This is a genomic window from Ensifer sp. 22460, from assembly GCF_052044935.1.
Lineage (GTDB): Bacteria > Pseudomonadota > Alphaproteobacteria > Rhizobiales > Rhizobiaceae > Ensifer.
On sequence record NZ_JBQENZ010000035.1, the window covers coordinates 1 to 57,671 of the forward strand.

The 57,671-nt window shown below is 63.5% G+C and carries 42 protein-coding genes (1 of these 42 running past the window's edge); 26 read left to right on the plus strand and 16 right to left on the minus strand.

From position 1 onward, the window contains the following. On the minus strand, positions 1 to 998 hold a 998-nt coding region (gene leuB / locus ACTJKM_RS31180), incomplete at its 3' end, for a 3-isopropylmalate dehydrogenase (RefSeq protein ID WP_440661588.1). A gap of 37 nt (positions 999 to 1,035) precedes the next feature. After that, positions 1,036 to 1,212, minus strand: a complete 177-nt coding sequence (locus ACTJKM_RS31185) for a hypothetical protein (RefSeq protein WP_156436901.1) — start codon at positions 1,210 to 1,212, stop codon at positions 1,036 to 1,038. Positions 1,213 to 1,361: 149 nt separating this feature from the next. On the opposite strand from ACTJKM_RS31185, the gene ACTJKM_RS31190 reads away from it, so the two are divergent. Both ACTJKM_RS31190 and ACTJKM_RS31195 read left to right on the plus strand, forming a co-directional pair. Then, positions 1,362 to 2,003, plus strand: a complete 642-nt coding sequence (locus ACTJKM_RS31190) for a LysE family translocator (RefSeq protein WP_058321641.1) — start codon at positions 1,362 to 1,364, stop codon at positions 2,001 to 2,003. Positions 2,004 to 2,108: 105 nt separating this feature from the next. Beyond that, positions 2,109 to 4,172, plus strand: a complete 2,064-nt coding sequence (locus ACTJKM_RS31195; protein ID WP_058328039.1) for a M3 family metallopeptidase — start codon at positions 2,109 to 2,111, stop codon at positions 4,170 to 4,172. Positions 4,173 to 4,242: 70 nt separating this feature from the next. Here the strand turns inward: ACTJKM_RS31195 and ACTJKM_RS31200 are convergent, their stop codons facing one another. Continuing rightward, a complete protein-coding gene (locus ACTJKM_RS31200) occupies positions 4,243 to 5,415 on the minus strand; it encodes a dihydrodipicolinate synthase family protein (RefSeq protein ID WP_057254844.1) in 1,173 nt (390 codons plus the stop codon). 299 nt (positions 5,416 to 5,714) lie between these two features. On the opposite strand from ACTJKM_RS31200, the gene ACTJKM_RS31205 reads away from it, so the two are divergent. The 5 genes from ACTJKM_RS31205 to ACTJKM_RS31225 are packed head-to-tail and all read left to right on the plus strand — an operon-like array spanning position 5,715 to position 11,657. Continuing rightward, positions 5,715 to 6,755, plus strand: coding sequence for a LacI family DNA-binding transcriptional regulator (locus ACTJKM_RS31205; RefSeq protein ID WP_058328038.1), 1,041 nt, complete (start codon positions 5,715 to 5,717; stop codon positions 6,753 to 6,755). After that, positions 6,752 to 7,753, plus strand: a complete 1,002-nt coding sequence (locus ACTJKM_RS31210; RefSeq protein WP_058321644.1) for a Gfo/Idh/MocA family protein — start codon at positions 6,752 to 6,754, stop codon at positions 7,751 to 7,753. The genes ACTJKM_RS31205 and ACTJKM_RS31210 overlap by 4 nt, the downstream gene beginning before the upstream one ends. Positions 7,754 to 7,757: 4 nt before the next feature. Next, positions 7,758 to 9,377 carry an acyl CoA:acetate/3-ketoacid CoA transferase gene (locus tag ACTJKM_RS31215; protein WP_082663591.1) on the plus strand — a complete coding sequence of 540 codons (1,620 nt, stop codon included), beginning with the start codon at positions 7,758 to 7,760 and terminating at the stop codon, positions 9,375 to 9,377. Next, positions 9,370 to 10,149: an enoyl-CoA hydratase/isomerase family protein gene (locus tag ACTJKM_RS31220; protein ID WP_057254847.1), complete on the plus strand. Its 780-nt coding sequence runs from the start codon at positions 9,370 to 9,372 to the stop codon at positions 10,147 to 10,149. Before ACTJKM_RS31215 ends, ACTJKM_RS31220 begins: the two co-directional genes overlap by 8 nt. Continuing rightward, a complete protein-coding gene (locus ACTJKM_RS31225) occupies positions 10,149 to 11,657 on the plus strand; it encodes an aldehyde dehydrogenase family protein (protein ID WP_058328037.1) in 1,509 nt (502 codons plus the stop codon). The genes ACTJKM_RS31220 and ACTJKM_RS31225 overlap by 1 nt, the downstream gene beginning before the upstream one ends. Before the next feature lie 102 nt (positions 11,658 to 11,759). Here the strand turns inward: ACTJKM_RS31225 and ACTJKM_RS31230 are convergent, their stop codons facing one another. Next, the gene (locus tag ACTJKM_RS31230) at positions 11,760 to 12,824 is read right to left on the minus strand and encodes a LacI family transcriptional regulator (RefSeq protein ID WP_058328036.1); all 1,065 of its coding nucleotides are present in this window, start codon (positions 12,822 to 12,824) and stop codon (positions 11,760 to 11,762) included. A 315-nt stretch (positions 12,825 to 13,139) separates the two neighbouring features. On the opposite strand from ACTJKM_RS31230, the gene ACTJKM_RS31235 reads away from it, so the two are divergent. The 9 genes from ACTJKM_RS31235 to ACTJKM_RS31275 all read left to right on the plus strand — a co-directional run bounded on the left by ACTJKM_RS31235 (position 13,140) and on the right by ACTJKM_RS31275 (position 23,063). Then, the gene (locus tag ACTJKM_RS31235) at positions 13,140 to 14,372 is read left to right on the plus strand and encodes an ABC transporter substrate-binding protein (RefSeq protein ID WP_373419844.1); all 1,233 of its coding nucleotides are present in this window, start codon (positions 13,140 to 13,142) and stop codon (positions 14,370 to 14,372) included. A gap of 172 nt (positions 14,373 to 14,544) precedes the next feature. Next, positions 14,545 to 15,423 carry a carbohydrate ABC transporter permease gene (locus ACTJKM_RS31240; RefSeq protein WP_057254851.1) on the plus strand — a complete coding sequence of 293 codons (879 nt, stop codon included), beginning with the start codon at positions 14,545 to 14,547 and terminating at the stop codon, positions 15,421 to 15,423. Beyond that, a complete protein-coding gene (locus tag ACTJKM_RS31245) occupies positions 15,423 to 16,304 on the plus strand; it encodes a carbohydrate ABC transporter permease (protein ID WP_058321647.1) in 882 nt (293 codons plus the stop codon). The genes ACTJKM_RS31240 and ACTJKM_RS31245 overlap by 1 nt, the downstream gene beginning before the upstream one ends. A gap of 4 nt (positions 16,305 to 16,308) precedes the next feature. Then, positions 16,309 to 17,421, plus strand: coding sequence for an ABC transporter ATP-binding protein (locus ACTJKM_RS31250; protein ID WP_058328035.1), 1,113 nt, complete (start codon positions 16,309 to 16,311; stop codon positions 17,419 to 17,421). A gap of 6 nt (positions 17,422 to 17,427) precedes the next feature. Continuing rightward, positions 17,428 to 18,927, plus strand: a complete 1,500-nt coding sequence (locus tag ACTJKM_RS31255) for an FAD-dependent oxidoreductase (protein ID WP_058328034.1) — start codon at positions 17,428 to 17,430, stop codon at positions 18,925 to 18,927. Beyond that, a complete protein-coding gene (locus tag ACTJKM_RS31260; protein ID WP_058328033.1) occupies positions 18,924 to 19,703 on the plus strand; it encodes a 3-ketoacyl-ACP reductase in 780 nt (259 codons plus the stop codon). The genes ACTJKM_RS31255 and ACTJKM_RS31260 overlap by 4 nt, the downstream gene beginning before the upstream one ends. A gap of 104 nt (positions 19,704 to 19,807) precedes the next feature. Next, complete coding sequence (locus ACTJKM_RS31265) at positions 19,808 to 21,463, plus strand: GMC family oxidoreductase (protein ID WP_058328032.1); 1,656 nt, start codon at positions 19,808 to 19,810, stop codon at positions 21,461 to 21,463. 7 nt (positions 21,464 to 21,470) lie between these two features. Beyond that, positions 21,471 to 21,788: a Dabb family protein gene (locus tag ACTJKM_RS31270; protein WP_057254857.1), complete on the plus strand. Its 318-nt coding sequence runs from the start codon at positions 21,471 to 21,473 to the stop codon at positions 21,786 to 21,788. Between the two features lie 9 nt (positions 21,789 to 21,797). After that, the gene (locus tag ACTJKM_RS31275) at positions 21,798 to 23,063 is read left to right on the plus strand and encodes a glycerate kinase type-2 family protein (RefSeq protein WP_057255082.1); all 1,266 of its coding nucleotides are present in this window, start codon (positions 21,798 to 21,800) and stop codon (positions 23,061 to 23,063) included. A 111-nt stretch (positions 23,064 to 23,174) separates the two neighbouring features. Here the strand turns inward: ACTJKM_RS31275 and ACTJKM_RS31280 are convergent, their stop codons facing one another. Continuing rightward, entirely contained in the window at positions 23,175 to 24,512 is a 1,338-nt protein-coding gene (locus ACTJKM_RS31280) for an aspartate aminotransferase family protein (RefSeq protein WP_058328031.1), read from the minus strand. Positions 24,513 to 24,660: 148 nt separating this feature from the next. Between ACTJKM_RS31280 and ACTJKM_RS31285 the strand changes: the two genes are divergently transcribed. Further along, positions 24,661 to 25,209 (plus strand): cupin domain-containing protein, encoded by a 549-nt coding sequence (locus ACTJKM_RS31285; RefSeq protein WP_057255083.1) that lies wholly within the window; start codon positions 24,661 to 24,663, stop codon positions 25,207 to 25,209. Between the two features lie 34 nt (positions 25,210 to 25,243). Here the strand turns inward: ACTJKM_RS31285 and ACTJKM_RS31290 are convergent, their stop codons facing one another. Genes ACTJKM_RS31290 through hglS form a run of 4 tightly spaced genes read right to left on the minus strand, consistent with a single transcriptional unit; the run spans position 25,244 to position 30,896 of the window. Continuing rightward, a complete protein-coding gene (locus tag ACTJKM_RS31290; RefSeq protein WP_058328030.1) occupies positions 25,244 to 26,476 on the minus strand; it encodes a pyridoxal phosphate-dependent aminotransferase in 1,233 nt (410 codons plus the stop codon). Positions 26,477 to 26,502: 26 nt separating this feature from the next. Continuing rightward, the gene (gene amaB / locus ACTJKM_RS31295) at positions 26,503 to 28,035 is read right to left on the minus strand and encodes an L-piperidine-6-carboxylate dehydrogenase (protein ID WP_058328029.1); all 1,533 of its coding nucleotides are present in this window, start codon (positions 28,033 to 28,035) and stop codon (positions 26,503 to 26,505) included. A gap of 28 nt (positions 28,036 to 28,063) precedes the next feature. Next, complete coding sequence (locus tag ACTJKM_RS31300; RefSeq protein ID WP_058328028.1) at positions 28,064 to 29,485, minus strand: FAD-binding oxidoreductase; 1,422 nt, start codon at positions 29,483 to 29,485, stop codon at positions 28,064 to 28,066. A gap of 10 nt (positions 29,486 to 29,495) precedes the next feature. After that, complete coding sequence (gene hglS / locus ACTJKM_RS31305) at positions 29,496 to 30,896, minus strand: 2-oxoadipate dioxygenase/decarboxylase HglS (RefSeq protein WP_057254862.1); 1,401 nt, start codon at positions 30,894 to 30,896, stop codon at positions 29,496 to 29,498. 113 nt (positions 30,897 to 31,009) lie between these two features. Between hglS and ACTJKM_RS31310 the strand changes: the two genes are divergently transcribed. From ACTJKM_RS31310 to ACTJKM_RS31320, 3 genes are all read left to right on the plus strand, one after another. After that, entirely contained in the window at positions 31,010 to 31,903 is an 894-nt protein-coding gene (locus ACTJKM_RS31310; protein WP_057254863.1) for a LysR family transcriptional regulator, read from the plus strand. A 361-nt stretch (positions 31,904 to 32,264) separates the two neighbouring features. Next, entirely contained in the window at positions 32,265 to 40,892 is an 8,628-nt protein-coding gene (gene ndvB, locus ACTJKM_RS31315; RefSeq protein ID WP_440661590.1) for a cyclic beta-(1,2)-glucan synthase, read from the plus strand. Positions 40,893 to 41,266: 374 nt separating this feature from the next. Continuing rightward, positions 41,267 to 42,421, plus strand: coding sequence for an OpgC family protein (locus tag ACTJKM_RS31320; protein ID WP_057254865.1), 1,155 nt, complete (start codon positions 41,267 to 41,269; stop codon positions 42,419 to 42,421). Positions 42,422 to 42,445: 24 nt separating this feature from the next. Here the strand turns inward: ACTJKM_RS31320 and ACTJKM_RS31325 are convergent, their stop codons facing one another. Next, positions 42,446 to 43,078, minus strand: coding sequence for a LysE family translocator (locus ACTJKM_RS31325; RefSeq protein ID WP_058321656.1), 633 nt, complete (start codon positions 43,076 to 43,078; stop codon positions 42,446 to 42,448). Positions 43,079 to 43,238: 160 nt separating this feature from the next. Beyond that, positions 43,239 to 44,996 (minus strand): glucan ABC transporter ATP-binding protein/ permease, encoded by a 1,758-nt coding sequence (locus tag ACTJKM_RS31330; RefSeq protein WP_057254867.1) that lies wholly within the window; start codon positions 44,994 to 44,996, stop codon positions 43,239 to 43,241. Between the two features lie 383 nt (positions 44,997 to 45,379). On the opposite strand from ACTJKM_RS31330, the gene ACTJKM_RS31335 reads away from it, so the two are divergent. Both ACTJKM_RS31335 and pyc read left to right on the plus strand, forming a co-directional pair. Beyond that, positions 45,380 to 46,120 (plus strand): helix-turn-helix transcriptional regulator, encoded by a 741-nt coding sequence (locus ACTJKM_RS31335; protein ID WP_057254868.1) that lies wholly within the window; start codon positions 45,380 to 45,382, stop codon positions 46,118 to 46,120. A gap of 118 nt (positions 46,121 to 46,238) precedes the next feature. Then, a complete protein-coding gene (gene pyc / locus ACTJKM_RS31340) occupies positions 46,239 to 49,697 on the plus strand; it encodes a pyruvate carboxylase (RefSeq protein WP_058328027.1) in 3,459 nt (1,152 codons plus the stop codon). Positions 49,698 to 49,909: 212 nt separating this feature from the next. On the opposite strand, the gene ACTJKM_RS31345 is transcribed toward pyc, so the two are convergent. From ACTJKM_RS31345 to ACTJKM_RS31355, 3 genes are all read right to left on the minus strand, one after another. After that, positions 49,910 to 50,671, minus strand: coding sequence for an amino acid ABC transporter ATP-binding protein (locus ACTJKM_RS31345; protein WP_058328026.1), 762 nt, complete (start codon positions 50,669 to 50,671; stop codon positions 49,910 to 49,912). Further along, the gene (locus ACTJKM_RS31350; protein WP_082616163.1) at positions 50,668 to 51,348 is read right to left on the minus strand and encodes an amino acid ABC transporter permease; all 681 of its coding nucleotides are present in this window, start codon (positions 51,346 to 51,348) and stop codon (positions 50,668 to 50,670) included. The genes ACTJKM_RS31345 and ACTJKM_RS31350 overlap by 4 nt, the downstream gene beginning before the upstream one ends. Positions 51,349 to 51,455: 107 nt before the next feature. Then, positions 51,456 to 52,229, minus strand: coding sequence for an amino acid ABC transporter substrate-binding protein (locus tag ACTJKM_RS31355; RefSeq protein ID WP_057254872.1), 774 nt, complete (start codon positions 52,227 to 52,229; stop codon positions 51,456 to 51,458). Positions 52,230 to 52,502: 273 nt separating this feature from the next. Here ACTJKM_RS31355 and ACTJKM_RS31360 point away from each other — a divergent pair, with 273 nt between their 5' ends. The 4 genes from ACTJKM_RS31360 to ispG all read left to right on the plus strand — a co-directional run bounded on the left by ACTJKM_RS31360 (position 52,503) and on the right by ispG (position 56,329). After that, positions 52,503 to 53,288, plus strand: coding sequence for a DeoR/GlpR family DNA-binding transcription regulator (locus ACTJKM_RS31360; protein ID WP_082663590.1), 786 nt, complete (start codon positions 52,503 to 52,505; stop codon positions 53,286 to 53,288). Beyond that, positions 53,285 to 53,671, plus strand: a complete 387-nt coding sequence (locus ACTJKM_RS31365; protein WP_058328024.1) for a glyoxalase/bleomycin resistance/extradiol dioxygenase family protein — start codon at positions 53,285 to 53,287, stop codon at positions 53,669 to 53,671. The genes ACTJKM_RS31360 and ACTJKM_RS31365 overlap by 4 nt, the downstream gene beginning before the upstream one ends. 30 nt (positions 53,672 to 53,701) lie before the next feature. Continuing rightward, positions 53,702 to 54,886, plus strand: coding sequence for an MFS transporter (locus ACTJKM_RS31370; RefSeq protein WP_058328023.1), 1,185 nt, complete (start codon positions 53,702 to 53,704; stop codon positions 54,884 to 54,886). Positions 54,887 to 55,075: 189 nt separating this feature from the next. Then, positions 55,076 to 56,329 (plus strand): flavodoxin-dependent (E)-4-hydroxy-3-methylbut-2-enyl-diphosphate synthase, encoded by a 1,254-nt coding sequence (gene ispG, locus ACTJKM_RS31375; protein WP_058321661.1) that lies wholly within the window; start codon positions 55,076 to 55,078, stop codon positions 56,327 to 56,329. Between the two features lie 126 nt (positions 56,330 to 56,455). Here ispG and hisC read toward each other — a convergent pair whose 3' ends face one another. Together hisC and ACTJKM_RS31385 are read right to left on the minus strand one after the other, a co-directional pair. Further along, positions 56,456 to 57,511, minus strand: coding sequence for a histidinol-phosphate transaminase (gene hisC, locus ACTJKM_RS31380; RefSeq protein WP_057254877.1), 1,056 nt, complete (start codon positions 57,509 to 57,511; stop codon positions 56,456 to 56,458). Positions 57,512 to 57,515: 4 nt separating this feature from the next. After that, positions 57,516 to 57,671, minus strand: partial view of a polyprenyl synthetase family protein gene (locus ACTJKM_RS31385; protein ID WP_057254878.1) — the 3' end only. 759 nt of this gene lie beyond the right edge of the window; only the last 156 of its 915 coding nucleotides appear in the window; its start codon lies beyond the right edge, outside the window; the stop codon is at positions 57,516 to 57,518.

Sequence of the window (57,671 nt, forward strand, 5' to 3'; positions counted from 1 at the left end):
GCGGCGATCGCCTTTTCCAGATTGTCGGCTTCCGTCACCAGGTTGAAGGAATAACGCAGGCACATGGCAAAGGAGGCGATCATCGCGATCGGGTTGGCAATGCCCTTGCCGGCAATGTCGGGGGCCGAGCCATGCACCGGCTCGTAGAGCGCCTTGCGCTTGCCGGTCACCGCATCCGGGGCACCGAGCGAGGCCGACGGCAGCATGCCGAGCGAGCCGGTCAGCATGGCGGCGACGTCCGACAGCATGTCGCCGAACAGGTTGTCGGTGACGATGACGTCGAACTGCTTGGGCTGGCGCACCAGCTGCATGCCGCCGGCATCGGCCAGCATGTGCTCGAGCTGCACGTCAGAATATTTCGCCTTGTGGGTCTCGGTCACCACCTGGTTCCACAAGACGCCCGACTTCATGACGTTGCGCTTTTCCATCGAGCAGACGCGGTTCTGCCGCGTGCGCGCCAGTTCGAAGGCGACGCCGGCGATGCGTTCGATCTCGTAGGTGTCGTAGACCTGGGTGTCGATGCCACGCTTCTGGCCGTTGCCGAGATCGATGATTTCCTTCGGTTCACCGAAATAGACGCCACCGGTCAGTTCGCGCACGATCAGGATGTCGAGGCCTTCGACGAGTTCCGGTTTCAGCGACGAGGCGGCAGCCAGCGCCGGGTAGCAGATCGCCGGGCGCAGGTTGGCGAACAGTTCGAGATCCTTGCGCAGGCGCAGCAGGCCGGCTTCCGGACGCACCTCGTAGGGCACCGCATCCCACTTCGGGCCACCGACGGCGCCAAACAGCACCGCATCGGCGGCCAGCGCCTTCTTCATGTCCGCTTCCGAGATCGCCTGGCCATGGGCGTCATAGGCCGAACCGCCGACCAGGCCCTCGTCGGTCACGAAGCCGGCTGAAAGCTCGGCATTCATGTAGGCGATGATTTTGCGGACTTCCGCCATGGCTTCCGGGCCGATGCCGTCGCCGGGCAGAAGGAAGAGGTTGCGCACAGTCATGGATAGTCCTTCTCGCGGGGGAAAACTCGGCCGCGTTCTAGCGCAACTTCGTGTCGAGGGAAATCGCCGCGACGAAAGATTTGTGCGCGGCTGCGAGCGGCACGTTCCCGGCGGACAGCTGCTCTACCGAGGAAGTGGGATGCTCTTTTCGAGGCCGCGCATCTTGCCCGGCCATCGATTCTCCGAGGAGAAAAACATGCGCAAGTTCGTCCATGCAGTCGCCACACATATCCGCGCCACGGCCAAGAATTTAACCTTTGCTGGCAAGCGGTCACCTGCGTCGTCATATAGCTGGCTTAGCTTTCCTCTTGACTGAATCGGTGCCTCCGGATCGAATGCGGGCAACACAACCGGGAACCCGCCATGTCCGAGACGCTGCTGATCGGAGCCTTTCTCGCCGCCCTTTCCTATGTCCTCATTCCCGGACCGGCGTTTCTGGCGTTGCTCGGCATCGGCGCCGGCCAGGGGCGCAAGGCAGGCGCCTTGTTCATGGGCGGGCACCTGGCGGGTGACGTTCTCTGGTCGACCCTGGCGCTGGTTGCCATCGTTGGCGCGCGCTCGGTCGGCACCACGATCTTCGATATTCTCGGGCTGTTCTGCGGTGCCTATCTCGGCTGGATCGGCTGGACGGCACTTCGTGCGAGGCCGGCGGGCGAGAACCGGGCACTTCTGACCGTCGAGCGTCCGCTGCGGCGCGGCCTGATCTTTGGGCTCACCAATCCCAAGGGATATCCGGTGGCGCTTGCAACCTTCACGGCGCTGCTTGCCAGCTCGGCGAACGCGCTTGAGTTCAACGCGCTTCCGGCGCTGCTTGGCGTCTCGCTCATCGGCTTTCTCGTTGCCGACCTGATCCTGATCGTCATCATCGGCACCTCTGTGGTGCGGCGTTTCTACCGACACCACGAATTGGCAATCGTCAGGCTCTCCGGTCTCCTGTTCATGGGCTTCGCCGCTCAAGCCGTCTGGCACGCCGCGCCGGGACTTCTCGGGCTGCGCAAACCTTGACGGTATCCCTGCCGGCAACCACCTTCATGTTCGCCGCTTCCTCATGTCGGAGGTAGCCGGCCCCCTCCCCGGACCTAAGCCGGACCGCATGCGAAAGGATTTCTGATGACCACCAGCACCCCGCTCAATCCCGCGCTCACGTCATGGACAGGCCACGAGGGCCTGCCGCGTTTCGATCTGGTAAAGGACGAGGATTTCGCGCCGGCGTTCGAAGCGGCCTTCCGGGAGCACGAAGCGGAGATTGACGCGATTGCCGATAATTCCGCCGCTCCGACCTTCGGAAATACTATCGTTGCTCTCGAAATCGCCGGCGATGCACTTTCGCGCGTGTCCTCCATCTTCTGGAATAAGGCCGGGGCCGACACGAACGAAACGGTTCAGGCGCTGGAGCGCGATATCGCCCCGAAGATGTCGCGGCACTATTCCAAGATCGGCATGAATGCCGCGCTGTTCAAGCGCATCGACACGCTGTGGGAAGGCCGCCAGTCCCTGGGACTCGATCTTGAAGCGACCCGTGTGCTCGAGCGGCACTGGAAGGGTTTCGTCAAATCCGGCGCCAAGCTCGCTAAGCCCGAGCAGGAGCGGCTGGCCGCGATCAACGAAAAGCTCGCCGGCATCGGCGCGAAGTTCGGGCAGAACGTGCTTGCCGACGAGAAGAACTGGGTTCTGTTCCTCGAAAGCGAGGAACAGCTCGCCGGTGTGCCGGACTTCCTTCGCGACGCCATGGCGGCAGTGGTCGAGGACCGTGGCCAGAAGGGAAAATACGCGGTTACCCTGTCGCGCTCGATCATCGAACCGTTCCTGACCTTCTCGGAAAATCGCGAGCTCCGTGAACAGGCCTTCCGCGCCTGGGTCGCGCGAGGCGAAAACGGCGGCGACACCGACAATCGCGGGCTGATCGCCGAGATGCTGGCGCTGCGCGCGGAAAAGGCGAAGCTGCTCGGCTATGAAAACTTCGCGTCGCTGAAGCTCGACGACACCATGGCGAAGACGCCGGCCGCAGTGAACGGTCTCCTGATGCAGGTCTGGGAAAAGGCCGTTGCCCGCGCCCACGAGGAAGAGGCGGAGCTTGCCCGGCTCGTTGCCGGCGAGGGTCGCAATCACGACGTCATGCCTTGGGACTGGCGCCATTATGCCGAAAAGCTCCGGGCCGAGAAGTTCAATTTCTCCGAAGGCGAACTCAAGCCTTACCTGCAGCTCGAAAAGATCATCGAAGCTTGCTTCGACGTTGCCAAGCGCCTGTTCGGCATCACCGCGACGGAGAAGAAAGGCATCGCCGCCTATCATCCTGACGTGCGGGTCTTCGAGATCAAGGACGCGTCCGGCAAGCTGGTGGCCCTCTTCCTCGGCGATTATTTCGCCCGGTCGTCGAAGCGTTCCGGCGCCTGGATGAGCTCGTTCCAGTCGCAGCACAAGCTGAAACTGAAGAACGGCGCCGAAGGCGAACTGCCGATCATTTATAACGTCTGCAATTTTGCCAAACCCGCCGAGGGCAAGCCGGCACTGCTGTCGCTCGACGATGCCCGCACGCTCTTCCACGAGTTTGGCCATGCCTTGCATGGCATGCTATCCAACGTCACCTATCCGTCCGTTTCGGGTACCGGTGTGTCGCGCGATTTCGTCGAGCTGCCGTCGCAGCTCTACGAACATTGGCTGACGGTGCCGGAGATCCTCAAGCGCTACGCAGTGCATTACCAGACCGGCGAGCCGATGCCGCAGGCGCTGCTTGACAAGGTGCTCGCCGCCCGGACGTTTAACTCCGGCTTCGCCACCGTCGAGTTCACTTCTTCTGCTCTGGTCGACATGGCCTACCACACGGCCGAGGAGACGGCGGAGCCGATGGCGCTCGAAGCAAAGAAGCTCGATGAGATCGGCATGCCGAAATCCATCGTCATGCGCCACCGCAGCCCACATTTCCTGCACGTCTTCTCGGGCGACGGCTATTCGGCAGGCTACTATTCCTACATGTGGTCGGAAGTGCTCGACGCCGACGCCTTCGCGGCCTTCGAGGAAACCGGCAATGCCTTCGATCCGGCGATGGCCGCCCGCCTCAAGGACAATATCTATTCGGTCGGCGGCTCGATCGATCCGGAGGATGCTTACAAGGCGTTCCGCGGCAAGCTGCCGAGCCCGGATGCGATGCTGGCAAAGAAGGGCCTGGCGGCCTGAGGTGTCCTGAAACCTGCCCGGTTGGCTGGATATTGGAACGGCGCCCTCGGGCGCCGTTTTAGCATTCTGCTCAAGCGCTCTGCTCGACGCCAAATGTCGATAGCAGGCTTTGCATCCGTTGCGCCGCCAGTTCCGGCCGGTCGAGCACATTGGCGCGGTCGGCGAGACGGAAGATGTCGGCATAGTGCAGCGCCCCGCGGGCGGACTGCATGCCGGCGGGCATGGTGAAGTGGCGCTGGTGCCCGTTCAGCCAGGCAAGGAAAACGACCCCGGCCTTGTAGTATTGCGTAGGCGCCTCGAAGATCTTGCGTGACAACGGCACGGTCGGCTCGATCACGCCGCGGAAGGTGGCGAGGTCACTCTTGGCGAGTGCTGCGAGCGCCTTGGAGGCGGAGGGTGCCACCGCATCGAAAATGCCGAGCAGGGCGTGGCTAAACTTCGTGCCGTCGCCTTCGATCAGTTCCGCATAGTTGAAATCGTCGCCGGTAAAGCAGAGCACGCCGTCCGGCAGGCGGTTGCGTAGCGCCACTTCCCTGGCGTTGTCGAGCAGCGAGATCTTGATGCCTTCGACCTTGTCGCGGTTGGCTTCGATGATCGAGAGCACGGTATCGAGCGCCTGGTCGAAGTCCTCAGAGCCCCAGTAACCCCGAAGTTGCGGGTCGAACATGTCGCCGAGCCAGTGCAGCACGACCTTGTGTCGGGTCTGGCCGAGGATGCGCCCATAGACATGGCGATAGTCGTCGGCGGAGCGGGCAACGCGGGCGAGTGCGCGGCTTGCCATCATGATCGCCCTGCCCCCCTCGCCTTCGACGAAGCCGACCTGCTCTTCGTAGGCGGCAATCACGTCGTCCAGCGATCGCGCATCGGTCGGCGCCAGGTGGTCGGTGCCGGCACCGCAGGCAAGATCGGCGCCCGGAACCTGCCGCGCGTCCGCAAGCGAGCGGCGGATCAGTTCCTGCGCGCCCGGCCAGGCAAGGCCCATACCGCGTTGGGCGGTGTCCATCGCCTCGGCGATCTTGAAGCCAAGGCTCCAGAGATGGTGGCGAAACGCCATCGTCGCCCCCCAGTCGATCGCCGGATTGCCCCAGGGATCGAGATCCCGGAGAGGATCCGAGACCACATGGGCGGCCGCATAGGCGATGCGGTTGAAGGTCGGCGGCGTCTGCGGCCGTTCGATCGGGGTTCCCGTCAGGCGGTAGTGTTCGAGCGAGCCGTCTTGGTGCGGCAGCGTCAGGCTTGTCATCGGGGTAGGTCTCCTCCGCGGAAGTTTGTGTTGAAATACTTTGGATCGTTCCAAATGGCAAGTGGCATTGTTTTTGGGAATTCGCCAACAGTGTTATCGGTAGCGGCTCACGTGTGATTACATCGTTGTTTTGTATGGATTTATGTCATCAGGAAGGCGCCAGTATCACTGGCATTTAATGCCGATTGATCGCTAGAAGAGTCGTTGGTCCAGAAAAAAGTGATCAATCATCTCTTGACGAAATTGGAACGTTCCAATTATGAAAGAGAAAAGCAGGTACGAGAATTCGGGAGGATGCTGTGGTCAAGGAAAGGGTGACGGTCATCGATATTGCGCACGCCGCCGGCGTGTCCAAGTCGACCGTGTCGCTCGTTCTGCAGGGCAGCTCGCTCGTCAACGAGGCGACGCGCGCCAAGGTGAATGCCGCGATCCGCGATCTCGGCTACGTCTACAACCGTGGAGCTGCCAATCTTCGCCAGGCGAAGTCCAAGATCATCGGCATCGTCGTCAACGATCTCACCAACAGCTTCTTTGCGGAGCTGGCCGTCGGTGTCGATGCCGTCGTGCAGTCGGCTGGCTTCGTGCAGTTCCTTGCCAACACCGGTGAAAAGATCGAGCGTCAGCGCGAAGTGGTGGCGTCGATGCGTGAGCACGGCGTCTCCGGCCTGATCGTCTCTCCGGCGCGCGGCACGGAAGTTGCCGATCTCGCGCCTCTGGTCGATAGCGGCATTCCCGTCGTGCTTGTCGTGCGCGACATTGCCGGCGCCGACGTTTCTTCATTGATATCCGACAATCACGCCGGTGCCATGGCGGCCGTGCGTCACCTGATCGAGCGTGGCCACCAGCGCATCGCCTTTCTCGGCGGCTTTCCCGATACTGCCGTCTTCGAGGCGCGCATGCGCGGCTACCGCGATGCTCTCATCGAGGCCGGTATTGCAGGCTCCGATGCGTTGATCATCGGTTCGGCGCCATCGCGCGCCGGCGGGGTAACGGCGGTGGAACAGGCAATGATGCTCGCCGACCGCCCGACGGCGGCGCTCTGCTTCAACGATGCGGTCGCCTTCGGCGTCTGCGACGGCCTTCGGGCGCGGCGGCTGGAGCCGGGCGCCGATTTCGCCGTCATCGGCTTCGACGACGTGATCGAGGCAAAGACCGCCGTGCCGGCACTGACGACGGTTTCCGTCGATCCGCAGGGCATGGGTCAGCGGGCCGCCGAACTGCTGCTGAAGCAGATCAAGGCCGGCAAGGCGGAACCCGAAGCGATCGTCAGTTCGGTGCGCCTCGTCGTTCGCCAGAGCTGCGGCGCTGCGGTGGAGAGAAAAAGGGAGGTTTTGGCATGACGCGGTGGGGTCTGATCGGCGCAAGCACGATTGCGCGCGAATGGGTGATTGGCGCGATCCGCGCCGCCGGTGGCGAGGTCGTCTCGGTCATGAGCACCAATGCCGAGCGCGGCGCTGCCTATGCCGAGGAAAACGGCATTCCGAAGTCGGTGACGTCAGTTGCTGAACTGGTCGGTGATCCCGACGTCGATGCGGTCTATGTCTCGACCACCAACGAATTGCATCGCGAACAGACGCTGGCGGCGATCGCTGCCGGCAAACACGTGCTTTGCGAAAAGCCGCTGGCGATGAATCTCAATGATGGCTGCGAGATGGTGCTGAAGGCGTGTGAGGCGGGCGTCGTGCTCGCCACCAACCACCATCTGCGCAATGCCGCCCCCCATCGCGCCATGCGTGAAGCGATCGCCGCGGGCCGAATCGGCAGGCCGATTGCGGCACGCGTCTTCCATGCCGTCTATCTGCCACCGCACCTCCAGGGCTGGCGGCTCGACAGGCCGGAAGCCGGCGGCGGCGTCATTCTCGACATCACCGTGCATGATGTCGATACGCTGCGCTACGTGCTCGACGACGACCCGATCGAAGCGGTCGCCATCAGCCACAGCGCCGGCATGGGCAAGGAAGGCCTGGAAGACGGCGTCATGGGCGTGCTGCACTTCCGCTCCGGCGTCATCGCCCAGTTCCATGACGCCTTTACCACCAGGTTCGCCGATACCGGCCTCGAGGTGCATGGAACCGAGGGCTCGCTGATCGGCCGCAAGGTCATGACCCAGCGACCGGTCGGAACCGTGACGCTGCGCAATGCCGATGGTGAGACCGAGCTGTCGCTCGACCATCGCAACCTCTACGAAACCGCACTTTCCGCCTTCCACGCCGCAGTCAAGGGCGAAGGCCGTCCTTCGGCCACGGGTGAAGACGGCGTGTGGTCGCTGGCGACGGGTCTTGCCGTGGTCAAGGCGGCTGCGACCGGCCAGGCGGTGGCGATCGAAACGGGACTTTGAACTCATGTCGATGAACAAGCATATCTCGCCGGCCGAAGCGGCCGCCCTGATCCCGGATGGCGCGGTGGTTTCCGTCTCGTCGTCCAGTGGACTCGGCTGCCCCGACCTGATGCTGAAGGCGATCGGTGAGCGCTTCGAGGCGACCGGTCATCCGCGCGATCTCACGACACTGCACCCGATCGCCGCCGGCGACATGAGCGGCATCAAAGGTGTCGACTACATCGCGAAGAAGGGCCTGCTGAAGAAGATCATCGGCGGCTCCTATCCCTCCGGTCCGTCCAGCGCCGAGCCGCCGCTGATCTGGCAGATGATCGGCGCCAACGAAGTGGCCGCCTACAACGTCCCGTCCGGCATCCTGTTCGACATGCATCGCGAAGCTGCGGCCAAGCGGCCGGGCGTGATGACCAAAGTCGGCCTCGACACGTTTGTCGACCCATCGCGCGAGGGCTGCGCGATGAACGCTTCGGCGGCGGCCGAACCGGTGGTCAAGAAGGTCTCGTTCGAGGGCGAGGACTGGCTCTATTTCAAGGCGATCGCGCCTGAGGTGGCCATTATCCGCGCCACGACCGCGGACGAGCGCGGCAACCTCACCTATGAACACGAGGGCGCCTATCTCGGCGGCCTCGACCAGGCGCTCGCCGCCCGCAACAACGGCGGCATCGTCATTGCCCAGGTCAAGCGCATCACCAAGGAAGGCTCGTTGAAGCCGCACGACGTGCGCGTGCCGGGCGTCCTCGTGGATTATGTCGTCGTCGATCCCGACCAGAAGCAGACGACCCAGACGCTCTACGATCCGGCGATCTCAGGCGAAATCTTCCGACCGCTCGAGAGCTTCCGCGTGCCGGAATTCAACATCCAGAAGGTCATTGCCCGCCGTGTGGCGCAGGAACTGGAAGCCGGCAGCGCCGTCAATCTCGGCTTCGGCATCTCGGCCAACGTGCCGCGCATCCTGCTCGAAGAAGGCCTGCATGGCGCGGTCACCTGGGTGATCGAGCAGGGCGCCGTCGGCGGCGTGCCGCTTCTCGATTTCGCTTTCGGCTGCGCCTCGAACGCTGATGCCTTCATGCCTTCGCCCTACCAGTTCACCTATTTCCAGGGTGCCGGCTTCGACGCGTCGCTGCTTTCGTTCCTCGAGATCGACCGTCACGGCTCGGTCAATGTCTCAAAGCTCTCGTTCCGTCCGCATGTGACGGCCGGCGCCGGCGGCTTCGTCGACATCACGGCGCGGGCGAAGAAGATCGTCTTTTCCGGCATGTTCAATGCCGGCGCCAAGCTTTCGATCGGCGATGGCAAGCTGGTGATCGAGAAGGAAGGCAAGCTGAAGAAGCTGGTCAACGAGGTCGAACACGTCACCTTCTCCGGCCGTCGCGGCATCGAGCAAGGCCAGGACATCACCTATGTGACCGAGCGCTGCGTGATGAAGCTGACGCCTGAGGGCGTCATGCTGACGGAGATCGCGCCGGGCGTCGATCTGCAGATCCATATTCTTGATCAGTCGGAGTTTCCGCTGATCGTGTCCAATCAGCTGAAAACGATGGATGCTGCCCTCTTCCAGGACGCACTGATCGGGCTTGAGCTGCCGAAAAAGGCGCAGCGTCGGCTCGACGGAGGCCACCATGGCTGAGGGGCGCATCCGAATTGAGATAGAAGGCGCGATCGCGACCATGACGGTCGCCCGCCCGGAAAAGCTCAACGCCTTCGACATCGACATGCTGAAGGCCCTGGCCGCCGCCTGCGATACGGTAGAGGCCGACCGCAACATCCGCGTTGTCATCCTCACCGGTGAGGGCAAGGCGTTTTCCGCCGGCGGCGACATCAAGGCCTGGGGCGGCATGGATGCGCCCGCATTCGGTCATGACTGGGTGCGCTTCGGCCATCGTGTGTTCGAGCGGCTGGCGACGTTGCGCATGCCTGTGATCGCCGCGCTCAACGGCCACGCGCTCGGAGGCGGGCTGGAGCTTGCGGCCGCGGCCGACATCCGCCTGGCCGAGGCGCAGATCAAGATCGGTCTGCCGGAAACGAGCCTCGGCATGGTTCCCGGTTGGTCGGGCACGCAGCGCCTGGTCTCGCGCTTCGGTGCCCAGATCGTGCGGCGCATGGTGCTGGGTGGCGAGATGTTCACTGCCGAGACTGCGCTCAAGGAAGGTTTGGTCGATGCCGTCGTCGAGACCGGCACGGTCCTTGCTGCCGCCCGCGACTACGCGGCGCGTGTTGCGAAGCGCGGCCCGGCGGCACTCGAAATCTCGAAACTGATGATCGCTTCGGCGAATGGCGAAGACAATGGCTCGGCGGTCGAGGCTCTCGGTTCGATCCTCGTCGCCAAGACCGGTGACCTCAAGGAAGGCGTTGCCGCCTTTTCCGAAAAGCGTGAAGCCCAATTCAAGGGAGAATGGTAATGACCGTGCTCGTGAAACCCAAGGCGCTTGGCGACCACAAGGTCCGCGCCTTCCAGATGCTGATCGACGGCAAATGGGTGGACAGCGCCGAGGGGCGCATCATCGAGCGCGTGTCGCCGGGCCATGGCGTCGTCGTCAGCCGCTACCAGGCGGGCACGAAGGCAGACGCCGAAAAGGCGATCGCCGCCGCACGTCGCGCCTTCGACGAGGGCAGCTGGCCGCGCATGACCGCGTCGCAGCGTTCGCTTGTGCTGCTTCGTGCCGCCGACATCATCGCGGAACGGGCCGATGAGTTGGCCTATCTCGACGCGATCGAATCCGGCAAGCCGATCAGCCAGGCTAAGGGCGAACTTGGCGGTGCCGCCGATATCTGGCGCTATGCCGCGGCCCTTGCCCGCGATCTGCATGGCGAGAGCTACAACACGCTCGGGGATGGCACACTCGGTGTCGTGCTGCGCGAGGCGATCGGCGTCGTGTCGATCATCACCCCCTGGAACTTCCCCTTCCTGATCGTCAGCCAGAAGCTGCCGTTTGCCTTGGCTGCGGGCTGCACCACGGTCGTCAAACCGTCGGAACTGACCTCGGCCTCGACCCTGCTGCTCGGCGAAATCCTCGAAGCGGCCGGCGTTCCCGCTGGAGTCGTCAACATCATCACCGGCACGGGGCCGGAGGTCGGTGCGCCGATGACGACGCATCCGGATGTCGACATGGTCTCTTTCACCGGTTCGACCGGTGTTGGTCGCCTGACCATGGCCAATGCCGCACAGACGCTGAAGAAGGTGTCGTTGGAACTCGGCGGCAAGAACCCGCAGATCGTGTTCCCGGACGCCAATCTCGACGAATTCATCGATGCCGCCGTCTTCGGCGCCTATTTCAACGCCGGTGAATGCTGCAATGCCGGTTCGCGCCTGATCCTGCATCGCGATATCGCCGACGAGGTGACGCGGCGGATCGCTGAGCTTTCGGCCAAGGTCAAGGTCGGCGATCCGCTCGATCCGGAAACCCAGGTCGGCGCGATCATCACGCCGCAGCATCTGGAAAAAATTGCCGGCTATGTTTCTGCTGCGTCGAAGGAGGGGGCGGCGGTCGCGCATGGCGGCACGGCGCTCGATCTCGGCATGGGCCAGTTCATGGCGCCGACGATCCTCTCGGCCGTGCGCCCCGACATGGCGGTGGCGCGCGAAGAGGTGTTCGGCCCGGTTCTCTCGGTATTGACCTTCGAGTCGACCGAGGAAGCGATCAGCATAGCCAATGCGATCGACTACGGTCTTTCGGCCGGCGTCTGGAGCCGCGACTTCGACACCTGCCTGACGATCGGCCGCCGCGTGCGCGCCGGCACCATCTGGATGAACACCTTCATGGATGGTGCGTCGGAGCTGCCCTTCGGCGGCTACCGCCAGTCCGGCCTCGGCCGCGAGCTCGGCCGACATTCGGTCGAGGATTACACTGAGACCAAGACGCTCAACATGCATATGGGGCCGCGCACCGGCTGGTGGATGCCGCGTTAAGGCTAGGGCGAGGGAGGAGAAGACATGCGGATCGAGGGCGGAGATCAGAGGCGGCAGGAGGCAGCGTCACGCGACGCGGCCTTGCGCATCTTTTCCGCCCGCTCAGCCCGCCGTGCTGAAACTCGCGGGGATCTGCGGACAGAGCAACAGTTGCAGCTTGCTGACGTCGCTTTCGCCGCCGATCTTCTGCAGGAGCACCCGGCCCATATCCTCGCCGGTTGCCGTCAGGTCTTCGTAGATCGTCTCGACCTGCGGCTGGATGGCGCTCAGCAGATGCGAGGTCTGCTTGGCCACGATGTCGTATTCGCGGCCAAGCGTCAGCCCGCAATCGCTCATGCCGGTGATGGTTGCGAGCGCGCAGACCTCCCCGCCGCACATGAAACTGTCCGGCGGACCGGGCTCGGCGTAGCGCTGCCGGATACGGTCGCGGATCGCGCCGGCGGGGCTATCAAGGTCGATGCCGGTGAGGATCTCATAGGCGCAGCCGGCCTCGCGCACGGCGGTCATGAAGCCATGCTGCAGATGACCGGCGAAGGTGAAACCGGCGGGACCGCTGATGAGAGCCGGCTTGCGCCTGCCCTTGGCGATCAGGCGTTTCGTCGCCTGGTAGGAAAAGGTGAAGTTGTCGTAGTCGACATAGGGATGCGGGGTGGAAAGCTCAGTGCGCCCATGGGTGACGAAGGGAAAGCCGAGATCCGACAGCAGCCGGACGCGGGGATCGAGCGGTTCCGTGCGCGAGAAGATCAGGCCGTCGGCCATGCCGTTGCGGGTGATGTAGTTGACCGCCTCGACATTGGTCGAATTCAGGAAGTTCGGCATGACGATCAGGTGAAACGCCGTGCCCTGCAGCGCCTTGGCGATGCCGCTCATGATCGACGTGCCGTAGCCCAGGATTTCCTCATGCGGGTCGAGCAGCACGCCGATGACATTGGTGCGGCCGGTCTTCAGGCGCTGGGCGGCGCGGTCGGGCGAGTAGCCGATCTCATCGGCGACCTCGCGCACCCGCTTGCGGGTATCGAGCGAAATCTGCGGCGCATCGGAAAGCGCGCGGGATACGGTGGTGACCGCAAGGCCGGTGATTTCCGCGATCGTGCGAAGGGTCGGCTTGCCGCGCTTGGCGGTGGAGCCACCGTCTTCGCGATGGGCGGGCTTGGAGGGATCGGCCAATGCAAGTCATCCTGAGAGCGGGCGAGAGCGGGTTTTGTAACGTGGTGCGAACGCTTAGGCAATCGAATCATGAAAACGTTTTAAATCTCGCATCGCGGCATGGTTTGCTGCACTGCAAAAGCCAATGTGTGCTATATAATTCAGCAAATTCAATCGGTTCTGAAGGTGCTAAAATACAAAATGGTGCAATGCTTGACTTGCTGAATTTATAACGTTTTAAATGGCCAGCCGCTGGCTAGAGCGGCGCGAATTCCGGGGTGGAAGGAGGTTCCACTTCGAAAACTTGCAAACGGGAGGATAACGATGCGCAAGTTGATGACGACGACGGCCGTTGTGGCGCTGATGATGGCGGCCACCGCCGCGCGCGCAGCCGAGAATGTGGAAGTTCTGCACTGGTGGACATCCGGTGGCGAAGCTGCCGCGCTCGACGTTCTGAAGAAGGATCTGGAAAGCAAGGGCATCACTTGGACCGACATGCCGGTTGCCGGCGGTGGCGGTACGGAAGCCATGACCGTTCTGCGCGCTCGCGTCACCGCGGGCAACGCTCCGACCGCCGTGCAGATGCTCGGCTTCGACATTCTCGACTGGGCCAAGGAAGGCGCACTCGGCAACCTCGATGAAACCGCTGCCAAGGAAGGTTGGGACAAGGTTGTGCCGACCGCCCTGCAGCAGTTCTCGAAGTATGACGGCCACTGGATCGCAGCTCCGGTCAACGTGCATTCGACCAACTGGGTCTGGATCAACAAGGCCGCACTGGACAAGGCTGGCGGCAAGGAACCGGCCAATTGGGACGAACTGATCGCGCTGCTCGACAACTTCAAGGCTCAAGGCATCACCCCGATCGCCCATGGCGGCCAGCCCTGGCAGGATGCGACGATCTTCGACGCCGTCGTGCTTTCGCTCGGCACCGACTTCTACAAGCAGGCCTTCATCGATCTCGACCCGGCAGCGCTCGGCGGCGACAAGATGAAGGAAGCCTTCGATCGCATGACGAAGCTGCGCTCCTATGTCGACGACAACTTCTCCGGTCGCGACTGGAACCTCGCTTCCGCCATGGTCATCGAGAACAAGGCCGGCCTGCAGTTCATGGGCGACTGGGCGAAGGGCGAGTTCCTGAAGGCCAAGAAGGTGCCTGGCACCGATTTCGTCTGCATGCGCTTCCCGGGCACGCAAGGCTCGGTCACCTTCAACTCCGACCAGTTCGCGATGTTCAAGGTTGCTGACGACAAGGTTCCGGCGCAGCTCGCCATGGCTTCGGCCATCGAAAGCCCGACCTTCCAGTCGGCCTTCAACGTGGTCAAGGGTTCGGTCCCGGCCCGCACCGACGTTCCGGACACGGACTTCGACGCTTGCGGCAAGAAGGGCATCAAGGACCTCGCCGAAGCCAACAGCAACGGCAAGCTTTTCGGTTCCATGGCGCATGGCCATGCCAACCCGGCTGCCGTCAAGAACGCGATCTACGACGTCGTGACGCGTGAGTTCAACGGCGAACTGACGTCCGAAGAGGCCGTCAAGGAACTGGTCACAGCGGTCGAGGCCGCGAAGTAACGGGCTCGTTCCGGGGCGCTCAAAGCGCCCCGGACACCCATTCCGACATGCAAGCGTCGTCGTACCGCCGTGGCCAATAGGACGCGGGGAAGGGCGCTTCGATACCCAGAACCTCGCGCGGATGCCGATATCAGGGATTTCCCGACGGCCGCGCCAGAAGTGGTGAACGTTCATGGATAGCCGCAGCCGCCTGCAGGACCTGATACCGAAGCTGGTCCTTGCCCCGAGCTTCCTTATCGTCCTGATCTTTGTCTATGGCTTCATTGCCTATACCGGCTTCCTGTCGATGACGGACAGCAAGATGCTGCCGTCCTACAATTTCGTCGGGTTCAGCAATTACGCGAAGCTGTGGGCACTGCCGCACTGGTGGCGGGCGGTGAGCAACCTGGCGATCTTCGCCGCGCTCTATATCGCCATCTGCTCCGTGCTCGGCCTTGGGTTGGCGATCCTGCTCGACCAGAAGATCCGGGCCGAAGGTTTCCTGCGGCCGATCTACCTCTATCCGATGGCGCTCTCGTTCATCGTGACGGGAACGGCTTGGAAGTGGTTCCTCGATCCTGGCATCGGTCTTGAAAACACCATGCATCTCTGGGGCTGGGAGAGCTTCTCCTTCAACTGGATCAAGGACCGCAACTACGCGATCTACTGCGTCGTGATTGCCGCTGTCTGGCAGTCGACCGGCTTCATCATGGCGATGTTCCTGGCCGGCCTTCGCGGCGTCGACAACGAGATTATCAAGGCAGCACAGATCGACGGCGCCAAGACCTCGACGATCTATCGCCGGATCATCATTCCCTTGATGCGGCCGGTGTTCCTGTCGGCCTTCGTGGTGCTCGCGCACCTGGCGATCAAGGCCTACGACCTGATCATCGCCTTGACCGGCGGCGGCCCGGGGCAGGCGACCGAACTGCCGGCGACCTTCATGTATTCCTACACCTTCACCCGCAACCAGATGGGCATCGGCGCGTCCTCGGCGATCATCATGCTGGTGATGATCTTCTCGATCATCGTTCCCTATCTCTATTCCGAAATCCGGGGAGCAAAACGCTGATGAGCGCTCCGAGCCCAGACAACATCATCTCGCACAACCGCCTCACCCGCGCGCTGATCTACACCGCGCTGATCCTCTTCGCGCTCTATTCGCTGCTGCCGCTCTACGTGATGCTGGTGAACTCGGTGAAGCCGCTCGATGAGATCCGCCAAGGCGGCATGCTCAACCTGCCGCAAACCTGGACGATCGAGCCCTGGCTTCAGGCCTGGTCGACGGCGCAGATCGGCGTTCAGCCGACTGGCCTCAAGCCATTCTTCATCAACTCGATCCTGATGGTGGTGCCGGCCGTGGCGATCTCGACGATCATCGGCGCGCTCAATGGCTACGTCCTGACGAAGTGGCGCTTTCCTGGTGCCAACATCTTCTTCGGCATGCTGCTCTTGTCCTGCTTCATCCCGTTCCAGATCGTGCTGATCCCGATGGCGCGCATCCTTGGCATCCTCGGGCTCGCCGGTTCGATCTGGGGCCTGATCTTCGTCCATGTGATCTACGGCCTCGGCTTCACGACGCTTTACTTCCGCAACTACTACGAGGCGTTTCCGACGGAACTGGTGCGCGCGGCGCAGATCGATGGCGCCAGCTTCTTCCAGATCTTCTGGCGCATCCTCCTGCCGTCGTCCGGCCCAATCATCGTCGTTTCGGTCATCTGGCAGTTCACCAACATCTGGAACGACTTCCTGTTCGGTGCGTCTTTCTCCGGCCCCTATTCGACGCCGATGACGGTTGCGCTCAACAACCTCGTTTCGTCCTCGACAGGCGTCAAGGAATACAACGTTCACTTCGCGGGCGCGATCCTTGCCGCCCTGCCAACGCTCATCGTCTACATCGTGTCCGGCCGCTACTTCGTTCGCGGGCTGATGTCGGGCGCCGTGAAAGGATAAGCTCATGTCTTTCTTGAAAATCAGCAACCTGCGCAAATCCTATGGCTCGCTCGAGATCCTGAAGGACATCAACCTGGAGATCGAAGAGGGCGGGTTCCTCGTGCTTGTCGGCCCCTCCGGCTGCGGCAAGTCGACCCTGCTCAACACCATCGCCGGCCTGGAGCCGATCACGTCAGGCGAGATCGCCATCAACGGCCGGTCGGTCGCCGATCTGCATCCGTCGAAGCGTGATATCGCCATGGTGTTCCAGTCCTACGCGCTCTATCCGAACATGACTGTCGCCGGAAACATCGCCTTCGGCATGGAAATCCGCGGCGTGCCGAAGGACGAGCGCGAAAAGGCGATCAAGCAGGTCGCCGACATGCTGCAGATCGGCCATCTGCTCGACCGCAAGCCGAGCCAGCTTTCCGGCGGTCAGCGCCAGCGCGTCGCCATGGGCCGTGCGCTGGTGCGCAACCCGCAGGTCTTCCTGTTCGACGAGCCGCTGTCCAACCTCGACGCCAAGCTGCGCGTCGACATGCGCACGGAGATCAAGCGCCTGCACCATCGCATGAAGACGACGATCGTCTACGTCACGCACGACCAGATCGAGGCAATGACGCTGGCGACCAAGATCGCGGTCTTGAAGGACGGCGTGCTGCAGCAGTTCGGAACGCCGGCGGAGATCTACAACAATCCGGCCAACATGTTCGTCGCCGACTTCATGGGCTCGCCGGCCATGAACCTGTTGACGGCGCGCATCGAAAAGAGCGGTTCCGACGTTGCCGTCACGCTCGCGCGCCCGAACGCCGAGCCGATGAAGCTGGCGGTGCCGCATAACGGCGCACTCGCCGCCTATGCCGGCAAGGACGTCGTCTTCGGCATCCGTCCGGAAGCGCTGACCGATCCTGACGGGGCCGACCGCAATGCCAAGGCGATCGTCGAAGGTGAATGCCTGATCGAGGTGGTTGAGCCCGCGGGTTCGGACACTTTCGCGGTGACCCGTCTCGGCGGCAAGGAGGTCGTTGCTCGCCTGCGCGCCGATGCGCGCATCGCCCCCGGCCAGACCTCGCGCCTTGCCTTCAACCTCGACAAGGCGGTGTTCTTCGACCCGCAGAGCCAGCAGCGGATCGTGTAACGAACGATGCAGGAGCAGCCGGACATCGTCATCATCGGGTCGGGTATCGGCGGCTCCACCCTTGCGGCGGGGCTTGCCGGCTCCGGTGCCCGCATCGCCATCCTCGAGCGCGGCGAGCGCCTGCCCGATACGCCGGAGGCGCGCAGCTACAGCTCGATCTTCGTCAAGGGCCATTTCCGGCCAAAGGAGATGTGGCGCGAGCCCGATGGTGCCGAGTTCAATCCGGGAAATTTCTACTTCGTCGGCGGCAATTCCAAGCTCTTCGGCGCGGTGCTCCTGCGCTACCGTGCCGAGGATTTCACCGAGATGCAGCACCTTGGCGGCGTCTCGCCGGCCTGGCCCTTTGCCTATGAAGAGCTGGAGCCGTGGTACGGCAAGGCCGAGCAATTGTTCGAGGTGCGCGGCGAGCTGGGCCAGGACCCGACGGAGCCGTTCCACGCTTCGCCCTATCCTCACGGCCCGGTACCGGACGAGCCGGCGATTGCCCGCGCGCGCGCCGAGTTGAAGGCGCAGGGACTGCACCCGGCGACGCTGCCGCTCGGTGTCGATATCGAGACGTGGCTCGCCGGCGGGCGCACGCCATGGGACGGATTTCCCAACACCGGCAAGGGCAAGAAGGATGCCGAGACCGCATCGCTTGCGGCCGCCCTGAAGGACCCCAATATCGAGCTGATCACCTCGGCCCATGTCGACACGTTGGAGGCGGGGCCGGGCGGCCGGATCGAGGCGATCCACTATACCCACAGGGGCGAGAAGAAGAAGCTGTCGCCGAAGCTGGTGATCCTGGCGGCGGGCGCGATCAATTCGGCGGCCATCCTGCTGCGCTCCGGCGACGGCAAGGGGCTGGCAAACGCTTCCGACCAGGTCGGCCGCAACTTCATGAACCACAATTGCAGCGCCATGCTGGCGATCAATCCGTTCCGGCGCAATGACAGCATCTACCAGAAGACGCTGATGCTGAACGATTATTACCTGACCGGCGGCCGGGACGGTTTGCCGCTCGGCAATGTCCAGCTGCTCGGCAAGATCAACGCCGACATCCTCAAGGCCAATGCGCCGGTCTGGGCACCGCGCTTCGCCTTCGACTTCATGGCCGGTCATGCGGTCGACTGGTACATGATGACCGAGGACCTGCCGAACCCGGAAAGTCGTATCATGGTCGACGGCAAGGGCATCATCATGCAGTGGCGGCGCTCGAACATGGAGGCACTTTCCGGGCTCGAAGCGAAGATGCGCGCGCACTTCAAGGCCGCCGGCTATCCGATCGTGCTATCCCAGGCCTTCGACAAGCGCACGCCGTCGCACCAGTGCGGCACGGTGCGCATGGGCAAGGACCCGAAGGATGCGCCGCTCGACGTTTATTGCCGTGCTTTCGACCACCCGAACCTTTTTGTCGTCGACGCGAGCTTCCTGCCCACGTCTGCTGCCGTCAATCCGGCGCTGACGGTTGCCGCCCAGGCGCTGCGCGTCGCCGACCATATCGTTGCGAAGGAGTTCCGATCATGACGTCATCGACGCGTCCCGTCGCCATCGTCACCGGCGGCCGCCGCGGCATCGGGCTCGGCGTTGCCCGCGCGCTTGCGCGCGAGGGTTTCGACATCGCGATCACCGGTCTCGGCGCTCCAGACACTGCCACGGACCAGACGCTTGCCGAACTTGCGGGCGATCGCGGCCGGGCCATCTACATCGAGGCCAATCTTGCCGATGTCGGCGGGCATGGCGCCACCGTCGAGCGCATCCGTAACGAACTCGGTCCGATCCGCTGCCTCGTCAACAATGCCGGCATCGCCTCGGTCGTCAGGGGCGATTTCCTCGACCTGCTGCCGGAGAATTTCGACACGATCGTCGCCACCAACCTGCGCGGCACGGTGTTCTTCACCCAAGCGGTTCTGGTGTCGATGCTGACCGATCCGGCCGATGTGACGCCACGGTCGATTATCAACATCACCTCGGTTTCGGCGACGATGAGTTCGCCGGAGCGGCTCGACTATTGCATGACCAAGGCCGGGCTTGCCGCCTTCAGCCAGGGGCTGGCGCTCCGGCTCGCCAATACCGGAATCTCGGTCTTCGAGATCCGGCCGGGTATCATCCGCTCCGACATGACCGCGGGCGTCTCGGCGAAATACGACACCCTGATCGATGGCGGGCTGGTGCCGATGCGCCGTTGGGGCGAGCCGGAGGATATCGGCAACATGGTGGCCGGTCTCGCCGGCGGCACTTTCGGCTTTGCCACGGGTTCCGTCATCCAGGCGGATGGCGGCCTTTCGATCGGCCGACTCTAGGAAACAGGCAGGATTTTACGGACGCTCGCAAGCGGGCAGGGTTTGGAGTTATCACGTCGAAAATTTGGAACGTTCCAAATGGCGGCGGCGGAGGAAAACAGGGAATGAGCTACGACTACATCATCACCGGTGCCGGCCCGGCCGGCTGCGTTCTTGCCAACCGGCTCTCCGAGGATCCGTCGGTTCGCGTGCTGCTGCTGGAAGCCGGTGGCGGCGACTGGAATCCGCTGTTCCACATGCCGGCCGGCTTTGCCAAGATGACCAAGGGTGTTGCCAGCTGGGGCTGGGAGACCGTCCCGCAGAAGCACATGAAGGGCAGGGTGCTGCGCTATACCCAGGCCAAGGTCATTGGCGGCGGCTCCTCGATCAACGCCCAGCTCTACACCCGCGGCAACGCCGCCGACTACGATCTCTGGGCTTCCGAGGACGGCTGCGCCGGCTGGGACTATCGCAGCGTGCTTCCCTATTTCAAACGCTGCGAAGACAACCAGCGCTTTGCCGACGACTATCACGCCTATGGCGGCCCGCTCGGCGTCTCAATGCCGGTCTCGGCGCTGCCGATCTGTGACGCCTATATCCGCGCCGGCCAGGAACTCGGCATTCCCTATAACCACGATTTCAACGGCCGCCAGCAGGCGGGCGTCGGCTTCTACCAGCTCACCCAGCGCAACCGTCGCCGCTCGAGCGCATCGCTTGCCTATCTTTCGCCGATCAAGGACCGCCGCAACCTCACGGTCCGGACCGGCGCGCGCGTCGCGCGGATCGTGCTTGAGGGCACCCGCGCCGTCGGCGTCGAAGTCGTCACTGGCAAGGGTAGCGAGATCATCCGGGCGGAGCGTGAAGTGCTTGTCTCCTCCGGCGCCATCGGTTCGCCAAAGCTCTTGCTACAGTCCGGCATCGGCCCGGCCGATCACCTGAAGTCGGTCGGCGTCGCGGTGAAGCACGACCTGCCCGGGGTCGGCGGCAACCTGCAGGACCACCTCGATCTCTTCGTCATTTCTGAATGCACCGGCGACCACACCTATGACGGTGTGGCGAAACTTCATCGTACGCTATGGGCCGGGCTGCAATATGTGCTGTTCCGTTCCGGTCCGGTCGCGTCCTCGCTCTTTGAAACCGGGGGCTTCTGGTATGCCGATCCCAATGCGCGCTCGCCGGATATCCAGTTCCATCTGGGGCTTGGCTCCGGCATCGAGGCCGGCGTCGAAAAGCTGAAGAACGCCGGCGTGACGCTCAATTCCGCCTATCTGCATCCGCGCTCACGCGGCACGGTCCGGCTTTCGTCCTCGGATCCGGCGGCAGCGCCGCTCATCGACCCCAACTATTGGGAGGATCCGCACGATCGCAAGATGTCGATCGAGGGGCTAAAGATCGCCCGCGAGATCATGCAGCAGGCGGCGCTGAAGCCTTTCGTGATGGCGGAACGTCTTCCCGGCAATTCGGTCATCAGCGATGAACAGTTCTTCGACTACGGCTGCGCCAATGCCAAGACGGATCACCACCCCGTCGGAACCTGCAAGATGGGGACGGACGCCATGGCGGTGGTCGACCTCGATCTCAAGGTGCGGGGGCTGGAGGGACTGCGCGTCTGCGACAGCTCGGTGATGCCGCGCGTTCCCTCTTGCAACACCAACGGGCCGACGATCATGATGGGGGAGAAGGGCGCCGACATCATTCGCGAGCGCCAGCCCCTGCCGCCTGCCATCTTTGCCCACGAACGTAACGACAGCCGCCCGCGCGCCCGCGCCGATATCCGTTGAGGTCCCCATGATCCGCCATTGCGTCTTCATCCGCTTCCGCCCCGAAATCTCCGAGGAGGAGAAAGCAACGATCTTCGACGAGATCGTCGCGCTGAAATCACGGTTGCCGGGTTTCATGGCAGCCCATATCGGTGGCAATGTCAGCCCGGAAGTGGGCATGGACAAGGGCCATGGCCTAGGTTTCATCGTCGACTTCACCGATGCGGCGGCCCGCGACGCCTACCTGGAAGACGAGGCGCACCGCAAGACCGGCGCCAAGATCGTCGCTGCGGCCGAAGGCGGCGTTGCCGGTATCTTCGTCTACGACCTCGAAATTGCCGATTGAGTGACGATCATGCTCGAAGCGCGCCCGTTCCTGACCCGGCTATTCGAGGAAGCCGTAAGAGCCGCCGACCCCTATGAGGCAATCAAGGCGCATCTGCCCGATCCGCCAAAGGGGCGGACCGTGGTCGTCGGCGCCGGCAAGGCGGCGAGCCAGATGGCGGCCGCCTTTGAGCGGCTCTGGAAGCATCCGTTGAGCGGGACGGTGGTGGCACGACACGGCCCGATCGAACATTGCGAGCGGATCACGGTGCTGCAATCGGCCCACCCTGTGCCGGACGAAGCCGGCCTCGCGGCCTCGAGCGTGCTGCTTTACGCCGTCTCCAACCTGACAGCCGACGATCTCGTGGTTGCGCTGGTTTCCGGCGGCGGCTCGGCCCTGCTGCCGGCGCCGCCTGAAGGCTTGACGCTTGCCGACGAGATTGCGGTCAACAAAGCGCTCCTTGCTTCCGGTGCACCGATCTCAGCGATGAATGTGGTCCGCAAGCACGTGTCGCGCATCAAGGGCGGTCGGCTCGCTGCGGCGGCTTTCCCGGCGCGTGTCGTCAGCCTGGTGGTCTCCGACGTGCCCGGCGACAATCCGGCGTTCGTCGCCTCCGGCCCGACCGTTCCGGATCGCACTACGGCGGCGGAGGCACTTGATATCGTTGCCCGTTACCGCATGGCGCTGCCCGATGGGGTGATGGCGCATCTGCGCTCGGAAGCGGCAAGAGCGCCCGATCCGGACGATCTGCGTTTTGCCGGACATGAATGCCACGTGATCGCTTCGGCGAGCGTGTCTCTCGAAGCGGCCGCGGCCAAGGCGCGCGAACTCGGCATCGAGGCGCGCATTCTATCCGATGCGATCGAGGGAGAGGCGCGTGATATCGGCCGTATGCATGCGGCGCTCGCTCGTGAGGTGGCGCTCAGGAGCCGCCCCTTCGAAAAGCCGGTGGTGCTGCTTTCCGGCGGCGAGACGACCGTGACGATCTCAGGCAAGGACTACGGAAAGGGTGGGCGCAACAGCGAATTGCTGCTGTCGCTGGCGCTCGACATCGACGGCGTGGATGGCATCGATGCGCTTGCCGCCGATACGGATGGAATCGACGGTTCCGAGGATAATGCCGGCGCCTTTGCCGACGGTGAGAGCATAACCCGCATGCGGGCGGCCGGCATCGATCCGCGCCTGCACCTCGCCCGCCATGATGCCTGGTCGGCCTTTGCCGCGAGTGGTGATCTCTTCGCGCCCGGACCGACCGGAACGAACGTCAACGATTTCCGGGCGCTGCTGATCCGCTAGGACGCGGCTTTCTCGCAGAGATGTTAGCCGGATTCGGCGCCGCATGTGAAATGCAAACGCCGCCGCCGATATCCGCGGCGGCGGCGCTGTTTTGACTTGCTTCGCTTTGACTTACTTGGCGCGCTTCAGCGCATCGCCAAGGATCGAAACGATCTCGGCGAAATGCTTCTCTTCGGCGATCAGCGGCGGCGAGAAGGCGATGATGTCGCCGGTGACGCGGATCAGCAGACCCTTTTCGAAGCAATCGACGAAGACGTCATAGGCGCGGGCGCCGACAGCGCCGTCGCGCGACTGCAGCTCGATGCCGGCAATCAGGCCGATCGTGCGGATGTCGATGACGTTTGGCAGGCCCTTCATGGAATGCATGGCATCGTGCCAGGCGTCCTGCAGCTCGACAGCGCAGGTCATCAGGCCCTCGTCGCGGTAGATGTCGAGCGTGGCGATGCCGGCGGCGCAAGCGGCCGGGTGGCCGGAGTACGTGTAGCCGTGGAAGAGCTCGATCGCGTTTTCCGGACCATGCATCAGAGCATCGTGCACCTTGCGGCTGGCAAAGACAGCGCCCATCGGGATCGCGCCGTTGGTAAGCCCCTTGGCGGTCGTCACCAGATCGGGCGTGACGCCGAAGAAATCCGTCGCAAAGGGGGCGCCCAAGCGGCCGAAGCCGGTGATGACTTCGTCGAAGATCAGGAGGATGCCGTGCTTGTCGCAGATGGCGCGCAGGCGTTCCAGGTAACCCTTCGGCGGGATGAGCACGCCGGTCGAGCCGGCGACCGGTTCGACGATGCAGGCGGCGATGGTTTCGGCGCCGTGCAGCGCCACCAGCCGCTCGAGATCATCGGCAAGTTCGGCGCCGTGCTCCGGCTGGCCCTTGACGAAGGCGTTCTTGGCGAGGTCGTGGGTGTGGCGAAGGTGGTCCGAACCGGGAAGCTGCGGGAAGACGCGGCGGTTGTTGAGGATGCCGCCGACCGAAATGCCGCCAAAGCCGACACCGTGATATCCACGCTCACGGCCGATCAGGCGGGTGCGGGTGCCCTGGCCAATCGCGCGCTGATAGGCGATCGCGATCTTCAGGGCGGTGTCGACCGATTCCGAGCCGGAGCCGGTGAAGAACACGCGGTCAAGCTTCTGGCCCTCAGGACCCGGAGCGATCTCGGCGAGACGTTCGGCGAAATCGAAGGCGATCGGGTGGCCCATCTGGAAGGAGGGCGCGAAATCCATGGTCGACAGCTGGCGCTCGACGGCAGCGGCAATCTGGCGGCGACCATGGCCGGCATTGACGCACCAGAGGCCGGCGGTGCCGTCGAGGATCGTGCGGCCATCGGTGCTGGTGTAGTGCATGCCCTCGGCCGAGGCGAGCAGGCGCGGTGCCTGTTTGAATTGCCGGTTGGCGGTAAAGGGCATCCAATAGCTGTCGAGTACGGGAGCGTTGGGTTTGGTGTGCTGGTTCATGGCATCCTCCTGAAGTCGGCGATTGACGCCATGATTTGATTTGCCAAACAAGTCCTTTTCTGCTGTCACTTAACTCATTGAATTTCATCGGGTCGATGCAGTGTGTTTGCGCTATTTCGAACAACCTGAACACCAAGGTTTGATCTGCATGACAGTCGACATCGGAAACCGGCTTCGCCATCTGAGGCTCATGCACAATCTGTCGCAACGCGAACTCGCCAAGCGCGCCGGCGTCACCAACTCGACGATCTCGCTGATCGAATCGAACGCCTCCAATCCGTCCGTCGGCGCGCTGAAGCGCATTCTCGACGGCATACCGATCGGGCTTGCCGAGTTCTTCTCCTTCGAGCCGGAGAAGCCGCGCAAAGCGTTTTATGCAGCGGAGGAACTGGTCGAAATCGGCAAGGGGCCGATTTCCTACCGGCAGATCGGCGAAAACCTCTTTGGCCGCAGCCTGCAGATCCTGAAGGAATGTTACCAGCCGGGCGCCGACACCGGAAAGGTGCCGCTGGTGCATGATGGCGAGGAGGGAGGCATCGTACTCTCGGGCCGCATCGAGGTCACCGTCGATGACGAGCGGCGGATACTGGGGCCGGGGGATGCGTATTACTTTGAGAGCCGGCGGCCGCATCGCTTTCGCTGCGTCGGGCCGGTGCCTTGCGAGGTGATCAGCGCCTGTACGCCGCCGACGTTTTGAGGACGGACGGCGCCGGGGCGCCGTCCGCAGTACGTTACGAAAGCCGCGCGCAGGCGTCGGCGATGCGCGTCAACGCTAACTTCAGTTCCGCTTCCGAGGTCGCATAGGAGATGCGGAAGAACGGCGAAAGGCCGAAGGCCGAGCCGGGAACGACGGCGACGTGGGCATCGTCGAGCAGGTAGGCGCAGAAGTCCGTATCCGTCTCGATCCTCTTGCCCGAGGGCGTGACCTTGCCGAGCATGCCGGCGCAGCCGGAGAAGGTGTAGAAGGCACCTTCCGGAACGCGGCAGTCGAGACCGTCGATGGCGTTGAGGCCATGGACGACCAGGTCGCGGCGACGCTGGAAGCTGGCCGTGCGTTCCTTCAAGAATTCCTGCGGCCCGGTGAGCGCGGCGACGGAAGCGGCCTGGCTGACGGAGGAGGGGCAGGAGGTTGCCTGGCTCTGGACCACGGCCATAGCCTTGATCAGGTCGCGCGGGCCACCGGCATAACCGATGCGCCAGCCGGTCATGGCATAGGCCTTGGAGACACCGTTGACCGTGAGCGTCCGGTCCTTGAGCCGAGGCTCAAGCTGGGCCGGGGTGACGAAGCGGAAGCCGTCATAGACGATGTGCTCATACATGTCGTCGACCAGCAGCCACACATGCGGATGCTTCAGGAGCACGTCGAGCAGCGGACGATAGTCGGCAGCGCTGTAGGCGGCGCCCGACGGGTTCGACGGCGAGTTGAGCAGCACCCAACGCGTCTTCGGCGTAATTGCAGCTTCGAGCTTGTCGGCAGTCAGGCGGAAACCGGAGGAGGCGTCGCAGGGGATCAGAACCGGCTTGCCTTCGCAGATCTGGACGATATCCGAATAGGAGGTCCAGTAGGGCGTCGGGATGATCACTTCGTCGCCGGGATTGATCGACGCCATCATGGCGTTGAACAGGATCTGCTTGGCGCCCGTTGCCACCGTGATCTCGTCCTGCTCGTAGGCAAGGCCGTTTTCACGCTGGAACTTTTCGCGGATTGCCTTCTTCAGGTCCGGCGTGCCGTCGAGCGCGGTGTACTTGGTGTCGCCGCGCTTGATCGCCTCGCAGGCGGCATCCTTGACGTAGTCGGGCGTGTCGAAGTCGGGCTCGCCCGCACCGAGGATGATGACCGGCTTGCCTTCGCGCTTCATCGCTTGCGCGCGGGCGCCGATTTTCAGGATTTCGGAGACTCCGATCGAGGAGATCCGCGAGGCGGGCTGAAAGCCCGCCTCCTTGACCGTTTGATTGATGGTCATGGTCGAACCCTATTTAAGTGCGCCGATTATTCGATGTCGAACGACACGCCCTGCGCCAGCGGCAGAGCCTTCGAATAGTTCACCGTGTTGGTGGCGCGGCGCATGTAGGCCTTCCACGAGTCCGAACCGGATTCGCGGCCGCCGCCGGTTTCCTTTTCGCCGCCGAAGGCGCCGCCGATTTCAGCACCCGAGGTGCCGATGTTGACGTTGGCGATACCGCAATCCGAGCCGTCGACGGCCAGGAACCGTTCCGATTCCTGCATGTCGCGGGTGAAGATCGACGAGGACAGGCCGGCCGCGACCGCATTGTGGTCGGCAACGACGGCGTCGAAGTCGCTGTACTTCATGACGTAGAGGATCGGCGCGAAGGTCTCTTCGAGCACCGGGCCAGCCTGCTTCGGCATTTCGACGAGGGCCGGCTTGGCATAGTAGCCGTTTTCATAGCCGAGCTCGACGCGTTCGCCTCCGGTGACGGTGCCGCCATGGGTCTTGGCTTCGCCGATTGCCTTCTGCATGCTGTCGAAAGCAGCCTTGTCGACGAGCGGGCCGACGAGGGCGGTCGATTCCAGCGGGTTGCCGACCGAGACCGAGCCATAGGCCTTCTTCAGACGCGGAACGAGCTGGTCATAGACGCTCTCGTGCACGAAGAGACGACGCATGGTGGTGCAACGCTGGCCGGCGGTGCCCATGGCGCCGAAGGCGATGGCGCGCAAGGCCATGTCGAGATCGGCCGAGGGGCAGACGATGCCGGCATTGTTGCCGCCGAGTTCGAGGATGGCGCGGGCAAAACGCTTGGCAAGGCGCGGGCCGACGTCGCGGCCCATGCGGGTGGAACCGGTCGCCGAAACGAGCGGAACCTTCGGGTTGTCGACGAGGACTTCGCCGACGGTGCGGTCGCCGATGAGAACCTGCGACAGGCCTTCCGGCGCATCGCCGAAGCGGGCGAGAGCACGCTCGAAGATTGCCTGCGAGGCAAGCGCCGTGAGCGGGGTCTTTTCCGACGGCTTCCAGACGACGGAGTTGCCGCAGACGAGCGCCAGCGCCGTGTTCCACGACCAGACGGCGACCGGGAAGTTGAAGGCCGAGATGACGCCGACGACGCCCAGCGGATGCCAGGTTTCCATCATGCGGTGGCCGGGGCGCTCGGTGGCGATCGTCAGGCCGTATAGCTGGCGGGAAAGACCGACGGCGAAATCGCAGATGTCGATCATTTCCTGGACTTCGCCGAGGCCTTCGGAGGTGATCTTGCCGGCTTCGATCGAAACCAGGCGGCCGAGGTCGGCCTTGAAGGCGCGCAGTTCTTCGCCGAGCAGGCGGATCAGTTCGCCGCGCTTCGGTGCCGGAACCAGGCGCCAGGCCCTGAAGGCTTCATGAGCCTTTTCGATCTTGGCGGCGGCTTCCGCAGCCGAAACCGTCTTGAGGTTGCCGATCTTCTCGCCGGTGACCGGGCTGTAGGACGGCATGTCGCCGCCGGTGTAGAGTTCCTTGGCGACGCCCATCTTTTCGAGAAGCGCTGCGGCTTCCTTGGTCACGTCGACTTTTTTGGTTGCGATGTTCATGGTCTGACTCCCGTTTTCCTGGCTTGACCTATCCGAAGCGCACGCTGCCGAGCTTTCCCGGCGAGGTGAGCGTCTTCAGGCCTGCGGCCATGTCCTTGAGTTTGTCTGGTGTATAAATGTCGTAATAGGCCTGGTTGCGGCGGCCGATCGCATGTTCCGCGCTGAAGCTGCCGTGATACTCCTCAACGGCGACCGCGAAAACCCATTCGCGCAGCCGGGATTCGAAGGTCTCGTCCTTGAGAAGGTCGCTGTCCTTCGGCACGACGAGGTTGAAGTGCACGCCGCCGTCGCCGATATGGCCGAAGTCGCAGACGGTCACATCAGGGAATTTCGCCGGCATTTCGGCCTTCATATGGTCGCAGAAGGCCATGATGTCACCCCTGCGGAAGGAGACGTCGAAGGCGATCAGCTTGCCGAGATGCTTGACGCCCTCGGACAGAGCGTGGCGCAGCGCCCAGATCTCGTGCGGCGGGCCGACGAAGGCATCGGCGAGCGGCGCCTCCTCCATCTCCCAGATCTCGGCAAGTGCCGATTCCAGCACGGCGTCGAGCGACTGTTCGCCTTCGCGTGGACCCCAGGTGCGGCTGATCTCGGCGAGGATGACATAATCAGGAACGTTGCCGCCCTGGAAGGGGTTCTTCAGCGACGGCACATGGGCAAAGGCGGCCTTGACGGCGTTCTTCGACATGCCCTCGAAAGCCGAGAGATAGGCGCCGAGACGCTCTTCCATGGCGCGAAGCAGCGGCATCACATGGGCGCCGCTGGCCGGAACCAGCAGGGCGGTTGCGGTCTGCTGCGGCAGGCGTTCGAGGTTGAGCACACATTCGGTGACGATGCCGAAGGCGCCCGAAGTGCCGACGAAGAGCTGCTTCCAGTCAACGCCGGTGTTGTTCTTGCGCAAGTCGCACTGCAGGTCGAGCACGGTGCCGTGCTCGTCCGCGAGTACGACCTTGAGGCCGAGGGTGTTGCGCCGTACGTCGCCGTACTTCAGGAAGCGCGAACCGCCGGTATTGGTGGCGATCATGCCGCCGATGCGCGGGTCGGCGCCGAGATCGATCGGGAAGAACAGGCCGTGCTCTTCCAGCCGCCGGTTGAGATCGGACAGCCGGAAACCGGCGTCGAGCCGCACCGAGCGATTGTCGAGGTCGAGCTCGAAGCGCTTCGCCAGCCGGTCGAGGCTGAGCACGGCCTCGTCACCCGACTGATCCGGGGTCGAGCCGGAAACGAGGCCGGTGTTGCCGGATTGCGGGATCAGCGCGATGCCGTTCGCCACGCAATAGGCAACTGCAGCAGAGACTTCTTCCGTCGTTGCCGGCCGCAGCACGAGCGAGGCCCGGCCGCGATCGTAGCGCGCGCCGGTCTCGTAGGTTTCCAGGTCTTCAGGACGCGTAACGACACCCCTGTTTCCAAGGATGCCGCTCAGCGCGTCGATGTGCCGTTTGTCGATCATCAGAAAAGCATCATTCCGCAGCGATCGCGCCGGTCAAGGCCCGGATGCAGCTTTCGATCGAAGCCTGCTCAATGCCGGCATAGTGGTCGAATTCGTTGAGCACGGTGGCGCCGAGATCGCTTTCGAAGCGCTTCTGGTTCGGGCTGGCGACGAAGTCCTGCTGGGCGCCGTCGCCGAGGTTCGACTGGAAGATACCCGCGGCGCTGACCGGCAGGAAGTCTTCGTAGACGATCGCGTCGAACTGGACGAGACCGCTCGCGATCAGCGCTTCGATGTCACGCGCCGGGGAGACGCCGGCCTTGCGGCCCTTCTCGGTCAGCGAGTAGCTGAAATAGCCGAGGCCGGCTTCGCGGATGCCTGCCCAAGTGTCCGGGAAGGGCTCAAAAGCCTTGGCGAGGGCTGCTTCGTATTCGCGGGCATTGGAGCCGTCGGCGGCCGGGCGGACGATCTTGCGCGAGGCGTCGAGCAGGTCGTCGTAGAGCGCGCGGCCTTTCGGGGTCAGCGCGATGCCGCGCTGTTCGATCTCGCCGAAACGGGCGGTGTGGGAGCCGGCCTTCCAGGCGCCGTCGGCATCCTTGAAGGAAACAGGCTCTTCCAGCGCCTTGAACGAGGTCTGGCGCAAAAGGATCGGGCACTTGCGGGTCGGCGGGCCCTCGACGACGGCCTTCGGCGCGATTTCGTATTCCGGCATCAGCGCCTGCACCATGTCGATGTCGAGCGTACGCGGCGTCAGGTGGTTGATGTGCGGACCCTTGAAGGAGACGACGTCGGCGATCAGACGATGGGCGTCGTGCAGACGCTTGTACATGTCGGCGCTGACATTGGCCTTGTCGTGCCAGCGGAAGGTTTCGAGCACTTCCGAGACGAAACGCTCAGCGTCGGCTTTGTCGAGACCGCCGTCACGTTCAGCCTTTTCGGTCAGTTCGACAGCGACGGGCGTAAAGATCCGGCGCTCGGCGAGGATCGCCTGTGACTCGGCGCGCAGGCTCTCGTCAGCGATCAAGTCCAGGCGCAGCAGCGAGGTGAAAACGCGGAAGGGATTGCGCTTCAGAGCGGCGTCACCAACGGGGCGGAAAGCCGTCGAGTGCACCGGGACACCGGCAGTCGACAGGTCGTAGTAGCCGACCGGGTACATGCCCATGACGGCAAAGACGCGACGCATCATCGATAGCTCGGCGGGTGTGCCGAGGCGGATCGCACCGTGGCGTTCCTCGGAGATGCGATCGAGCGAATCCGTGGCGTCCAGACGCTCCTTCAGGACCGGATCGGCGGCGAGCGTATCGTCGTTTACCTTGGCGACCAGTTCCATCAGCGTGCCGTAGGCCGGCACCTCTTCGCGGTACATAACCGACATGGCTGCGGAAAAGGCCGAACGGATGTCGTCGGCCGATACGAAACTATTCTCTTTCACTGGGGCTCGCCTCGCGCTATGGGTGAAGGACAAGGTCATTCTCATTTCGGATCATATCCGATCGAACTGGCCATTGATCGCGTTGCTTCTGACTATGTTGATGCGAGGCTGGAATGAAGTTAAGCCGCAGGCTGGTTCCCGACGTGACGACGCTGCAGGCGTTCGAATGCGCGGCGCGACATGGCAGCTTCACGCAGGCCGCCGCCGAGCTGAACCTTACCCAAAGCGCCGTCAGCCGGCAGATCAAGGATCTCGAAAACCAGCTCGGCGTGCTTTTGTTCGAGCGCGTGCGCCAGCGGGTGATCCTGTCGGATGCCGGCCAGAAGTTCCTGCCCGAGGTTCGCCGTCTCCTCAATCAGACCGAGGAACTGATGGTGCGCGCCATGGCTTCGGCCCGGGCGGACTCGACGCTCTCGATCGCGTCGCTCCCGACTTTCGGCAGCCGCTGGCTGGTGCCGCGCCTTCCCGACTTCCTCAAGCGCCATCCGGATACGGTGCTGAACATCGCCTCCCGTTCCGCGCCCTTCGATTTCGACGAGCAGAACTTCGATCTCGCCATTCATTACGGCCAACCGGTCTGGGCGCGCGCCACCTGCAGCTATCTGTGCAGCGAGATCATCGTGCCCGCTGCGAGCCCTGCCCTGTTGGCGAACCATCCGATCGAGACCCCCGAGGATCTCGTCGCCGGCCCGTTGCTGCATCTCGCCACGCGGCCGAAGCTCTGGGCACAATGGTTCGAGGCAAACGACATGGACGGCCGCGGCGCCTATCGCGGCAACCGTTTTGACCAGTTCTCCATGGTGATCGAAGCGGCGACGGCGGGGCTCGGTTTCGCGCTGCTGCCACGTTACCTGATCGAGCAGGAAATTGCCGCCGGCACGCTGAGCATCGTGCTCGACCGGCCGATGAAGACGGAAAACAGCTATTATCTCGCCGTGCCCGAGGGTAAGCTCGAAAACCCCATCAGCCTGGCCTTCCGGGAGTGGATCACCGAGCAAGTGGGCTGAGCGGATCGACGCTTTTCTACAAATCGAGGGAACCTTCCTCGCCGCTTCACGTTTCGCCTCGTCTGCCATTCGCGATGAAGCTTGAGAAGAGGGCAATTGAGAGAGCTGTATCGAAGTGCCATTGGGGGCGCGCGCAGCGGCCGGTTTCGGCTTGATTCGTTTGTGCGCAAATCGTCCGAACTTGTATGAGCAATCCTTGCAAGCTGTTGGCACCACGGCTAAAAAATGCCATTTTCATGCATCACCGCGGCCTTGAAAACCAATGCGCCGCCGGCTTTGCGATCTCCGATGCCCAGTCGAGGGCGGTGCCTGTTACCGCCAATTCCCCACATGCGGGAATTGACGGTGGATGGGAGGACACATGACCGTGTCTAGCAATGCGCCGGCTCAGCCTGACTTCTCAGGTCCGCAGCCAACCCGGCAACCCAACGAGGACCGGGCCGATCAACCCCGGTTGGATTCAGAACCCGTACCCATGCAGCTTCAAACAACGCCGCCCACCTCTCCGCGCGAACCGGAAGCAAAGCAGATCGATTACAACGATTCGATCCGCGCCACCTTCTTCTCGATGGAGGACCTCCGGCAATGCGGCGAGGATCTCGCAGTGAAGGGTGCCTCCTCGCTGCCGGGATTCTTCCCGTTCGAGTTCCGGCCGCGGCATCGCGAAAACGAGAGCGAGATCCTGCGTGTCTACCGGGCGACCGCTGCGGACGTGGAAGCCGGTGCGACGATCACGCCGGCCGCCGAATGGCTGCTCGACAACCACCACGTCGTCGAAGAGGCGATCCAGGAAGTCCGGCGCGATTTCCCGCGCCGGTTCTATCGCCAGCTGCCGACGCTTTCGGTTTCCGGCACGGTGATCCCGCGCACCATGGCGCTCGCCTGGCTCTATGTCGCCCATACCCACAGCACGGTGACGCGCGAAAGCATCACGGCGATGGTCGAAGGCTTCCAGAAGCACGACACCTTCAAGATCGGCGAACTCTGGGCGCTGCCGTCGATCCTGCGCTTCGTGCTGATCGAGAACCTCCGCCGGATCGCCATCCGCGTCGAGCGCTCGCGCGGCATGCGCCGAAAGGCGAACGACATTGCCGACCAGATCATCCGCCTGAACGATCCGGAGAAATATCGGGCGCTGCTTGCGGAATCGGAAGCGCTGGCTGCCGACAACACCTTCGTCGCGCAACTGCTCTACCGCACGCGTGACGGCTCGCAGACCTCCGGTGCCGTCATCGGCTGGATCGAGGAACAGCTTGAGAGGCGCGGCAGCGACGTCGAAAACGCGCTGGTCGCCGAACAGAACCGCCTGTCGTCCGGCAATGCGACGATGAGCAACATCATCCGCAGCCTGCGCGAGATCGACGATACCGACTGGGCTGTCTGGTTCGAAAGCGTCAGCAAGATCGACGCGGCGCTGCGCGAGGGCTCCGACTATGCGGCGCTCGATTTCGGCTCGCGCAACAAGTATCGCGACACGATCGAGAAGCTCGCGCGTCGTTCCGGTCACAGCGAATACGAGGTGACGCAGATCGCCATCGAGATGGTGCGCGAGGCGGAGACTGCGGCCGAGACCGAGGTGCCGCTCCAGGAGCCGAACGTCGGATCCTTCCTCGTCGGCAAGCAGCGCAAGGTGCTCGAGAAGAAGATCGGCTATCGACCGTCGCTGCTGCAGACCATCATCCGTATCAGCCGCAAGCTCGACTGGTTCGCGATCGCCGGCCCGAACATCCTCTTGACGATCCTGGCGATGATCGCCGTCTATTCCTTCGTCAGTCCGATGGATATTCCGAACGGCGCGAAGCTGATCATGCTGCTTCTGTTCGCGCTGCCGGCGTCCGAAGGCGCGATGGGCCTGTTCAACACGCTGGTGACGCTGTTCGTCAGACCATCGCGACTTGTCGGCTATGAATTCCTCGACGGAATTCCCGAGCATGCCCGCACCCTCGTCGTCGTACCTTGCCTGATTGCCAAGCGCGACCATGTCGACGAACTCGTGCGCAATCTCGAGGTGCACTACCTCGCCAACCCGCGCGGCGAGATTTATTTCGCGCTGCTCAGCGACTGGGCCGATAGCAAGGTTGAGGAGTCGAGCACCGATTCCGACGTGCTCGACTACGCCAAGCGCGAGATCGCCCAGCTTTCGGCGCGCTACGCCTATGACGGCAAGACGCGCTTCCATCTCCTGCATCGCCGCCGCCTGTTCAACGAGCAGGAAGGCGTATGGATGGGCTGGGAGCGCAAGCGCGGCAAGCTGCACGAACTGAACATGCTGCTTCGCGGCGATCGCGACACCTCGTTCCTGCAGGGCGCCAACACGGTGCCGGACAACGTGCAGTACGTGATGACGCTCGATTCCGACACGCGCCTGATGCGCGATGCGGTGACGAAGCTCGTCGGCAAGATCTACCATCCGATCAACCGTCCGGTGGTCGACCCTAAGACACAGGACGTGATCGCCGGCTACAGCCTGTTGCAGCCGCGCGTGACGCCGTCGCTGACAACGGGCAGCGAAGCTTCCGCCTTCCAGCGTATCTTCTCGGCCAACCGCGGCATCGACCCCTATGTCTTCACCGTTTCCGACGTCTACCAGGACATCGCCGGCGAAGGTAGCTTCACCGGCAAGGGCCTCTACCATGTCGACGCCTTCGAGGCGGCGCTGAAAGGCCGGATCCAGGAGAATGCCGTTCTCAGCCACGATCTGCTCGAAGGCTCCTATGTGCGTTGCGCGCTGGTCACCGACGTCGAGCTCGTCGAGGACTTCCCGACCCGCTACGAGGTCGAGATGTCGCGCCAGCATCGCTGGGCACGTGGCGATTGGCAGCTGCTGCCCTACATCTTCAATTTCTCGAACGGGCTGTCGATGCTCGGGCGCTGGAAGATGTACGACAACCTGCGTCGCTCGCTGATCCCGCTTGCCTGGCTCGTCGCCTCGGTGATGGGCTGGTACTACATGGAGCCGACCGAGGCGCTGATCTGGCAGATCGTCCTGATCTTCAGCTTGTTCGTGGCTCCGACCCTGTCGCTGATCAACGGCCTCCTGCCGCGCCGCAACGACATCGTCGCCCGCGCCCACCTTCACGCGGTGCTGACGGAAGTCCGCGCTGCCAATGCACAAGTGGCGCTCCGCATCGTCTTCATCGCCCACAATGCGGCGATGATGGGCGACGCGATCGCGCGCTCGCTCTACCGCACCTTCGTCAGCCGCAAGCTGATGCTCGAATGGCGCACGGCCGCGCAGGTGCAGAGTGCCGGCCACGGCACGATTGGCGATTACTACCGCGCCATGTGGATCGCGCCGGCGCTTTCGGCGCTTTCGCTGGCGCTTGCCGCGATCTCCGACACCGGCCTGCCGTTCATCGGCATTCCCTTCGCGCTGCTCTGGGCGCTTTCGCCTGCCGTCGCCTGGTTCGTCAGCCAATCGGCCGAAACCGAGGACCAGCTCGTCGTCTCCGATGAAGCGATCGACGAGATGCGCCTGATTGCCCGGCGCACCTGGCGTTATTTCGAGACCTTCGTGACCGCCGAGCAGCACTTCCTGCCGCCGGACAACTTCCAGGAAACGCCGCAGCCGGTCCTGGCCGAGCGCACCTCGCCGACGAATATCGGCGTCTACCTGCTGTCGGTGATGTCGGCACGCGATTTCGGCTGGATCGGCTTCGAGGAGACGATCAACCGGCTGGAGCAGACGATCGCCACCATCGACCGCCTGCCGAAGTATCGCGGCCACCTGTTCAACTGGTATCGGACGAACACGCTCGACACCATGGAGCCGCGCTACATCTCGTCGGTCGACAGCGGCAACCTTGCCGGTCACCTGATTGCCGTATCGTCGATGTGCCGCGACTGGGCCGAGGCGCCGTCGGCGCATGTCCAGGGCAGCCTGGACGGCATCGGCGACGTGGTGGCGATCCTCCAGGAGGTGTTGCGCGATCTGCCCGACGACCGCAAGACGGTCCGGCCGCTGCGTCGCCTGATCGAGGAACGCATCGTCGGCTTCCAGAACGCGCTTGCCGCGGTCAAGCGCGAGCGCGAGTTCGCGTCGATCCGGGTGATCAACCTCGCGGTGCTGGCGCGCGACATGCACAAGCTCACCGTCAACCTCGACCACGAGGTGCGCACGCCGCAGAGCACCGAAGTGACGAAGTGGGCAAATGCGCTCGTCAGCACCTGCGAAGCCCATATTTCCGACGGTGTCTTCGATCTCGGTGCGATCGAATCGTTGCGCCAGCGTCTGCTGGTGCTGAAGGATCGCGCCCGCGACATCGCCTTCTCGATGGATTTCGGCTTCCTGTTCCGGCCGGAGCGGCGCCTGCTGTCGATCGGCTTCCGGGTCAACGCCAACGAGCTCGACGAGGCCTGCTACGACCTTCTCGCCTCGGAAGCACGTCTCACCAGCCTGTTTGCCATCGCCAAGGGCGACTTGCCGACGGAGCACTGGTACAAGCTCGGCCGTCCGATCGTGCCGATCGGCGCGCGCGGCGCGCTGATCTCCTGGTCGGGCTCGATGTTCGAATATCTCATGCCGCCGCTGGTGATGCAGGAGCGGCAGGGCGGTATCCTCAACCAGACCAACAATCTGATTGTGAAGGAGCAGATCAACCACGGCCGCCGTCTGGGCACGCCCTGGGGCATTTCGGAAGCCGCGTTCAACGCGCGCGACCACGAGCTCACCTACCAGTACACCAACTTCGGCGTGCCGACGCTCGGGCTCAAGCGCGGCCTCGGCCAGAACGCGGTCATCGCGCCCTACGCCTCGATCCTCGCCTGCATGTACGATCCGAAATCGGCGCTCGCCAACCTCGGACGTCTGCGCGAGGTCGGCGCACTCGGTGTCTACGGCTTCCATGATGCCGTCGACTTCACGCCGACGCGTGTGCCCGAGGGCCAGAAGTGTGCGGTCGTGCGCAACTACTATGCGCACCACCATGGCATGTCGATCGCGGCTGTCGCCAATGTCGTCTTCAATGGCCGTCTGCGCGAGTGGTTCCACGCCGATCCGGTGATCGAGGCCGCCGAACTGCTGCTGCAGGAAAAGGCGCCGCGCGACATCCCGATCATGAATGCCAAGCGCGAGCCGGAATCGGTCGGCAAGGGTCAGGACGATCTCCTGCGTCCGGAAGTCCGCATCATCGAGAACCCGCTGGCACAGGACCGGGAGACCGTGTTTCTCTCCAACGGCCATTACTCAGTCATGCTGACGGCCAACGGCGCCGGCTATGCCCGCTGGAACGGCCAGTCCGTCACCCGCTGGAAGCCGGATCCGGTCGAGGACCGCACCGGCACCTTCATCTTCCTGCGCGACACGACGACCGGCGATTGGTGGTCCGCGACATCGGAGCCGCGCCGTGCGGCCGGCGAGAAGGTGCTGACCCGCTTCGGCGACGACAAGGCCGAATTCGTCAAGACCGTCGGCGACCTCACCAGCGAGGTCGAGTGCATCGTCGCCACCGAACACGACGCCGAAGGGCGCCGGGTCATCCTGCTCAACACCGGCACCCAGGATCGCTTCATCGAAGTGACCTCCTATGCCGAGCCGGTGCTTTCGATCGACGAGGCCGACAGCGCGCACCCGGCCTTTTCGAAGATGTTCGTGCGCACGGAAATCAGCCGCCGCGGCGACGTCATTCGCGTCAGCCGCAACAAGCGCAGCTCCAGCGACCCGGACATGGAAGTGGCGCATCTCGTCACCGACAATGCCGGCAGCGATCGCCATACGGAAGCGGAGACCGACCGTCGCCGCTTCATCGGCCCGGGCCGGACGCTTGCCGAAGCTGCCGCGTTCGACACGGACGCAGTGCTTTCGGGCACGGACGGCTTTACGCTCGATCCGATCATGTCGCTGCGCCGCGTCGTTCGCGTGCCCGCCGGCAAGAAGGTCAGCGTCGTCTTCTGGACAATCGCTGCGCCGAGCCGCGAGGAGGTCGATCGCGCGANCGACCGCTATCGCCATCCGGAGACCTTCAACCAGGAACTCATCCACGCCTGGACCCGCAGCCAGGTGCAGATGCGCCATGTCGGCGTGACATCGCAGGAGGCCGCGAGCTTCCAGATGCTCGGCCGCTACCTCGTCTATCCGGACATGCATCTGCGTGCCGACACGGCGACGGTGCAGGCAGGCCTCGACTCCCAGTCGAAGCTCTGGCCGCTGGCGATCTCGGGCGACTACCCGATCTTCTGCCTCCGCATCAACGACGACGGCGATCTCGGCATCGCACGTGAAGCGCTGCGCGCCCAGGAATATATGCGCGCCCGCGGCATCACCGCCGACCTCGTCATCATCAACGAGCGGGCCTCGTCCTATGCGCAGGATATGCAGCATGCGCTGGATTCCATGTGCGAGAACCTGAGGCTTCGCGGCCTTTCGGACGGCCCGCGCCAGCATATCTTCTCGGTGCGCCGCGACCTGATGGAACCGGAGACCTGGTCGACCCTGCTGTCGGCCTCGCGCGCCGTGTTCCATGCCCGCAACGGCACGATCTCCGACCAGATCGCCCGCGCCAACTCGCTCTATTCGCCGGCACCGGTGAAAGGTGTCGAGAAGAGCGGCGAGTTCGTGGGACCGCTTTTGGCGGCGCCGCAGGAGAAGGCAGACGTTGCCCCGGCCGAAATCAAGGGCGATGGCCTTTCCTTCTGGAACGGCTTCGGTGGTTTTGCCGAAGGCGGTCGCGAGTATGTCGTGCGTCTTCGTGGCGGCGAAGCGACGCCGCAGCCCTGGATCAACGTCATCTCCAACGAGCAGTTCGGCTTCCACGTTTCGGCGGAAGGCGCGGCCTTCTCCTGGAGCCGCAATTCGCGCGACTACCAGTTGACGCCGTGGACGAACGACACGGTCATCAACCGTCCGGGCGAGGCGATCTTCATCCGCGACATGGAGAGTGGTTCGGTATCGACGCCCTATGCGTCGCTCTCGCGTCGCCGCTCCGTCGTCTTCGAAACGGCGCATGGGCTCGGCTATTCGCGCTTCCGCAGCACCCAGGACGACCTCGAGATCGAGGCGACCCATACGGTTCACCGGAGCCTGCCGGCAAAGCTCGTCCGCGTCTCGATCCGCAACCGTGCGACGACAGCGCGACGGTTGAGGCTCTACGGCTACAACGAATGGGTACTCGGCAACAATCGCGCCCGCTCGGCGCCCTTCATTCTCTCGAAATGGGATGAGGAGACAGCAGCGCTGGTCGCGACCAACCCCTACAGCATCGACTATGCCGGTCGTTCGGCGTTCTTCACCGCCGATGGCGGCCAGGCTGCCGGCTACACCGCGAGCCGGCGGGAGTTCCTGGGCTCGCTCGGCGGCATCCTCGTGCCGCAGGCGGTGCTTTCGGGTGCCGATCTCTCGGGTTCGGTCGACGTAGACGGCGACCCTTGCGCGGTCATTGCGTCCGATCTGACCATCGAACCCGGTGCCGAGCAGCAGGTCACCTTCATTCTCGGCGATGCCGACAATGAGGATCAGCTTCGTGCCGTACTCGGTGAGTTGCGTGAGACTGCATTCGACACGGTGCTCGGGGCGGCCAAGACGTTCTGGCGCGATTTCACCGATATCGTGAAGGTGGAAACGCCGGATCCGGCCTTCGACGCCATGATCAACAACTGGCTGCCCTACCAGAGCCTCGGTTGCCGCATCATGGCGCGCTCCGCCTTCTACCAGGCGAGCGGTGCCTTCGGCTTCCGCGACCAACTGCAGGACACGCTGGCTTTCCTGATCCACAGGCCGGAGCTTGCCCGGGCGCAGATCCTGAATGCTGCGGCTCGTCAGTTCGTCGAGGGCGACGTGCAGCACTGGTGGCTGCCGGGAACCGGCGCCGGCGTGCGCACGATGATATCCGACGACGTCGTCTGGCTCGCCCATGCCGTTACGCATTACTGCTCGGTGACCGGTACCTCCGACATCCTGAGAGAACAGATCGCCTTCATCAGCGGTCCGGCTCTCGAAGAGGGCCAGCACGACGCCTTCTACAAGCCTGAGATTTCCGAGGAGGTCGGCGACGTCTACGAGCATTGCGCCCGTGCGCTCGACCTCGCGATCAAGCGGACCGGCGAGAACGGCCTGCCGTTGATCCTCGGCGGTGACTGGAACGATGGCATGAACCGTGTCGGTGCTGCCGGAAAGGGCACCAGCACCTGGCTTGGATGGTTCCTCGCAGGCACGCTCCGCGGCTTCCTGCCTTACGCTCGCGAGCGTAAGGACCAGGCACGCGTCACCCGTTGGGAGGCGCATCTCGAAGCCCTGAAGAAGGCGCTCGACACCGCCGGTTGGGACGGCGACTACTATCGTCGCGGCTATTACGACGACGGCACGCCGCTCGGCACCAGCGAGGCGCTCGAGTGCCGGATCGATTCGATCGGCCAGTCCTGGAGCGTCCTCTCAGGCGAAGGCGACGAGCAGCGTTCGCTCAAGGCGATGGATGCGGTCATGGCCGAACTGGTCGATCCGGACCAGCACATCGTGCGGCTGTTCACGCCGCCGCTCGAGCGGACGTCGCAGGATCCAGGCTACATCAAGGCCTATCCGCCCGGCGTGCGCGAAAATGGCGGGCAATATACCCATGCGGCCACCTGGGTGGCGCTGGCCTTCGCCGAACAGGGCAGGGCGGAAGAAGCCTGGCGCGTCTTCCAGATGCTGAACCCGGTCTCGCATGCGCAGAGCCGCGAGGCGGCGGAACACTACCGCGTCGAGCCCTATGTCGTCGCCGCCGATATCTATGGCGAAGGCGATCTGGCGGGACGCGGCGGCTGGACCTGGTACACCGGTTCGGCTGGCTGGCTCTACCGCGTCGGTGTCGAAGGTATTCTCGGGATCCGCAGACAGGGCGACAAGCTGGTCATTCGGCCGGTGCTGCCGGCGGCCTGGGACGGCTACTCCGCAGAAGTGACGCTCAACGGCGCGCGGCACAAGATTTCGGTGCAGCGCGACCAGAAAAGTGGCGAGCCGATTGTCAGCATAAACAATAGTGTCACAAAAAACGCGCATGAAGGCATTTTGCTGTAACGGCCGGCATTGAAGACAGGATGAGACCGGCTTTGTTCCCGCAAGGGCAAGGCCGGTTTTTCTTTGCGGAAATGCGGGCGGCATGACCCCGACGGCCGGGTGTCGTGTCTTGGAGCGCCAGGCGTTCAGACGAACGCACAAAGGGCGCTCTAACACTTTGAAGCCAGAGCATCTTATCCGCTTCCAGTGACTTCACTTGAAAGCGGGATGCTCTAGATCATCGGAGCGGGATGGGGCGGAGAACTGCAACATGTTCCTCATCCCAGCTAGTTCATGGTGCCGGGCATCTCGCGCGTTTGAATGACGGCGCGGGCTGTCGGTGCCCGTTTCAACAGGGATGGGGCAGGGGCGCCAAATCCTGGAAAACGGACCGCATGCTGCAAAAGACTTTTCAGGGTGGTGTCAACCCGACGTCCGCCCGAATGGTTCCCAACGAGCGTGACACACGCCTCGACGTGTTCAGGGCGCTGTGCCTGCTGACGATCTTCGTCAACCACGTTCCGGGACAGTACCTCGAATATCTGACGCACAAGAACTTCGGCTTTTCCGATTCCGCCGAAGCCTTCGTGCTGATCTCCGGCCTGTCGGTCGGGATCGCCTATGGCGGCAAGTTCGCCGCCGGAGAACGGCTGGCGATGACGCTGAAAATCTGGCGCCGGGCGCTGGCGCTTTATGTCGCCCACATCATGACCAGCATCGTGACGCTGGCGATTTTTGCGGCCGGGGCGATCTATTTCGGCCGGCAGGATCTGATCGGCGAGATTAACATTCGGCCGATGGTGGAACAGACGGAACAGGGCATCGTCGCCATGGTGCTTCTGGGGTATCAGCTCGGCTACAACAACATCCTGTCGATGTATGCGGCGCTGTTCCTGATGCTGCCGGGTATTCTCTGGCTGAACGGCGTCAGCAAGAAACTGCTGCTGTCGCTGTCGGCCGCCCTGTGGCTCGCCGCAGGCATCTTCAAGTTCGTGCCGTCGAATTTCCTCGACGAGGGCTATTGGTTCCTCAATCCCTGGTCCTGGCAGTTCCTGTTCGTCATCGGCATCGTCATGATGACCTTCGTTCGCAATGGTGGATCACTCCCCCGATGGCCCTGGCTGATCGTCCTGTCGGGCGCTTATCTTGCGGTCTCCGCTGTCTGGGTGCTCTTCTCCTTCTGGAGCATCGACCTTTCCTTCGGTCTTCCAGCGGTCTTGACCGGCTTTGACAAGACCTTCCTGTCGGGCCCCCGGCTGCTCCATGTGCTGGCGCTTGCCTACATCGTCGCCGTGACGCCTCGCATCAGCAACCTCGCCAAACTCGACAGCGATCATCCGCTCGCGGTTGTCGGGCGACACTCGCTGCCGATCTTCATCTTCGGCACGATCCTGGCGATGTCCGGCCAGGTGCTGCTGTTCGTCACCGGGAGAAACCCGATCTTCGGCAGCCTCTTCGTGCTCGTCGGCATCGGGCTGCATTTCGCCTATGCCTATTATCTCGAATGGTTGCGCGGCATTGCTACTGCAAAGCCGCTGCGGGCGGCGTAAGAGAACGCCGCCCCTGCTGGGCGACTAATTTCTGGAACCAAGGGCAAGGCGGCAGGCGAGCCCCGTGAATACGCCGGCGAGAAGATACTGCGGCAGCTTCGGGAAACGCCTGATGCCAGCGAGCCGCGCGCGCAGATGGCTGCCGACCAGGATGACCGAGCCGTTCACGAGGAAGCCGACCCCGTTCAACACGGTCGCCAGCAGAAGCATCTGCGTGACCATCGACCCGCTCTTTGGGTCTACGAACTGTGGGAGCAGCGCCAGTACGAAGAGCGCCATCTTCGGATTGAGCAGGTTCGTCATCAGCCCCTCGCCGAAGATCCGCCAGTTCGAAAGTCGCTTGAGCGTCGAAACCGGTGACGCGCTCGATGCGTTCGAGCGGACTGTCTTGTAGGCGAGGTACAGCAGATAGGCGCAGCCCGCCCAGCGCACGATCTCATAGGCAACCGGCAAGGTGACGAAGAGCTGGGAAAGACCGAGTGCTGCGGCCAGCGCGTGGCAATAGGTGCCGACTGCGATCCCGGCATAGGTGAGGAACCCGGCTGCGCGCCCCTGGCTCACGCTCCGAGAAGCGATGAGCAGCATGTCAGGGCCGGGCGTGGCGGTGAGCACGAGGCTTGCTGTGGCGAAAACTGCGATTGTGGAGATGTCCGGCATGATGATTCCTTTGGAATTGGGGCCGGAATTCCCGTCTACCAACAATCTCGAGAATGGCAAGGCTGGTCGACGCGACGTTGTCAGAAAGCCGAAAAGCAAAAAACCACCCGCGTTTGACCGCGGGTGGTTCGGTTCGTTCGCTTGACTTCAAGCGCGTGTCTTATGCCGCCGTGTGGCTCATGCGGACGTCTTCGTCCGTCAGGATGCCGCTGGCGCGCAAGAGGGCTGCGAAGCGGCCATTGCTCTGGCTGAGCTCGTTGAAACCGCCCATTTCGACGACACGGCCCTGATCCATGAAGATCACGAGGTCGGCCTCGCGCACCGTCGACAGGCGGTGTGCGATGATGAAGGTCGTGCGGTTCTTGCGCAGGGCATCGATCGCATCCTTCACGCGGGCCTCGGTTTCGACGTCGAGCGCGCTGGTCGCCTCGTCGAGCACCAGGATCGGCGCATTCTTGAGGATGGCGCGGGCGATGGCCACACGCTGGCGTTCGCCGCCCGACAGACGGTTGCCGCGTTCGCCGACCACCGTGTCGTAGCCGCCCGTCCGGCCCTCGATGAAGTCGCAGGCGGCGGCCGCTTCGGCGGCAGCCATGACTTCCTCGATCGTCGCATCGTCACGGCCGAGGCGGATGTTGTCCGAGATCGAACGGTTCATCAGGCCCGCATCCTGGAAGACGGTGGCGATCGAGCGGCGCAGCGACTTGCGCGTTACCTTCGAGATATCGTTGCCATCGATCAGGATCTGGCCGTCACGCGGATCGTGAACACGCTGCAGCAGGTTGACGAGCGTCGTCTTGCCGGCACCCGTCGGGCCGACGATCGCGATCGTCTGGCCGGCCTTGGCCGTGAACGAGACGTTGTGCACGCCCTGGTTCGTGTTGGCAAAATCGAAGGAGACGTTGCGGAACTCGACTTCGCCGACAGCTGGCGGCAGTTCAGTCGCGCCTGCCGGCTCGTCACGTTCGCGCACGGCGTCCTCGAGCTGGAAGAAGTCTTCGAGCTTGGCGCGGGCTTCGAAAATCTGCGTCACGAAGGCCTTCATCTGGTCGAGACGGCCGATCAGCAGGTTGGCAAAACCGATGAAGGCGATGACTTCGCCGACGCCGAGCTCGCCGCGCTGCACCAGCACGGTGCCGATGACGAGGATCGCCATCATCGAAATGGTGGAGGCGACGCGGTTCAGCGCGCTCGCCAGTGCCCACCAGTCGAGCACCGGGAACTGGGCGGAGATCAGCCGCTCGGTGAACTTCTTCAGCTCGCGGGTTTCAGCCTCGATGCGGTTGTAGCTGTGCACGACCGAGACGTTGCTGATGGCGTCGGAAACGTGGGAGAAAACCGTATGATAGTGGTTCTCGACCGAGGCCTGACCTTCCTTGGTGCGGCTCATCACCGCCTTGCTGATCATGACATAGGCCGCGCCGAGCACGAGAAGGACGAGCGAGAGGCGCACGTCCATGGCAAAGGCGGTCGGAATGAGCAGCATCAGCGCGACGGCCGTAGCCAGGTGCTGGCGCATGAATTCGAGCCAGAGACCGAATAGGGTTTCGCAGGCGCGCAACAGCGTGTGCAGCGCGTTGGACGTGCCGCGCTGGCTATGCCAGGCGAGCGGCATGGAAACGATCCGTCCAAAGGCTTCCGTCAGGAGCGTGGCGCGGCGGCCATGGGCCAGCCGGTCCGCCTCGCGGGCAACGAGCACGAAGGCGACGGTGTTGAAGACGCCGAGGCCAGCCCACATCAAAAGCATCGGCGTGACCTCGCCCTTCGACGAGATGGCGTCGATGATGCGCCCGAACAGGATCGGTTCGGCAATCGAGATGGCTGCCAGAACGACGTTGGCGAGGACGATCGCCGAGACACGAAACTTGTGAACCGCAAGATACTGGAGCGCTCTTGCATACACTTGGAACAATGACACTGTCTCACCCCTTCCGGGTACCGGATTTGACGCGCCGCAGTCCTTCTGCGGCGGATGCACCCGCGTCCTCGAGCTACGGTTGGCGGGCTTGGGCTCCGCCCCCATACACTCGGGGCCGCGCTGAGACGGTCTTTTGCGGCAAAGGGAAGCCGTAGCCGGACGCATGGACAGCCACTCGTTTTCCCGTTTCGCTCGCATGCGAGCTTGGCGAGAATATTCATAGTCTGCTATCTGTCGTGCCAACTCCGATTTCTTGCATATTTCGCATAAGACCGGGCGTGGTATGAGGGATTATCGCGGGTGCAACATGAATGGTCGCTGAACGGTGCCTTTATGTCCGGATTCGGAAATGCGACCATATGCATCTACCTGGAAGGTGATCCATGAACATTACGCTGCTCGTACAGTTTCTCGCGCTTCTGGAGGAGATGAAGACACGCGAGGAAATCGTCCCGGAATTCGAGCGCCTGCTCGATCGCTGCGGCTTCGACTTCTACGGTGTCGTTCGGCAGCCGAAACCGCATGACAATCCGCTGCGGCTGCTGCTCGCCGGCCGCTGGCCGGAAGGCTGGCCGCAGATCTACATCCGCAAGAAGTTCGTGGTGATCGATCCGACCATCCGCTATCTCGGCCATGCGCAGCGCGGCTTCCGCTGGCGTGACACGCTGTTTGCCTTCCGCTCCGATCCACATCGCAAGCGCATGGAAAGCATGATGATCGAGGCCAGAAACCACGGTCTCTACGATGGCTACATCTTTCCGGTGCACGGCCGGCGCGGCCTGCTCGGCAACCTGACGGTCGGCGGTCGCGTCGTCGACTTGAGCCCGGTCGAGATCAGCCTCTTCGACGCCATCGCCAAGCGGCTGTTCTGGAAGCTTCTGGAGCTGACCGATCCCGAGGTTTCGGCCGAACTCGGCTCGCGCGTCGAGGTGCAGATGACGCGGCGCGAAATGGAAGCGCTCAACTATCTCGCCGACGGCATGACTTCGAACGACATAGGCAAGGTGCTCGATATCTCGAGCCATACGGTCGACTGGTATATGAACGGCATCCAGGAGAAATTGAAGGGCAAGAACCGCCATCACGTCGTGGCGATCGCCTTCCGGCTCGGGCTGATCTCCTAGAGTCGAAGGCTTTCGGTTTCCTGTCGCATCTGAAATTGCGCTCTGCTCGGTGACTCGCTAATACTTTATTTCGCGGGTGCAGCATTTCCCGCAATATCAAGTCATTGAGGAGACCGACTTGCCTATCTCGAAGATCCTTGTTGCCAACCGTTCTGAAATTGCCATCCGCGTTTTCCGCGCTGCAAACGAACTCGGTCTGAAAACGGTCGCGATATGGGCTGAAGAGGACAAACTGGCGCTGCACCGCTTCAAGGCGGACGAAAGTTATCAGATCGGCCGCGGGCAGCACCTTGCCCGCGACCTCGGTCCGATCGAGAGCTACCTGTCGATCGAAGAGGTGATCCGCGTCGCCAAGCTTTCGGGCGCCGACGCGATCCATCCGGGCTACGGCCTGCTTTCGGAAAGCCCTGAATTCGTCGATGCCTGTGATGCCGCCGGCATCATCTTCATCGGTCCGCGGCCGGCGACGATGCGCCAGCTCGGCAACAAGGTTGCCGCGCGCAACCTCGCGATTTCCGTCGGCGTGCCGGTCGTTCCGGCCACCGATCCTCTGCCGGACGACGAAAAGGAAATCCACCGCCTTGCGGCCGAGATCGGCTATCCGGTCATGCTCAAGGCCTCCTGGGGAGGCGGCGGACGCGGCATGCGCGCCATTCGCGACCCGAAGGACCTGATCCGTGAGGTGACGGAAGGCAAGCGCGAAGCCAAGGCCGCCTTCGGCAAGGATGAGGTTTATCTTGAAAAGCTGGTCGAGCGCGCCCGCCACGTCGAAAGCCAGATCCTCGGCGATACCCACGGCAATGTCGTGCATCTCTTCGAGCGCGACTGCTCGATCCAGCGCCGCAACCAGAAGGTCGTCGAGCGCGCGCCGGCGCCCTACCTCTCGGATGCGCAGCGCCAGGAGCTTGCCGACTATTCGCTGATGATCGCCCGTGCGACGAGCTATGTCGGCGCCGGCACGGTCGAGTATCTGATGGATGCCAACACCGGCAAGTTCTACTTCATCGAGGTCAACCCGCGCATTCAGGTGGAGCACACCGTCACGGAAGTCGTGACTGGCATCGACGTCGTCAAGGCGCAGATCCACATCCTCGACGGCGAGGCGATCGGCACGCCGGAATCGGGCGTGCCGAAGCAGGAGGACATCCGCCTCAACGGTCACGCGCTGCAGTGCCGCATCACCACCGAAGACCCGGAGCAGAACTTCATTCCGGACTATGGCCGCATCACCGGTTATCGCTCGGCGTCCGGCTTCGGCATCCGTCTCGATGGCGGCACCGCCTATCCGGGTGCAGTCATTACCCGCTTCTACGACCCACTGCTCGTCAAGGTTACCGCCTGGGCGCCGAACCCCCTCGAAGCGATCAGCCGCATGGACCGCGCGCTGCGGGAGTTCCGCATCCGCGGTGTGGCAACCAACCTGACCTTTCTCGAGGCGATCATCAGCCATCCGAAGTTCCAGGATAACAGCTATACGACGCGCTTCATCGACACGACTCCGGAACTGTTCCAGCAGGTGAAGCGCCTGGACCGCGCGACGAAGCTGCTCACCTATCTCGCCGACGTCACGGTCAATGGCCACCCGGAGACGAAGGGCCGCCCGAGGCCGCCGGCGGATGCGGCCAAGCCCGTCATCCCGTTCATCGACGGCGACATCAAATCCGGTACCAAGCAGAAGCTCGACGAACTCGGCCCGAAGAAGTTCGCCGAGTGGGTGCGTGGCGAACGCCAAGTGTTCCTGACCGATACGACGATGCGCGACGGCCATCAGTCGCTGCTTGCGACCCGCATGCGCACCCATGACATCGCCCGCGTCGCCGGCACCTATGCCCGCGCGCTTCCCCAGCTCTTCTCGCTCGAATGCTGGGGTGGCGCGACCTTCGACGTGTCCATGCGCTTCCTCACCGAAGACCCGTGGGATCGCCTGGCCCGCATTCGCGAAGATGCCCCGAACCTGCTTTTGCAGATGCTTCTGCGCGGCGCCAATGGCGTCGGCTACAAAAACTACCCCGACAACGTGGTCAAATACTTCGTGCGCCAGGCGGCAAAAGGCGGCATCGACGTGTTCCGCGTCTTCGACTGCCTCAACTGGGTCGACAACATGCGGGTGTCGATGGAGGCTGTTGCCGAGGAGAATCGCATCTGCGAGGCGGCGATCTGCTATACCGGCGACATCCTGAATTCGGCCCGGCCGAAATACGATCTCAAATACTACACAGCCCTTGCCGCCGACCTCGAAAAGGCCGGCGCGCACATGATCGCCGTCAAGGACATGGCGGGCCTGTTGAAGCCGGCGGCCGCACGCGTGTTGTTCAAGGCGCTGCGTGAGGCGACCGACTTGCCGATCCATTTCCACACCCACGACACCTCGGGCATTGCGGCCGCGACCGTGCTTGCCGCCGTGGAGACCGGCGTCGATGTCGTCGATGCGGCGATGGACGCGCTTTCCGGCAATACCTCGCAGCCCTGCCTCGGCTCGATCGTCGAGGCGCTCCGGGGGTCGGACCGCGATCCGGGTCTCGATCCCGAGTGGATTCGTCGCATCTCCTTCTATTGGGAAGCGGTGCGCCACCAGTATGCCGCCTTCGAAAGCGACCTCAAGGGACCGGCGTCCGAAGTCTACCTGCACGAAATGCCGGGCGGACAGTTCACAAACCTTAAGGAACAGGCGCGTTCGCTCGGTCTCGAAACCAAGTGGCACCGCGTCGCCCAGGCCTATGCCGACGCCAACCAGATGTTCGGCGATATCGTCAAGGTGACGCCATCGTCCAAGGTCGTCGGCGACATGGCGCTGATGATGGTGAGCCAGGACCTGACCGTCGCCGACGTCGAAAATCCTGCGAAGGACATCGCTTTCCCGGATTCGGTCGTCTCGATGCTCAAGGGCGATCTCGGCCAGCCCCCGGGCGGCTGGCCGGAAGCGCTGCAGAAGAAGGCGCTGAAGGGTGAAAAGGCCTACACTGCCGTTCCGGGCTCGCTGCTGCCGCCGGCCGACCTCGATGCTGAGCGCAAGGCAATCGAGGACAAGCTTGAGCGCAAGGTCGACGACTTCGAGTTCGCCTCCTATCTGATGTATCCGAAGGTCTTCACCGACTATGCGGTTGCTGCCGACACCTATGGCCCGGTCAGCGTCTTGCCGACGCCGGCCTATTTCTACGGGCTTGCGCCGGGCGAGGAGCTGCAGCCGGAGATCGAGCGGGGCAAGTCGCTCGTGATCCTGCACCAGGCCAAGAGCGAGCCGGACGAGAAGGGCATGGTCAAGGTGTTCTTTGAGCTCAACGGCCAGCCGCGCCTGATCAAAGTGCCGGACCGCAACCGCAGCGCTCAGAGCGCGGTGCGCCGCAAGGCCGAGGTCGGTAACGCCGCCCATCTCGGCGCGCCGATGCCGGGTGTCATCTCGACGGTCTTTGTCTCGCCAGGACAGGCGGTCAAGGCGGGCGACGTGCTGCTTTCGATCGAGGCGATGAAGATGGAAACGGCGCTGCATGCGGAGAAGGACGGCACGATTGCCGAAGTGCTGGTGCGCGCCGGCGACCAGATCGACGCCAAGGATCTGCTGATGGTCTTCGGCGCCTGAGGGTAAGTTCAAACAAACAGAAACGGCCGGATGCGAATCCGGCCGTTTTGTTTTCTGGAAGTAGAGGGGGCGTCTAGCCTGCTGGGGTCGTCCGTCCTGCTCCCCGGACTGAACATCAAGCCCGAGGATGACGGTAGAGATAGACAAGGCTGGCGCAAAGGGTGCCCGACCCACACCCGCCGGATCGTCCTGTGATCCGTCGTCCCCTCCGCTCAGATTTCGTAGTCGTGCGGGGCGCTCAGCGAGGCGATGAACTTCTTGGTACGCTCACGCTCGGGCGCCGAGAAGATCGTCTTCGGGGCACCGCTTTCGACGATGACACCACCATCGAGGAAGATCACCTTGTCGGCGACGCGGGAGGCGAGGCGCAGGTCATGGGTCGCCATGACCATGGTCGTGCCTTCACGGGCAAGCCGGCTCAGGACTTCGACCACTTCCTCCGCCAGTTCCGGGTCGAGGGCAGAGGTCGGCTCGTCGCAGAGAAGCACGCGGGGCGACGGGGCAAGCGCGCGGGCGATCGCCACGCGCTGTTGCTGGCCGCCGGAAAGGGTCGCCGGCCAGGCGTCGGCCTTGTGCGCCATGCCGACCTTTTCCAAGAGTTCCATCGCGCGCGTCTTCGCCCTGTCGGCCGGCCACTTCAGCACCGTGACGAGGCCTTCCATGACGTTGCCGAGCGCGGTCTGGTGGGGGAAGAGCTGGAAGTTCTGGAACACCATTCCGGTCTGCCGGCGCAGGCGCTGGATCGCCGCCCAGCCGACCTTGCGGCCGGGCGAAAATTCGAGCGTCTCGTCCCCAAGCCGGATTGCGCCGGACGTTGGGATTTCCAGCAGATTGATGCAGCGCAGCAGCGTGCTCTTGCCGCCGCCGGATGGGCCGACAAGCGCCGTCACCGTGCCTTCGGCGAGTGTTACGGAAATATCCTTCAGCACGAGATTGTCGCCGAAGCGCTTTTCGATGTGGGAGAGCTCGATCATGCACGTGCCTCCAGGAAGCCGCCATAGCGGGCAAAGCGCCGCTCCAGCCGCACTTGCAGGGCCGAGAGCACGGAGCTCATGGCGAGATAGATCAGCGCCGCCAGGATATAGAGGATCAGCGGCTCGTAGGTGGTGGCGACGATGCGCTGCGCGGTCTGGAACATCTCCGGCACGGTGATGGCGGCGGCCAGCGAGGTGTCCTTCACCAGCGAGATGAAAGTGTTCGACAGCGGCGGCACGGCGACGCGGGTCGCCTGCGGCAGGATGGTGCGACGCATCGCCTGGCTCCAGCTCATGCCGATGGAGTAGGCCGCTTCCCACTGTCCGCGTGGCACTGACGAGATGACGGCGCGGATGATCTCGGAGGTATAGGCGCCGACGTTCAGCGAGAAGCCGATGAGCGCGGCGGTGAAGGCGTCGAGCAGGATGCCGGCGCTCGGCAGCCCGTAGAAGATCACGAAGAGCTGGACGAGCAGCGGCGTGCCGCGGATCACCCAGACGTAAAATCGCGCGATCGCGACGACCGGCGCCGGTCCGAACAGGCGGGCGACGGCGGTTGCGAGCCCGAGGATCAGGCCGAAAATGAAGGAAAGCAGCGTCAGCGGGATGGTGAAGGTGAGGCCGGCCCAGAGCAGGGACGGCAGCGAATCCAGCATCAGTTGGAGCCAGGTGGGCAAGGGGCGGGCCTTTCAAAAAGCGCGATCCGCCCCGGTGTCCGGAACGGATCGCGATTCATAACCGAGAATGGCCGGCGGAGAAACCGACCCGGCGCTCGGGACAGGGGTTACTTCGAGACGTCGGCGCCGAAGTACTTCTGCGAGATCTTGTCGTAGGTACCGTCGGCCTTGATCTCGCCGAGCGCCTTGTTGATCGCTTCCAAGAGTTCCGGCTCGTCCTTGCGGATGATGATGCCGGAGAAGTCGGCGTCAGCCTGTTCGGCCGCGATCTTTACCGGCGCGTCGGGCTTCTTCTTCTTGAAATCGAGGAAGGAGAGGCTGTCGTTTATCGTGGCATCGGCGCGGCCGGTGAGCACGAGCTGGATCGACTGGTCGAAGCCGTCGGTGCCGACGAGTTCGGCGCCGGAGGCGGTTGCGAGCTTGCCGAAGTTGCTGGTCAGCGACTGAGCCGACTTCTTGCCCTTGAGATCGGCGAAGCCCTTGATCTCCTCGTTGTCGGTCTTGACGATCAGCACGGCCTTCGAGGCGATGTAGGGCTCGGAGAAGTCGTACTTCTTCTTGCGCTCTTCGGTGATGCCGACCTGGTTGATGACCGTGTCGTAGCGGTTGGCGTCGAGGCCGGCGATCAGGCCGTCCCACTTGCCTTCAAGGAATTCGGCCTTGACGCCGAGCTTCTCGGCGACGGCCTGGCCGATCTCAACGTCGAAGCCGACAAGAGCGCCGGAGGCATCGTGATAGGTGAAGGGCGCATAGGTGCCCTCGGTGCCGATCTTCAGGACGCCGGCGGATTTGACCGCGTCGAGATTCTCGCCGGCTTCAGCGGAGGCGAGGGCGGCAACCTGCATCAGAGCGGCGGCGAACAGCGTGGGGAGGAGCTTCATCGTGATTTTCCATCTTCTTTGTGGTCCGGCCCGTCGTCCGGATTGAGCGGACAATCGCACAAAAGATTGGCGATCTGAGCGTATAAAACACCAATTCCCGAGCGTTTTGATGAAGAATTTTCCTCGAAATGGCGTCGGTCACGCGCAAAAGGCACGGTTTGCTCGAATTGCTGGCCCGCGGTGATTTGGCTTATTCCGCGACTTGAAATCGGTTTCAAAAGTCGTTATGCACATTCATAGCGATTTATGCACGTTTATGCACGATTGGCAAAAATGTCGAGCGATCTCTTACTTCGTGAGCGAAAGACGCTGATCCAGGAGCGGCTGAAGGCCAACGGCCGGGTGCTGGCTGCGGATCTCGCTGCCGAGCTCAATGTTTCCGAAGACACGATCCGCCGTGACCTGCGCGAAATGGCGGCAGCGGGGCTTTGCGAGCGGGTCTATGGTGGCGCGCTCCCGGTCGTTCCCGCGGCACACAGCAGTTTGAGCGAGCGGGTGGCGATGGCGCCGGAGCGCAAGGCAGCACTTGCCCGCACGGCGGTCGGACTGATCAAGCCGGGCATGACCGTGTTTCTTGATGCCGGTTCCACAAACCTCGCCATCGCGCAATTGATCGAGCCGGAGCTCCAGGTCACGATTGTCACCAATACGCCGCTGATCGCTGCAGCGCTGATGGAGAAGCCTGGCGTCGATCTCATCCTGCTTGGCGGGCCACTCAACCGTGCGGTCGGTGCGGCCATCAGCGCGCGGGCGCAGCGCGACGCCGAACTGCTCAGGCCCGATCTCTGCTTTCTCGGCACCTGCGGCGCCGATGCCGAAGCGGGCCTGACGGCGATCTATTTCGAGGACGCCGAATTCAAGCGGCTCGTCGCCTTGCGCAGCCGCCGTCTGGTCGTTGCCATCACCAGCGACAAACTCGGGACGGCTGCCGCTCATGGGATCGTCGATATCGACGACAAGGCGACGCTGCTTCTCGAGGCAGACGCGCCTGCTGAGCATCGCGCGGCATTCGAGGCAGCGGGTGCAGACATCCTGATTGCGGGAGGGGTGGAACAATGACGATAACCCATGTGGCTCTCTGGACCCACGACCTCGATAAGATTGCCGGATTCTGGTCGGCGTTCTTCGGTGCGGAGGTCGGCGACGTTTACGAAAGCCGGCGGCGGCCTGGCTTCCGTTCGCGCTTCCTGACACTCGGCAAAGGACCGGCGATCGAGATCATGGAAGGTCCCTGGGTCGCTCCGGGTGATCCGGCCGAGCTCGAGCGCGCAGGCTTTGCCCATGTCGCGCTGTCGCTCGGCAGCGAACAGGCGGTCGATGCCATTGCTGTGCGCGCCGAGGCCGAGGGCATCCTGGTCGCGAAGGCGCGCTGGACCGGCGACGGCTTCTACGAGGCGGTGCTGCGCGACCCCGATGGAAATCTGATCGAAATCACTGTTTGAGCCGGCCCGATCCGGCACAGAGGCAATACCATGGACCAACGTTCTCCCACTGCAACCGTCCGCCAGGGCTATATGACCCGCAACCGGCTGGCGGTTTCCCTGCTCTTTCTGATGAATGGCTTCGTCACCGGCAGCTGGGCGCCGAAGATCCCCGAGTTCAAGGACCGGCTCGGCATCAGCGAAAGCGTACTCGGCCTCCTGATCCTGATGTTTGGCATCGGCTCGCTGGTGCTGATGCCGATTGCCGGCGGCTACATCGCCCGCATCGGCTCGCAGAAGGTCGTCAAGGTCACGGCCATCATCCTGTCGCCGCTGCTTCTGCTTTTGACCTTGGTGCCAAACGTCTGGGCGGCGGCGATCGGCATGTTCGTGCTCGGCGGTTTCGTCGGCGCGATGGATGTCGCCATGAACGCCAATGCGGTCGAGGTCGAGAAATCGATGCGGCGGGCAATCATGTCCTCCTGCCACGCCTATTGGAGCCTCGGCGGCCTGATCGGTGCCGGCATCGGCGGGTTCCTCATGGCGCGCGTCGGCGTGCTGCCGCATGTCTTCGTCGTCACCGTGATCTGCCTGACGTTGATTGCGATTGCCTGGCCGATGATCCTTGCCGACAAGCCGCATCCGGCCGCCGCCAAGGAAAAGCTCCGCCTGCCGATGACGCCGCTTCCCTGGCTGATCGGCATCATGGCGCTGTTTTCGATGGTGCCGGAGGGCACGGTGCTCGATTGGGGCGCGCTCTACCTGCGCAACGAGCTTGGTGCCTCGGTGGAACTGTCCGGCTTCGGCTTCGCCGCTTTCTCCGCCACCATGGCGACCATGCGCTTTGCCGGCGACCTCGTGCGCGACCGCTTCGGTGCCAAGAAGACGCTGCGGATTTGCACGGTCACTGCACTCATCGGCATGATCATCGCGGGCACGGCGCCGAATGCCTATATCGCCATCCTCGGCTTTGCGATTGCCGGCGTCGGCATCTCCAACATGGTGCCGATCGCCTTTTCGGCGGCCGGCAACATGCCGGGCCTGCAGCCTGGCATCGGCCTTTCGGTCGCGACCTTCATGGGTTATTCGGGCATGCTGTTTGCTCCATCGGTGATCGGCTTCGTCGCCGAGCATACGGGCTTCGCGATCGTCTTTGCCTCGGTGCCGGTGCTGTTCATCGTCGTGCTGATGCTGTCGCATCATGCTCATCATGCCGACCACGCAAAGGGACACTGACGGCGGCCGCCTGCCATCAAATCGCCGTCAGGGCATGATGTCGCCGTTGACAACGGTGCTTTCCTCATCCACCTGATGGACGAAAAGCAAGAGCGGGACGGGCAGAAGTCCATGTGGTTTTCCGCCCGCATCCCGCGCTGAAACGATGAGACCAGGTCACTGGCGTGACCTGGGGACCAAGAGGCCTCCATGTCTGCCGCCTTCGATTTTGATCCGCAGCCCCGCCGTGCGTCCGTCGCCGTCGATGTCGGCGGGGTCATAGTGGGCGGTGGCGCGCCGGTGGTCGTCCAGTCGATGACCAACACCGATACAGCTGATATCGACGGAACGGTGGCGCAGGTTGCCGCCCTTCACAAGGCCGGCTCGGAACTGGTGCGCATCACCGTCGACCGCGACGAGAGTGCCGCCGCCGTGCCGAAGATCCGCGAGCGGCTCGAGCGCCTCGGTCTGGACGTGCCGCTCGTCGGCGACTTCCACTATATCGGCCACAAGCTGCTCGCCGATCATCCGGCCTGCGCCGAAGCGCTCGCCAAGTATCGCATCAACCCGGGCAATGTCGGCTTCAAGGACAAGAAGGACAAGCAGTTCGCCGAGATCGTCGAAATGGCGATCCGCTACGACAAGCCGGTGCGCATCGGCGTCAACTGGGGCTCGCTCGACCAGGAACTGCTGACGCGGCTGATGGACGAGAACCAGGCGAACGGCTTTCCGCTGACGGCCCAGCAGGTGACGCGCGAGACGATCGTCCAGTCGGCGCTGCTCTCGGCGGATCTCGCCGAAGAGATCGGCCTGCCGCGCAACCGCATCATCCTGTCGGCCAAGGTCTCCGGCGTGCAGGACCTGATCGCCGTCTACGCCATGCTGTCGGCACGCTCCGACCATGCGCTGCATCTCGGGCTGACGGAAGCCGGCATGGGCACCAAGGGCATCGTCGCCTCCTCCGCCTCGCTCGGCATCCTGATGCAGCAGGGCATCGGCGACACGATCCGCATTTCGCTGACGCCGGAGCCCGGTGGCGACCGCACCCGGGAGGTGCAGGTGGCGCAGGAACTGCTACAGGTCATGGGCTTCCGCCAGTTCATTCCGGTGGTTGCAGCGTGTCCCGGCTGCGGCCGCACGACGTCCACCGTGTTCCAGGAACTCGCGCAGAAGATCCAGGACGACATCCGCCGCAACATGCCGGTCTGGCGCGAGAAATATCCCGGTGTCGAAGGCCTGAAGGTCGCGGTGATGGGCTGCATCGTCAACGGCCCGGGCGAAAGCAAACATGCCGACATCGGCATCTCGCTTCCGGGCACCGGTGAAATGCCGGCCGCCCCGGTTTTCATTGACGGCCAGAAGGCGATGACGCTGCGCGGCCCCAACATCGCCGCGGACTTCGAGACGCTGGTTTCCGATTATATCGAGAAGCGTTATGGCCGCGGCCAGGCGGCTGCCGAATAGGCGGTTTCTTCCGGGCAGTTCCAAGCGACGTACAAGGCTCCTGCCGCCCGGAAGCGCGCGGCTTGGGGCCTATCGCCGCGACGTCAGCCCGCTCTCAGGTGGAATCACTCGAAGCGGAAAGACGCTCTAGAGGATCTCGTCCAGCGCTTCGATCAGTCGCGCGCATTCCTGATCGGTGCCGATCGTGATGCGCAGGAAATCGGAAATGCGGGGCTTGGCGAAATGGCGGACCAGCACGGCCCGCTCGCGCAGCGCCTTCATCAATGCCTCGCCGTCATGGCCCGGATGCCGGGCGAACACAAAGTTGGCCTGAGATGGCAATACCTCGAAGCCGCGTTGAGTGAGGTCCGCCGCAAGCAGTTCGCGGGAGTCGATGATTTTTGCGCGCGTTTCCTCGAACCAGGCCTCGTCCTCGATCGCGGCGATGGCGCCTGCTTGCGCCGGACGGCCGAGCGGATAGGAGTTGAAGCTGTCCTTCACCCGCTCCAGCGCCTCGATCAGCGGCCGCTGGCCGATGGCGAAGCCGACACGAAGGCCTGCAAGCGCGCGCGACTTGGAGAAGGTCTGGACGACCAGCAGGTTCTCGTATTTCGAAACGAGTTCTGCTGCCGACTGGCCGCCGAAGTCGACATAGGCCTCGTCGATGACGACGGGCTGGTCCGGGTGGCTTGCGACGAGCCGCTCGATTTCGGCGAGCGGCAGGCCGATGCCTGTCGGAGCGTTCGGGTTCGGCAGGATGATCGCGCCGCAGGGGCGATCATAGTCGGCGATGTCGATCTCGAAGGCGTCGTTGAGCGGGACCTCGACCGTGTCGATCTCGAAGAGCCGCGCGTAGGTCGAATAGAAGCTGTAGGAAATATCCGGATAGAGCAGCGGCGAGTCGTGCTTCAGGAGGCCGGCGAAGATATGGGCCAGCACCTCGTCCGAGCCGTTGCCGACGAAGACTTCCTCCGCCGTCACGCCATAGCGCGCGGCGATCGCCTGGCGAAGCTTGAGCGCCAGCGGGTCGGGATAAAGGCGGAGATCGCTGCTTGCTGCAGCGCCGATCGCGTCGAGCACTTTTTGCGAGGGACCGTAGGGGCATTCGTTGGTGTTAAGCTTCACCAGATTGGCGATGCGCGGCTGCTCGCCCGGCACATAGGGCTTGAGCTTCGAGACGATCGGCGACCAGTATTTGCTCACGGGGCTAATTCCTGCGGTTGGCGACGAAGCGGGCGGTTTCGATGAGGATGGCCGAGCGCTCACCATAGGGCGCGAGCAGGGATTCGGCTTCTGCGACCAGTTGCTCCAGCCGCTCCTCTGCCCAGGCCTGGCCGTGCAGCGCGACCAGCGTGCCTTTGCC

Coding starts and splice junctions, on each gene's coding strand:
- ispG (WP_058321661.1), top strand. CDS start 55,076: ATGTCTGCCGCCTTCGATTTTGATCCGCAGCCCCGCCGTGCGTCCGTC.
- ACTJKM_RS31260 (WP_058328033.1), top strand. CDS start 18,924: ATGACGTCATCGACGCGTCCCGTCGCCATCGTCACCGGCGGCCGCCGC.
- ACTJKM_RS31250 (WP_058328035.1), top strand. CDS start 16,309: ATGTCTTTCTTGAAAATCAGCAACCTGCGCAAATCCTATGGCTCGCTC.
- ACTJKM_RS31280 (WP_058328031.1), bottom strand. CDS start 24,512: ATGAACCAGCACACCAAACCCAACGCTCCCGTACTCGACAGCTATTGG.
- ACTJKM_RS31285 (WP_057255083.1), top strand. CDS start 24,661: ATGACAGTCGACATCGGAAACCGGCTTCGCCATCTGAGGCTCATGCAC.
- ACTJKM_RS31210 (WP_058321644.1), top strand. CDS start 6,752: ATGACGCGGTGGGGTCTGATCGGCGCAAGCACGATTGCGCGCGAATGG.
- ACTJKM_RS31335 (WP_057254868.1), top strand. CDS start 45,380: ATGAACATTACGCTGCTCGTACAGTTTCTCGCGCTTCTGGAGGAGATG.
- ACTJKM_RS31275 (WP_057255082.1), top strand. CDS start 21,798: ATGCTCGAAGCGCGCCCGTTCCTGACCCGGCTATTCGAGGAAGCCGTA.
- ACTJKM_RS31190 (WP_058321641.1), top strand. CDS start 1,362: ATGTCCGAGACGCTGCTGATCGGAGCCTTTCTCGCCGCCCTTTCCTAT.
- ACTJKM_RS31300 (WP_058328028.1), bottom strand. CDS start 29,485: ATGATCGACAAACGGCACATCGACGCGCTGAGCGGCATCCTTGGAAAC.
- ACTJKM_RS31185 (WP_156436901.1), bottom strand. CDS start 1,212: ATGGACGAACTTGCGCATGTTTTTCTCCTCGGAGAATCGATGGCCGGG.
- ACTJKM_RS31195 (WP_058328039.1), top strand. CDS start 2,109: ATGACCACCAGCACCCCGCTCAATCCCGCGCTCACGTCATGGACAGGC.
- ACTJKM_RS31345 (WP_058328026.1), bottom strand. CDS start 50,671: ATGATCGAGCTCTCCCACATCGAAAAGCGCTTCGGCGACAATCTCGTG.
- ACTJKM_RS31255 (WP_058328034.1), top strand. CDS start 17,428: ATGCAGGAGCAGCCGGACATCGTCATCATCGGGTCGGGTATCGGCGGC.
- ACTJKM_RS31240 (WP_057254851.1), top strand. CDS start 14,545: ATGGATAGCCGCAGCCGCCTGCAGGACCTGATACCGAAGCTGGTCCTT.
- ACTJKM_RS31225 (WP_058328037.1), top strand. CDS start 10,149: ATGACCGTGCTCGTGAAACCCAAGGCGCTTGGCGACCACAAGGTCCGC.
- ACTJKM_RS31355 (WP_057254872.1), bottom strand. CDS start 52,229: ATGAAGCTCCTCCCCACGCTGTTCGCCGCCGCTCTGATGCAGGTTGCC.
- ACTJKM_RS31220 (WP_057254847.1), top strand. CDS start 9,370: ATGGCTGAGGGGCGCATCCGAATTGAGATAGAAGGCGCGATCGCGACC.
- ACTJKM_RS31365 (WP_058328024.1), top strand. CDS start 53,285: ATGACGATAACCCATGTGGCTCTCTGGACCCACGACCTCGATAAGATT.
- ACTJKM_RS31290 (WP_058328030.1), bottom strand. CDS start 26,476: ATGACCATCAATCAAACGGTCAAGGAGGCGGGCTTTCAGCCCGCCTCG.
- amaB (WP_058328029.1), bottom strand. CDS start 28,035: ATGAACATCGCAACCAAAAAAGTCGACGTGACCAAGGAAGCCGCAGCG.
- ACTJKM_RS31310 (WP_057254863.1), top strand. CDS start 31,010: ATGAAGTTAAGCCGCAGGCTGGTTCCCGACGTGACGACGCTGCAGGCG.
- ACTJKM_RS31200 (WP_057254844.1), bottom strand. CDS start 5,415: ATGACAAGCCTGACGCTGCCGCACCAAGACGGCTCGCTCGAACACTAC.
- ACTJKM_RS31325 (WP_058321656.1), bottom strand. CDS start 43,078: ATGCCGGACATCTCCACAATCGCAGTTTTCGCCACAGCAAGCCTCGTG.
- ACTJKM_RS31370 (WP_058328023.1), top strand. CDS start 53,702: ATGGACCAACGTTCTCCCACTGCAACCGTCCGCCAGGGCTATATGACC.
- ACTJKM_RS31265 (WP_058328032.1), top strand. CDS start 19,808: ATGAGCTACGACTACATCATCACCGGTGCCGGCCCGGCCGGCTGCGTT.
- ACTJKM_RS31270 (WP_057254857.1), top strand. CDS start 21,471: ATGATCCGCCATTGCGTCTTCATCCGCTTCCGCCCCGAAATCTCCGAG.
- ACTJKM_RS31320 (WP_057254865.1), top strand. CDS start 41,267: ATGCTGCAAAAGACTTTTCAGGGTGGTGTCAACCCGACGTCCGCCCGA.
- ACTJKM_RS31360 (WP_082663590.1), top strand. CDS start 52,503: ATGTCGAGCGATCTCTTACTTCGTGAGCGAAAGACGCTGATCCAGGAG.
- ACTJKM_RS31245 (WP_058321647.1), top strand. CDS start 15,423: ATGAGCGCTCCGAGCCCAGACAACATCATCTCGCACAACCGCCTCACC.
- ACTJKM_RS31215 (WP_082663591.1), top strand. CDS start 7,758: ATGTCGATGAACAAGCATATCTCGCCGGCCGAAGCGGCCGCCCTGATC.
- ACTJKM_RS31235 (WP_373419844.1), top strand. CDS start 13,140: ATGACGACGACGGCCGTTGTGGCGCTGATGATGGCGGCCACCGCCGCG.